The organism is Halalkalibacter urbisdiaboli, from assembly GCF_002156385.1.
Classification (GTDB): domain Bacteria; phylum Bacillota; class Bacilli; order Bacillales; family Bacillaceae_D; genus Halalkalibacter_A; species Halalkalibacter_A urbisdiaboli.
The window spans coordinates 40,267-97,937 of record NZ_MVJM01000005.1 but is presented as its reverse complement, the minus strand read 5'-3'; the positions used below and the strand labels follow the sequence as shown (position 1 = coordinate 97,937).

Below are 57,671 nucleotides of genomic sequence, written 5' to 3'. Positions count from 1 at the left end.
ATGGTTCCTAAATAAAAAAAAGACCGCCACTTATTTTGAGGCCAATGAAAAAGGTAGATTTTCACTTTTTCATTGGCCTTTTACAACATGCGAAACTATTGCGCTTTAAAGAGCACATGAAAGGGGAGTTTTTCGGTGCTCTCACTTGTTTTAATGCGTTCTTTTTAGATTACCAGGTTATTATCGGTATATTATAATTGTATAACGCTGATCCAATTTGCATTTACATCAGACAAATCAAAACGTTTAGGTTCGCCGGCTCTTAACTCTGAAACCGTTACACCCTTTTCTATTAACTTATTTCTAACTTCTTCAACATTTTTAACAACAAAATTAAACGGAGTGTATTTATCAATTGGCTGGAAATCTGGAATTTGAACTAGGTGAAATCCACAATTAGGTGCTATTGCAAGGCCACACATTCTTTCGTTTTGCCAACGCAAGTCGAAACCAAATACTTCTTGATACCATAACAACGATTCTTGAAGATTTTTGACAGGAAGAAATACCGCATCAATACGATCAACAAACTTTTCTAGCTCTTGTTCACTCACCTAAATCATCTCCTCGATAATCTAACTTATCGGACTATATTTTTATGAAAGTTGAAACGGGACCTTATTATATTATTTTAGCGCTATTCAATCATGACTTGACTTACCTCTATTAAAATAGGCAGATACTGTAATGATAAAACCTATAATAATGAAAAATAGCTCTAAATCTCCCATTCTTATACTTGCTTCTCCTTGAATGTATATCCCTATTAACATAACTGCCATCCCCAAAAGCATGGTTTTAATCGAACCAGTCATTTCAAACCTGCGAAAATGATTATCAAGTTCATTTTCTCTGTAAGCCTCCTCCTTGAAAATACATTTACAAATAAATTATTTCTTGTTAACCAAAGACGCAATTGCTTCAATAACGAAAAAGTGATTGCTGTTGATATGAACTCTACCCTTTTTCCCCATTTCTTAACTCTAATAGCGGTAAAGATAAGTATTCATCATTTAATCTACAAACATAAGCTCCCTCGAAATGGTTTATTTAATATTTGCACTCCAATAAGAATGTTAGGGTTGTTCTTTAATACTAACTCTGTATTACCTTGAGGAAATCTCATACCAATAAGAGTCCACGTTTTTTCTTCATCTTGAAATGTTTCCCAAGCCTTTGTTATACCCAAAGATTGATAAAACTGTCCTGACCTTTCGATGTTTTAAGTGTAAATAGAAGCTCCTTCAATACTTTCTCACATAAACCATTCACCCCTTCTCAATAAGAACTTATGTTCCTTTTTTATCTTAATCCAAATTTAACCAAATAGGCAAGGTATCTATTAAACTAGCTTCAAAAATTTAGAGCAACGATTACCATTAAACCGTAATTTTAAGCTCTTTATTTTTGCGAATGATGATAAATTTGAAAAAATGATGATAACCTTCAAAATAATGATGATAAGTCCAATTCGGTATGTGAAATTTAATTAAAAACTAACAAAAAAGTGACCCGATTCGGTCGCTTTATACGCCTACTGAGTCACCTTTTCCAGTTCACATTCAATTTCCAGCGTTTTTACTGCAGTCACGCCAGCTCTTCCAACGTCAATTGTGCGACCACTTCAAATCCATTTCCCTGTCCATATGGTCTTACTACAACCGTTTCCATATTATCCATTCGTCCAAAGCCAATTCCAAGGGGAAAACTATGACCGATAATTACCTTATTCGTTCCTGGTGCTGGTCACCCACCGTTGCTTCTGCATGCCTCGAATAAAGAATGTAACCGCCTCTCCGAAGGTATTGTAATGTTTGCCGAGTAGGAGTGGCTTGTATTCTATTTTCAAATTGATGTCGCGTGAGTTGATTATAATGGGTCATATTGTGTACCGATTCTAGTTGCGCGAGAGTCTGAGTATAATCCAGATTTGGCTCGTTAATCAACAGAATCGCTCCTTTATTTGAGTCTAGGCGTTTTACCTATGATACTGTATGATACCTGAGCAAAAATAGTGACTGCTTCATTCACTATGAAGACCGTACAATTCCCTGCACAGCTTTTCTACATGTTCATATTTTATTAATAGGAATAGCAGAGGGGGTAGTGAGTTGAAGGAAGATAAAACGATCCCGTTTCCGAGCAGAAATATGAATTTGAGTGAAGATGAATACCGACTCTTTCTAGATTATCGAGAAAAAATATTGAATGCGACTTCGCAATCTGAGGTTGAGTTTTATTTTTCACTAGCACTAAACCTGATTCATAAAGCGAAAAATCGGTATCATTGATTCTCACTCATGAAACTTCATCATCCAAGGCTTTCATCTCCGACATTACGCCAATATATGAGGCTGTGCCAAAAGGTTGTTTATTTACCTTTTGGCACAGCCTTCATTGAACGTCGCTACACCTACGAGCGAATAGAGCCCGCTTTAAGCTTTTTAGACAGCCCCTCTAACAAGTTACATAGGTTCCTTTATGATTTTGGCTTTAGGATGTCTTTCTTTTTCTTCGATTTCGTCGCTGATATGTCGCCGATTACTATTCCAAATCCGTTCGTGCCGACATAGACCCTTCCGTACTTGTTTGGATCTCCTGTAATTGTACGGTTGGCCGCACCGAATTGATGGTCGTCATCGTTAATTCTAATCCATGTTTTCCCTTCGTCATCGGAGCGGAAAATCCCCATAACACCGTTAATTCGTGCGTAGCTATACAAGGCCATATAGTCGCTCTTTGGGGCCACTTTTCCAAAACCAATTGTTGCGGCTTCTTCTACGCGATCTACCTTTGAAAAGGTGGATCCAAAATCGGTTGAACGCCATAACCCGTATTCACTCTCTGCATCACGATTATCTGCTGCTGCTGCAATCCAAATATGACCTTCCTTTCCAGGTACGGCTTTGAATTTACTCGTTGTTAAGCTAGGAAGCCCTTCTGCAGCCGATGCAGTGAACGTTGCTCCTCCGTCCGTACTTACATAAAATACACCATCCTTTAATCCATAAAACGTATTCGGGTTCACCCGGTCTGATGAGACGACAGCTCCTTCAGGTATCCCCTCTGATTCTATCCATGTCTGGCCAAGATCCGTCGAGTAGCTCACAGGGCGTGCTTGTGCAGATCCACCTTCAGGGCTCCACACTAATACATCACCATCTGCTCCAACAGCTATCCAACCTCCGTTTGTTCGATCGCCTTGTTGATGTTCCCAGGCGTTTGAGCCAGGCTGCCATGTGATGCCGTTGTCTGTCGAAATACCGATACGTGGTTCAGTTCCATCACGATTCCCGTCATGGTTTAGGACACGAACGACGATATTCGGATTATTCTCAGCATAATCAATGTCCGGGCTATTTCCATTATACGGATTCGTGATCATCTCCGGGGCCTTGGTTACATCTTCGTGGCGAAAACCGCCGATGTCTCCCATTGCACTTAATAGTGGAGCGCCTGACGGTGGACTGATTAATCCAAGAATTGCCGTTTCTTCAATTCCTTCAGCCATAACCGAAAGATTAACCGTGCCCCCTTCGTCGTCTAGCGCCGTTACATTGTTCGACCCATAAAGCGTTGCTCCGGTTCCGTACATGATCCGATCTGAATTATGTGGATCAATATTTAAATCACCGATCATCCAGCCTAACTTCGGTTGGATTTCTGCTCCAGTTTGCGCTTCTATCGCGTTGCCTTTTTGTCCCCAATCAAGCCACGGGGCGACTGAATAATCGATTGTGAAATGATTTTTGCGTGGTAGGTCTTCCCCCCAATCAAGTGTCCAGAACGGTTTCCATGTTTGACCGCCATCTGTACTACGATAAATTTGGTCATCTGGCCACCAAAGGTTCATTGTCGCTACCATAAGGACATCGGGATTTTTAGCGTCGACAGCTAAGCCACCGTAGGGCTCACCTTGAACTGGACTAATATCTGTCCATTCCCCTGTGTTTGTGTTGTATTTCCATACAGCACCCCCTTGCCCACCATCATATGGACCTTCATTTTCATTATAGGAAATAACTAACTCACCATTTACAGCTAAAATACCGTGATGTGGTAAATACCCTTGTTGAGGCTGACCAGGAAGTGCCTCCCAGCTTTGACCACCATCTAAACTTCTATAAATGCTTTTCTCCGTATCAGCAACCCCAGCATAAATGGTCTGTGTTGCTTCCCCTTTTGAGCCACTATTCGGATCAAAGGTGATCCACACTACGCCAATTTCACCACCGTAATAATCGAGATAATTACCTGTGGCAGGAAAACTCTCTACTTGCTCCCACGTTTCACCATAGTTTGTGCTCCGCCAGAGGCCATGACCACCGCGTGCACCAAAATATAAGATGCTGTTGTCATTAGGATCGATGCTTAGTCTCTCTCCCATTGAACGCCCTGGCATATTACCGCCTACTTTGAAGGGCAAATCCGTTCTCTCCCAGGTGTCACCACGATCCTGTGAACGTAGGATAGCACCATTCATAGTTGTCCAATCATTCGTATATGTTCCTGCAGCAACATAAACTCGGTCTGGGTCTACTGGGTCCGTTGCTAAACTATCAACACCCGCTAGATTCCATTCATCAAAGCTTACAAAATCCATCAATTGGATCCATGAATTTGTGTCCGGATCCCAGCGATAGGCACCGCCAATATCAGTCCGAGTATAAATCAAGTCTTCCTCAGTCTCATTAAAAACAATGCCTGGTATAAACCCTCCTCCAACAACCTTTGCTCGCCCCCATTCATAGGATTCTTTTTTAGCTTTTGTCTTAGCATCCACTATTGTTGAAAAAGAAAATCCACTAAACACCATGACAGTACATAAACCGAGAATTGCGAATGATTTTACGAGATTTTTAAACATAGTTTCCCTCCTTCATCGTCATTGATTTTCACGTACTAATAACCTCTTTACCGAAACATTGAAAACGCTATCATTTCAACCCAATCTATGTTGTCGGATTTTATTATATCTCCACAACTTCTCAATCAACACCTTATAAATGCAACTAAAAGTCAGTAAAAAATTAGTCTTTTTCCAACACACAACAAGTCCCGTTACATTGTAACGGGACTGTTATGAATATACTGATCTACAAACTCCCAAACCGTACGCCAATATAATGCGGGATCTACCTTTTCTGCATCTCCGTGGCCGGCAGCTGGAATGATTAATTTTTCTTTATCAACCGTTGCTGCACCATAGAGATCATAGACCATTTCAAATGGTACAAAGGTATCTGCATCACCGTGAATAAAAAGTATCGGGGTTTGACTCTTTGCTACTTGCGCCACAGCGGAGGCTTCATATAAGTCGTAGCCGGCACGTATTTTCGTGATTGTATTGGCTGCATGCATGACTGGAAACTCTGGCAGGCCGAATAAGTCCTTTAATTGATAGACGAACACCTCGCTCACTGAAGAGTAGCCACAATCTGCGACAATGACCTTGACATGATTAGGTAAGTCTTCACCCGATGTCATTAAAACCGTCGCTCCCCCCATTGAGATTCCGAACAGTGCAATTTCAGCATAAGGGTCCTTTTCAATGATTTCATTAACCCATACAAGTATATCTTTACGGTCATGCCAGCCCATGCCGATATAGTCGCCTTCACTTTTTCCATGTCCACGAAGGTCGGGGGCAAGCACATGATAGCCTTGCTCGTAAAAATTCCGTACCCAACGCGTTAGATCCGTTGCATTGCTGTTATAGCCATGAGAAACAATCGCCCACTTATGAGTCGGTTCCTCGTTTTCATATAAATATCCGTGTAGTTTTAATTGTCGCTTATCAGTCGAGACGACGTTCATTATTGTAGGCTGATGCGTCTTTTCAAACGCATAATCAGCTACTTCAGCAGCTTCTGCTACATTAGCCAAAACAGCTTCACTTTCAGCCAAATGAGGATTGCCATCTAAAAACTCTTTCTCACGGTCTACATTCAAAGCAAAGTTATAAAAATAGTTCCCAACTAATCCATATCCAATCACGAGAATAAAAAGAATGATTGTCATAGCTATCATTGTTTTCCTCAAATCCATTCAGCTCCAAATCTTGTCTAGTAGGAAGTATACCATACTCCAAATCCGCATTGACAGATGTTCATTTTACCTCCTTAAAGTTCTGTCTAAATTTTTTACGTTATCGTTTAAACATTGCTTAAGCAAGTGTTTATTGATTTAATCAAATGGTAGGTCCATTCTTCCTTTGAGGTGAGCATCTTGCCATTAATCTACATAATTATTACTGTTGCTTTCATAGATACGTTCTCCCAGCTTCCGATTATTGCTCCGTTTTCAAGCAGCTTAGGAGCGAGCCCAATGCTAGTAGGAATAATTATCGGGCTTTACTCATTTTCAAATATTCTTGGAAATATCGTATCAGGATTTTGGATTGACAGGATTGGTCCGAAAAAGGTTCTTTCGGTTGGAATGCTTTCTGTTGGCGTAATTTTGTTTTTCTATTCTGTTGCTGCGAACCCGCAGCAATTAGTTATTATCCGATTTCTCCATGGCTTTGCTGGCGGACTAATAGTCCCCGCTGCCTTTACGTTTTTAGGGACTATGAAAACTGAAAAATCGAAAGGGAAAGTTATGGCTTTTTCAGGGGCGTCTGTCGGAGCTGCAGCCGTAATCGGACCTGCTATTGGGGCCATCATCAGTGGACGGTTTGGATATAATTGGTTGTTTTATTTTATCACAGTCATCATACTTGTCTTTGCCATTTTAGCTATGATTTTTACAAAAGAACAGCTGAGCGATAAGAAGAGTCTTGTTCCGCAAGAGTCCAAACCGCTTTCAATCACTAGAGCGCTTATTTACGCATACATCTCGATTTTTTCGTTATTATTCACCCTAGGGATTCTTACGTTCGCCTTACCTGTAAAGGTAGATGAGCTCAACTTATCGTCCGAATTAACGGGACCATTATTAAGTGTATTTGGGATTGTCGCTATTCTTTTCTTCATTCTTCCGACCAATCGCCTCTATGACCGAATGAAGAACATGCAGCTGATGACAATTGGGCTGATTACGATCTCTCTTGCGTTGTTAGGGTTATCTCTTTCTGCTACATTCTTGCATTTATTATTTGCAATGACTGTCTACGGGATTGGTTTTGCCTGCTTTTCCCGTCAACAAGTGCAACCGTTGTTGAAAGTTCCGGAGACGGTAAACGCGGAAAAGCCTTTGGGCTGTTTTATGCATGCTTCTCTTTTGGAGTTATTGTCGGTTCTTTTAGTGCAGGTTTTTTAGCGCTACCTCCATCACAGTTATTTATAGTAGGTGCGCTAGGCTCATTTTCGATCATGAGTAGCTTTTATCTTGTGGGTCGAGGTAAATGAAAGCATAAGAAAACGCACAGAGGCTGTGCCAAATGGTTGTTTTTTAACCTTTTGGCACAGCCTTCAATGAGAGTAATGAGTGGGGTTCTAATCGTCGAGAACGAAGCCATTGCTGTGCACGCTTTAAGCTTTTGAGACAGCACTTGTGTGTTTAAATATTGGATTCAACCACTTATGAAAAAAAGACCGAAAGTGTAAGTACGATTAAAGTAAAAACTCCTGGATTCTTAAGCTTCTGTTTTTTCATGACCATAACCTCCTGTGTCATCTTTGTTAAATCAATCATAACAAGGATCATGAGCACTGTAAGGGAATTGGTCAGGAAAGCTTACATAAAAGATGCATGTAGTATAGATATTATTCTATATGAAGACTTTATTCTTGCGACACCTCGTCTTCCCTCATCACATTCGTCAAGGAGCCTAATTTCTCAATCGATACAGTTATCTTATCCCCGCTTTTTAGCCATTGCTGACTATCCTCAGGGTTGCCCATTATAACTCCTTCTGGTGTTCCTGTTAGGATCATATCACCTGGATATAAGGTCATATGCTTTGAAATATAACTGATGACCTCAGCACAATTGAAAATCATATCCGAAGTATTTGAGTGTTGACGAACCTCGCCGTTTAACGTTAATTTTATCGATAAATCATTAGGGTCTGCAATTTCATCCCTACTTACCAAGTATGGTCCAATTGGACAAAAGCCATCACTCGTTTTTCCGAGTAGCCACTGAGTTGAAACAAATTGCAAGTCTCGAGCGGATACGTCATTCCCATTGCAGTAGCCGTAAACATAGGAAAGCGCCTCGGCTTCCAATACTTGCTTAGCTTCTTTTCCGATTACAATTACAAGCTCGGCTTCGTAATCTACCTGCTTGCTTGCTTGCGGAAGCACGATTTCGTCGTTGTGCCCTGCTAGAGCATTTGTAAATTTACTAAATAAGATCGGTGTTTCCGGATAAGGCATGTTACATTCGTCCGCATGCTTTTTGTAGTTTAACCCGACACAAATGATTTTCTGAGGATGAGGAACACATGGCCCCAAATGTAGAGATTGTTCATCAAAAACATAGGGGGCTTCCAGCTTTACTTTGTTCACAAGAAGCTCTAACGCTTGCTTGCTTTGCTCGCCACCTGATATCAGTTCCTCGATCGAATTGGGGACGTGCTCCATTTGCGGAAAATCTTCAGCTACTGCTTTAACATCAATAATCTTCTCTCCAGATTTCACCCCTAAACGAAGCTCATTATGTTGATAAAATATCACAGTTTTCATCTTAAGTGTCTCTCCTCTTATTTAAAACAAATTATAATTAGTCCCCCCAGTATTAATTGGAGGGGGGATAGATGATTACTCTTTAACAAATACCGTTTTTATTGAAGTGAAAAACTCAATTGCCGCCTGGCCTTGTTCTCTTGAGTGTGAGCTTGATTGCTTCATGCCACCAAATGGAGCCTGAAGCTCAACCCCAGCACTTTCAGCATTAATACGAACAAGCCCAGCATCCATATCCTTTATGAACGACAGCATATTTGATATATTCGTTGTAAAAATTGAAGCGCTCAAACCAAATTTTGACTCATTTGCAACTTCTAGTGCTTCTTCAATTGTATTCACTTTTAATAATACTAACACGGGTCCAAAAATCTCTTCTTGTGAAATTACCATATCATTAGTGGCGTTTTCAAACACCGTTGGCTCAATGAAATATCCATTTCTTAATTCTTCATCAGTAAGCTGTTTTCCTCCAAACAACAAAGTCGCCCCTTCAGCTTTTCCTTTTTCTATATAAGATAGAACTGTATTAAACTGTGCTTCACTCGAACAAGGCCCCATCCATGTTTCCGGGTTAAGTCCATTGCCGACCTTAATCTGTTTTACTTTTGCTAATAGCTTTTCTTTAAACGTCTCATACACACCACTTTGGATAATAACACGACTTGTGGCGGTACACTTTTGCCCGGTAGATTTTAACCCTCCACTAATCGTCGCATCTACGGCTAAATCTAGATCGGCATCTTCAGTCACAATTACAGGGTTTTTCCCCCCCATTTCTAACTGATACTTGGCACCTCGTGCTAATGCCCCTTGACCAACAAGCTTTCCTACCTTGTCAGAACCAGTAAACGTAATACCGTTAATCGATGGATGGTCAATCATTCCTTGACCGATAACAGAACCAGGCCCTGTTACCATATTTATAACACCATCTGGTAAGCCGGCTTTTGCAAAACAGTCGATTACTTTTGCAGCTGTAATCGCTGTTTCTTGAGCCGGTTTTAAGACAACCGTATTCCCATAAATCAGTGCCGGTGCGATCTTCCAAATTGGAATCGCTACAGGAAAGTTCCAAGGGGTAATTACTCCTACAACACCTAATGGGGTTCTAGTAGTAAACATTAGAGCTTCGCTGTCAGTAGATGGGATGACATCCCCAGTCTTTCGCAGCCCTTCTCCTGCGTAATAGCGAAGAATAGCGACACCGCGAGCTGTTTCACCTTTAGCTTCTGGTAGTGTTTTTCCCATTTCCTTCGTCATCGTTTCAGCAATATCATTTAAATTTTCTTCAAGCATATTCGCTACTCTGTATAAATAATCGCCCCGTTCAGAACCCGCTAGCTTACCCCATTGCTTTTGCGCGTTTTTTGCGACTGCGACAGCTTCATTTAAATCTTCTAATGATGACTTTTGAACGTAACCGACTATTTCTTTATTAGCTGGATTGATGCTCGTATCGACTTGTTCGTTTGAACTCGCCTCCCATTTTCCATTTACATAATTTAAATATGTTTTTAATTCTGTTTTCGTTGACATACTAATCGTCCTTCCTTTTAGTAACTTTTTTCTCTCTGATTCACTAGGCTCTTTACCGAGTTTTTCAACATTCCGATAGTTGAAATTTCGATTTCAACTTCGTCTCCGTCTGCTAATGTAAATTCATTTGGTGGAACAACGCACGTTCCGGTTAGCAAAATCGTTCCCTCAAAGATTTGATTGTCCTTCAGTAAGTATGAAATTAACTCTTCAAATGAACGCTTTAATTGATCTGTTCTCGCATTCCCTTCAAATACGATGATGTCATCGCGAAAGATTTTACAAGAAATTTCGAAGTCGTATGGATTTTCTACCGTTTCAGCAAGACGAATAGCAGGACCAACCGAACAGGAGTTTCTCCACACTTTTGCTTGAGGAAGATAGAGCGGGTTCTCTCCTTCAATATCGCGACAGCTCATATCATTTCCAGCAAGGTATCCAAGAACCTTTCCATGATTATTAATGACTAAGCCTAATTCCGGCTCAGGAATTTGCCACTTTGAATCACTACGAAGATAAACGGGATCGTTCGGACCAACTGTTCGTTCACTCGTTGATTTAAAGAATATTTCAGGGCGAGCGGCATCATATACTTTGTCATAAAACGTTGTAGCATCTAGCTTTCCATCAGTAGCTTCATAGTTTCTAGCCTCCTTACTTTTGAAATAAGTAACCCCTGATGCCCATACTTCCGGGGCATCAATCGGCACGGTTAACTGGAGCTCTTCTATCGATGCTTCAAGAGGAACACTATCTGCAATAACATCCTCAACCAGTTTTAAAGCAGTCATCTTCCTTTTTTCAGCTAAGCTAGTTAGCTCTAAAAATTCTTGGTATGGCAGATTATAAACCTTTCCACTGTCTGTTAATGCTGCTAAAACGAGTTGTTTATCATGTAAATAACGAATGATACGCATAAAATCTCCTCGCTTTTGTTTTATATTATAAAACCTCGTTCTTATTTATAAGGAGTTAGAAACATTCATTTAATGAATGTTCTGAAATCCATAACCAAGTTTATATGATATTTCATGACAAGTGTCTATTAGCATTTTAACTGTTTCTTCTACGCCTTCTTCCTTTGCCCGATTAACAGTCGTTGACATACTTATCGCAGCAACTATATCACCATTATGATTTCTCACTGGATATGCTACACAAAAAACACCCGGTTCATTTTCTTCATTATCGACAGCATAACCACGTTTTCTAATTTCTTCAATTTCTTCAAGAAAACGCTTCTTATCTGTAATTGTATTAGGTGTATGCTGATTAAACTGGTAATGATTTAAGATTTGCTCAATTTCCTCATCTGATCGAAACGCGACAAGAGCCTTTCCTACACCACTAGAATGAATGGGTATCCGTCTACCAATTCTTGAGTACAAAATAGTTGCACTCGCACTTTCTACTTTATCAATATAGATACCTTCTTTACCATCTAAAACAACAAGGTGAACCGTTTTTCCAGATACTTTAGAAAGCTTTTGTAAATAGTCCTTAGCAATCGTTCGTAAATCCATGCTTTGAATGACAAAATTTCCTCTTTCAAATAACTTCAAGCCCAAGCGGTACTTACCATTTTCAGGATTTTGTTCGATGTATCGATGCTTTTGTAATGTTTTTAAAAGAGAGTGAACAGTACTCTTGTGTAACGCCATTCGTTCACTTATATCTGTAATTTTTAACTCGGTTTCAAATTCATCAAACAAATCAAGTATTTTAAGAGCACGCTCTACGGCTTGAATAATTGGCATTTAACGTTCATCCTTTGCTATAATCTCAATTTTATAGATTATTTTAACATACATTCGTCCGATAATAATAACACGAGCAATTATACCTTTAATGTTTCAACAGGAACTCCAAGCCCTTTTGCACCTTTATTCGATGTTGTATAATGCGGTGCGTACCTTTTTAATAAATCTAAACCTATCTTTGCTCGTCTTATCCGTTCTTTACATAATGCAATCGATGTAGATTCGAGATGAGTTCCTGAAGGGTAAATATTAGGTGAATTCCGCAAGCCAAATTTTATATAAACCGGGGCCGCCACACGAATGATTTCTGGTATATCATAATGACGGATAAACCCACCTATGTCATCAGGTGCCTCGACATAAATATCGATTGGAATATCAATCGCTTGGCGTATCGTTGCCAAACGAGCTAGCGTCAAATCAGTTGGGACGTTATACGTATTAGCACCAGCCTGCTCCATTAATTTAATGGAAATTGGATTCGACTGTGCTATTTGAACGGAGACTTTAGCGATTAAATCTTCAGGTAACTCACCCATCTTTTTACATTCATTTACAAGCCAAAGTAACCCTTCATCAGCAACTAAAATACTACGAATTCCAAAGGAGCAAGCTCGTTTAATATCCTCAATCGCATAAACTAGTTGGTCCATTCCTTGATGACGTAGCCCTGCTATTTTGCCAGCACTCGCCATTTGCATCGGGGTAATATCAAAGCTTCCGCGTGGACCGACAAATAAGCTAACTTCAAGTTTTTCACGTCTTCCGATTTCAGCCATTTGTTGTAGTTCTTCGTCCGTCATTAACATGATCCCACTTCCTTGTGAGACGCGATGGATATTCACTCGGTACTGTTCACATGCCTCAATGACAGCCTCAAACGATTGTGGTCCTTCTACACTCGGAATTTCAACTCGATATTGTGCTCCGTCTGGAAAGCGTTTCTGAGATGTAGGCAAGTCGTGACAATCACCTGGAGGAAACCCCAGTTTTTCAATAAAGTTACGTGTTTGTTCCATATTCTAATTCCTCCTTAAACATTAGTAGATGTATTTGGTAATTGTATATCTTTCTTATAATCTAACTTAGCAACTTGTTTAACCATCATTGGAACGACGCCATTCGCTGCATCAGTATGCCCGACTAACAGATTGCTAGGAGCTACTAGGCGCTGGCGCTGGAAAATTCTATCTAGTCGCTCTTTTGCTAGGTCTACTCTACTTTCTCTAAGAGGCTCAAAGGCAAAGCTTAGCTTTCCAGCGTGAAGTTCTTCTTCATCGACCACTTGTATTTCTCGTTTTCGCAGCGCTAAAAACAGGACATCACCGGTTTGTAAATAGAGAATGCCACCATCTTCAATGGCCTCAGGTGTCATATGGCCAATTGCAGCTCCATACGTTACACCTGAATACCGTCCATCACTAATTAACGTTGCTATTCGTTTTAGTTTACGGTTTGCATTTATATGCTGCATCGGTGTAAACATTTCTGGCATTCCAAAGGCTACAGGGCCTTGACCCGCAACAATAATCGCAATTTTAATAATGCCTTCTTCAACCATCTGTTCAAATAGCGTGTTATAATCTAAATCTTTCATAGCTTCAACATAGGTCGGTGCATTTTCTTTCAACATGGCGACCATGCTTTCATGACTAAAACTACGGGACTCTTTTAGTTTTGTTAGTAAATTAGGATCTAGTAAATTCCGATTGGCCTCCTCTTCATTTTCATAATAAAGAACAAAAGCAACTTTATTATCGAATTGATCTAGTTGTGGCGTCGGCATCCCACTTATTTTGACAACAGCACTTTCAAAGAAATTCCCAGTCAATACATCTACCCCGCTAAAAGCCCGTCTAGGCTTTGAGAGAATAACAGGATTATCCTTGACGTTATCTGCTGAAAGACTCTCCTTATTTTCTAATCGCACCTTCCATGTAGTCCCCGTAACCGTTGGGGCTTCAACATCCATAGGTACTCCATTTTCAATTAACTCATGAAATAACGTTTCCATTCCACGACTTTCACCATCACAGCACTGGATTGCTAATGAGAAAATATCACGCCCCTCGGTAAGACTGTAATTAAAGAGGTCAGGAATAGGGTGTGAATGATGAATTTCATCTAAATCCCATAAACTAAATGAATAGCCCCCGTAAAGCATCCCTGCAACAATATGCATCATTAAATTCGTTGAACCTCCCGAGGCACTATGAATTCGAATCGCATTTCGAATATTGGATGCCATTATATTCGCTGCACCGAAAACAGGATTATTTATCATGTTTGCTAAACTGTCTACTGCACCATTCACTTGCGCTTGATTAGGCGCTTCCGTTAATAATTCTAGACTTGGATGAACCAACCCCATTCCAGCAACTAGATGTCTGGAGCTATTGCCTGTTCCATTAAACGCACAAACACCTCCACTGCCATCACATGTAGCGACTGCTAAACGTTTTTCATAATCCTTATGCTGAGCTTTTGTAATCAGCCCCCGCTCAGTGGCACGTTCAAGCACACCTTGAAAAGCCGTATTAGAAGAACATTGAAGGATATAAGCAAGGGCATCTCTTAAGTCATACGCAATGTCTGGGGCCCCTTTATGATCAGCTAAAATAGCTAGTTCCTCTAATTCATTGAAAAGGTCGTCAGGAATGGTTCCACCTTGTAATACGTGAGCTGGTGCAAATGTAGCAAAAACGGGGGCTTCACCACGATATTGACGAATTCTATCAAGATGAACCATAGCGCTAACAACACCTAAGGGTTGTTTATCGCAGCCTTGAATGATAAAGGCGCCATGATAGCTATGAGCTTCCATTTGATTAACGACCATTTTTGCTACAGCATTACGACTCTCAAGAGAATAGCTCATCCCTTGATTGCTTTGTGCCGTACCATCACACATAACAGGTGTTGAAAAGTAAAAGGGTACACCGCCGTTCTCCCAAATTCTAATAGCTGCATGAGCAGAAGTTTTAAAATCCATAATATGAGCCGGATGGTCCGACGAGCCTCCAATAACGGCAATCCTTGGGGCGTTGTCCTCTAAACGATTATAAATTTCTTCCAATGTCCAATCAGGAGCTGAGCCTTTATATAAGGGCCCTAGAATCTGTTTTGAACGGTCAAGTAATCCAGCTACCGTTATCGGTTCATTCGCTTTTCCTTGGACATTGTCACGATATGGGTTTACCTTGTTATTAATTTTCGGAAATCTAACTTCCATCTCAGCTTCCACCTTTCTAATTTAAAAAATTCAATCAACCCACCCAAATTTCAATTCGTATACGGCGGTGATAATCCCGACTTCAATTTTTTACCCATTTCATCCCTCCTACATTGCTTTTTCCCTGTAAAGCTGGACTTTAGAAATTAGCCTAGCCCTTAAATTGAAGAAGATAGAGAGTGAGCTGCGGCAAGAAAATAATAATGAACAATGTGATTACCATTGCGATAAAAAATGGAATAATCGCTTTTGATAAAACTTCTATTGACAGCCCAGAAATTCCCGAACCGACAAAGAGGTTTACTCCTAATGGAGGTGTGATAAAGCCTATTGCCAAATTGACGATCATAATGATTCCAAAATGGATCGGATCGTAACCAATATTTATAGCAATTGGTAATAGGATTGGGGTTAAAATAATAATGGCTGCCAATGTATCCATAAAACAACCAACGATCAATAATAGGATTGTTATTAGTAGAATAATGACAATCGGACTTTCAGAGATTGATAGCATCATTTCAGCAATTTGATTTGGAATTTGTTCAATGGTTAGTAATCTTCCAAATGCCGTTGCCGTACCAACAATAATTAAAATCGTTGCGGTTGTTAAAGAGGCATCCGCTAATATTTTGGGAAGCTCTTTCAGTTTTAATTCTCTATAAAATACCAATCCCGCTAATAACCCATATACAACAGCGATAACGGCAGCTTCAGTTGGTGTAAAAACCCCACCGTAAATACCACCTAAAATAATAATTGGAATGATTAGTGCCCATTTTGCTTCCCAGATTGATTTTAAAATGAACATGAACGATGTGCGTTCAGCTGTTCCAGTGTAGCCCATTTTACGTGAATGGAAATAAGCATATACCATTAACGCGAATCCAACCAAAAGTCCTGGAATGATTCCTGCAATAAACATGTCACCAATTGACACACTCCCTGCTACCCCATAGATGACCATCGGAATACTTGGTGGAATAATTACACCTAACGAGCCAGCAGCACAAACTAAAGCTGTAGCAAATCTCTTATCATACCCTTGACGGGCCATCGCCGGAATCATAATTCCTCCAATAGCAGCCACTGTTGCAGGGCCAGAGCCTGAAATTGCTGCAAAAAACATACAGGTTATAATCGTTGCAATCGCAAAACCACCAGTTTTGTTACCGACAATGGAGTTAGCAACTCGGAAAAGACGATCCGAGATCCCACCCTTCCCCATAATTTCACCAGCTAGAATGAAAAAAGGCACAGCCATTAATGGGAAAGAGTCGATTGATGTTACAAGCTCTTTTGTCAAGAATTCTATCGGTAAATTTCCCATATAGAGTAAAGTACCTAATGTGGCTAAACCAAGTGAGATTCCAATCGGGACACTTAGGAACAGAAATAGGGCAAATAAACCAAACAAGATAAGTGATATCATCCCTTTCTAGCCCTCCTCATCTACAAGCCTATCAAACTCGGTTTTCACTTCGAAATTACCTTTCCCAAGTAAAGTTTTCACTTGATTTAGTAAGTTTTGGATTAAGCGAATGGATGTTAAAGCCATACCAACAGGAGCAGCTAAGTAGACAAATCCCATTGGTATCCGTAAAGCTGGTGATGTTTGCCCGAACTGTAAAAGTCTCTCAGCCATATCATAACCGTAAATAACAATGAACATAGCAAAGCTTAAGAAAAGTAAATTTGCAATCATATTAAACACTAGTTTTCCTTTTTCTTTAAACAATAATAAAAGGGCATCAACTTTAATGTGGCGCTGCTTTTTTACTCCATAGCTAATGCCAATGTATACGAGCCATATAAAGCAGTACCGAGCTAGTTCTTCAGACCAGGAAAGAGAATTTCCCATTACATAACGCATAAAAACTTGCAAAAAAATTACAACAACCATAACAGCTGAAAACATTACAAGAAAAACTTCTTCTATATGTTCATCAAGCCATTTTAGTACTGTCAATTCTTCTCCCCCTTATTAAACGTTTTCATAGAAGCCTAGAGGCGAAAGACTATATATCTGCGCCTCTCATTGCCCCTAGGGTAATCTGAACGAATCGATTATTGATACTTTTCGAGTTCTGTTAAAAATTCTTCTACAATGTCTTCTCCTATATTACTTTTATGTTTTTCAATAACTGGAAGGATTTTTTCTTGAAATCTCTTATGCTCTTCTGGTGAAATTTCACTGAACGTCATAAACCCTTTTAATGCTTCTAAACTCTCCTCTGCTGCTTCACGATTTCGGATGCGGTTAAATTCTCCAGCTTCCACAGCTGCATCACTGATAATGGTTTGTTGCTCTGGCGTTAGTTCATCCCAAACTGATTTACTAAATAAGAAGATAAACGGAGTATATACATGCCCTGTACCTGATAGATAATCTTGGACCTCATAGAAGTTACTTAATTCAATAGTTGGATATGGATTTTCCTGGCCATCAACCGTTCCTTGCTGCATCGCTGCAAAAAGTTCTGTGAAAGCCATAGGAGTAGGATTCGCACCCAACTCTCTCCATGCATCTAAGTGAATTTCATTTTCCATCGTACGGATTTTAAGACCTTTTAGATCCTCCACTTTTTCAACGGGGCGAACGCTATTTGTCAGATTACGGAAGCCATTTTCCCACCAAGCTAACCCTACTAAATTTTGGCTCTCTACAAGTTCAAGCATCTTATCTCCGAATGGTCCATCTAACACTTTGTCAGCCACCTCACCACTGGATATCGTAAATGGTAAGTCAAAGACACCATATTCCCTCACAAAGTTTACTAAGGGAGAGGTAGACGGAATCGTAATTTCTAACGTTCCAAACTGGAGCATTTCAATTGCTGATCGATCATCGGCTATCTGCCCCGAATGGTAGACTTCAATGTTAAAGTCATCTGTTTTACTTTCAACAAGTTCTTTAAATTTCATTGCTCCTTCATATTCTGGGTGCTTATCATTAACACCAATACTGATTCTAAGCGTTCTCTGTTCTTCTTCAACATTTGAAACGCTTTCATTTTCACTCTCCATTGGCTCCGCTGTGTCTGAATTTTGTTCACCGTCAATTATTTCTGAAGAAGTGCTATTACTTCCACCTCCACAACCCGCTAAAGTAAAGACTAAAAAGAAAAGCATGAGTAAGTTAGAAATCTTTGTTCTCATTCTTAAACCTCCTTGTTTTTTTAACAAAAATACTCGCCTCCTTTTTCTAATCTAAATGTTTTATATTATAAAACACAGTTTTAAAATAATTATGTGATTTTTCTGTTGAATGACATTAACACTTATTCTTCTTAAAATCCTTTAATACCTCTTTACATTTTCTGATTATTACTCTATTAGTGATATTTTCAATATTCATTGGGTATCGTCATTAGTTGAGGGTATTCATAAATGCTAGCTAATATTGACGTTTAAGTTGGGGTAGAAAAACTTCAAACTTAGAATTGAAACGACGGCTTTAAATTGTTTTACATTATAAAACTCGGTTTTCGTTTCACTCCGTGTAAAATATTTATATGATGACAATCCGATAACAGAACTGATTTTTTTAACTGCTACAGAAGGTATATTCATCTTACCTTGAGGAGTTTTTAGTCAATTTTCATACTATTCTTAATCTATTTACACTTTAACTGAAAGCTTTTTTAAAAGTCAATAGAAAAATCAAAAAAAACCCTCAAAAGTTCGTTTCTCTTGAGGGTTGATAATACTAATTACTTCTTTTATCTTTGACGGACACAACATTAAGCCGACTCCACGCTCTCCTCTTTCTTATGCTTTACAAGCGCCTTTTTCTCCCAAGCTCGACTTCTCCATCTCGCCCATAGTGCAATACCACGAACCCACTCATCGGCAATGAATGCAAACCAAATACCGATTAATCCCCAGCCAAAATGGATCCCTAACAAATAGTACATCGGAACACTAAAGCCCCAAATGACGATGACAGAGACAATCATTAAGTACCTAGCATCACCAGCAGCTTGTAGTGTAGCCCCATATACGAGGTTTAAGCATCTGCCTGGCTCTAGTAGAAAGCCCATAATCAGAAGAATTGCTCCCATTTTGATAATTTCTGGATCATTTGTAAAGAATCCTAGCAACGGTTCTCGAACTAAAACGATAATGGCGGTCATTATTAACGCCAACAGGATACTCCACCTCGTATTACGTACCCCTGCTTGAAATGCTTCATCCATCTTACCCGCTCCTATTAAATGCCCGGTAATAATTTGTGAGCCTCGACCGAGTGAGATTCCTAACACCATGACTAAAAAGAGAACATTTAAGCTATATATTCGCGTTGCCAGCATTTGTGTACCAAGTAGCGTTATAATCGCAGTTGTGACGATTTGACTACTAGAATAAGAGATAATCGTCGCCGATGACGGAATGCCGATGCTTAATACTTTTTTAAGTCGTTCCTTTTGTATGTCGATTAAGTCATTCCATGTTAGTTTTAAATTAACGCGATAGTAAAGCACCCATGCAAAGGCAAGGAGCGCAATAAATTGACTAAATGCGGTCGCAATCGCAACCCCTGGAACTCCCCATTGCGGAAATCCTAAAGCCCCATAAATAAACAGATAATTCCCGATAATGTTGATGATGTTCATCGCGCCGCTGACAAACATCGTTTCTTTTGTAAAGCCATGTGTTTGGATAATTACCGACATTGTTACACTCATCGCTTGAAACACAAGGGCTCCCCCAACAATCATTAGAAAGGTTCTTGCTTGCTCAAACAGCTCTGGTTCTAGCTGAAATAACTGGAGCAATTGCCGACTGAAAACGATAATGACAGTCGCCACGACGAGCCCAAAAACGAAATTAATTAAAACTCCATTCCCGGTATACTTTTTAATTTCATCAAATTTCTTGGCACCAAGATATTGAGCAACAACGACGGATGTTCCTGTCGCGATAAATTGAAAAAGAAAGAACATAAACATGATAAGCTGGTTGGCCACACCAACAGAGGCAACAGCTTCATCAGAGACTTTACTTAGCATAAACGTATCTGCTGTACGTAATGAAAAATGTAAGAGTGATTCGACAAAAATCGGCCATGTCACAGCTATTAACGATAATTTTTTTACATTAGATGTCATAAAGAACCCTTTCTCGTTGATAGTTACTAGCTTAATGTATTACGAAATCAATTAATATCTTTATTTAATAATTAATTATTTTACTAAACTTATTATGAGATTAAAAGAAGGAATTTAAAAAAGTCACCTTATTCTTTCCACATGTCAGGAGATTCTGTATTACAATGATGAGAGATGTCATTTGATATTCTTGCTATTATAAACCGCTGGAGGATTATATGAAAGCTAAAGCCATTCTAATATTATTATTTATTTTCATTATAAACACACTTTTTTTCTCCTATTCAACCTTTAGTCAATCGGAGACAGCCATTCCTTCCATTATGCGTCTTGAGCAAGGCTGGGAATATCAATGGGTGGATTCTCTTACAGAAGATACAGGAATTCCCGAAACTGGTTGGCTATCAACCGATAACGTCAAAGAACTAGATGAACCACGAAACAGCAGTGAAATCCTTTATTTGCGAAACACCATTCCTAGTAATGGTTGGAAGGACCCAGCATTGTTTATTTCGTTTATGTACGGGACGTTTGAGGTGTATCAAGGTGAAACGCTCGTATATAAGTACGGTGCAATACCGGAGACAAAGACGATTACCTATAAAGGGTATAACCGCCGCCATTTCATTGAGCTTGATGCAGCATCACCCTCGAATCAAATAACGATACGCTCCTACTCTAACGGGAACTTAATAGGTGTTGCTGGCGCCGTATCAATTGGCTCTTACTCCGCCTATTTAACGCAAATGTTTCAGGATGATTTTGATAAAATCGTCATTGGGTCAATTTTAGTTTTTATTGCATTCACTGCGTTAGGATTCTTCTTTATTAAGAGGTTTGCTGGTTTGTATTTCGGTTTTGCGGCCATGGCCCTCTGCGCTGCTCTTTACACCTTGAGTCTTTCAGGTTCGAAGCAATTGATTTTTGACTATTCTTACATTTGGATTTATGTGTTTCAGCTTGCGGTCTATTTCCGTTCAGCCTTTGATTTCTTCGTTATCGATAAATTGTTTGGCCCTGGCTATAAAAAGATCGTCCGTCGTATATGGCAACTGCACGTTACGTTAGCTACTATTGCGTTTATTTTGTCTTTAGTGAACCCAGACTTCTTTACGTACACAAAAGGAGTTTTTGAGAAGCTGTCAGCATTTGAAGTACTCATTGCGTTCATCATTGTCATTCGACTCTTTCTAAAAAGCATGGAAGGGAAACTTTTTGCGCTTGGCTATATGGCAATGGCGGGATTTATGGTACGCGATTTACTCGTGTTTACAGGTGTTCTCTATTTAGATAGGTTTTATTTGCTCGGACATATTGGACAATTTGCACTAGTCGTAGCGGTCGGGATCATATTAATAATGAGGCATCGGGAAGTGAGAAGTTTTCGTTGATATCGAAAGTAAAATCGTTGTCATGGAAATCGAGCTTGTTACAAAAAAAGGACAGATCATCCGACCCGCCCTTTTGGGGACTACTAGATTAATACCCTGTACCGTAACCACCAGCACCAACGATGATTAAGAGAATAAACAGGACAACAATTAAAAAGAATCCTGTTCCAGTATGCTTACCTGCACCCATGATGAACACCTCCTTTATAGAAGGATAGTTCATTTTATGTTCATCATAATTTTTTGCTTGTTTCCTTGTCATGAAATCGAAAAATAAATACGTCATTTATCCTAAACTAACATGAAACATGTTAGTTTAGTTCACTACTTCCTTCACTCTCCCAACGATTCCGTTTTCAAGCATAACTTTGATACCATGTGGATGTGTGGCCGAATTTGTAAGGATTTTTGCGACGACACCTTCTGTTAATTTTCCTGAGCGTTGGTCTTGTTTTTGAACAACTTTCACTTTCGTTCCTTGCTTTATATTGCCTCTAATCGTTCCTGACATTAGTATGTCCCTCCATTTCATATTAACTAGTATAGCATTGAACTGAAGTCTCATGATTTATACGAGGCCCAGCTTGTTTTAAATCATCTATCCTCCGTCCATCCAACCTGAGCCGCTCTATTCTCTAGCAGCAATTCATGTTATAGTTGGATGAAAGTAAAAAAAAGATGAAAAACGAAGGTGACGAACATGATTGAGATTAAAACTTCTAGTGTAAGTAAGGGCGAGTTCAATCGAGGAGTCTTTGCTTCTCAAGACATAAAAGAAGGCGAGCTTATCCATGTTGCTCCAGCTGTTCCTTATCCAAATGAACAGGATCAATTTATTGAGCAAACGGATCTAGCTGATTACGTGTATGAGTATGGGATTAATCACTCAGCTGTTATTTTGGGCTACGGGATGTTATTTAATCATTCGCATCAGCCGAATGCAACCTATGAAATTGATTTTGACAAGCATGTGTTTAATTACTATGCGTACAAAGATATAAAGGCTGGCGAAGAAATTTTTATTAACTATAATGGCGATGTTGATGACAATGAGCCTCTGTGGTTTGAAAAGGAATAAAGTGTACAGAAAGTGAAAAAAAACGTAGGGTGTCTCAAAGGTTATACATTGCCTTAAGACACCCTTATTCAGTTTTCACCTATCCACCTTTCATGCAAACTGTTTTTGCCATGCACTTTATTTTCGGTCACCAACCGTAGATAGATGAATAGCCTTATAATAAACCTAGATAAAGGGAGGATTTTCAATGCATTTGGGTCAAAAATGCAAAGACCTTTTAAGTTCAGCAAGCTTATATGTAATACTTGCTGAACGGTATAAGTATGTTGACCCTCAAAAGCATATGCACTTTTATCGACTTCACTTTAATTGCGTCATGCAGCTTGAACAACACTATATGAACCTTCATGGTCATAACACTCACCAAATGATCCCAGGACAAATGAATTTGTAGCCAAATAGTTAGCTTCTTGATTTGAATAAAATCACTTTACTTTCTTATAATAGTATTGTTCGAAAACAGATAAAAGCTATTAATAGTATTGTACATTTCTTCCCAACCTCTATTATATTTTAACATAAATATCCAGTTATTGATGTTCTTTTACGTTATTCCATACATTCAACTGAATGATATCCAAACACTAAAGAAAAGCATCCAGCTCCCTTACTTTCAAAGGGTTAACTGGATGCTTTCATAATCTTTATAGTTTTTGCAACACTAGCTCGACTAGTGGATGCCCTTTTGAGAGCTGACAAATGTCGTGAAGCACGTGCTCGTAGCCTGATTCTTTAACTTGAGCTTGAAGCGTAACAGCTTCATCATCTTCAGCAAAGTCGTATTTTAGTGCTGCAGCAATGACAGCGGCTAAGTTTTCTGGCTGAGCTTCTACATAGTCATAGTATTGAAGCGCTGGGCTAACTAAGCGATCATTCGGCCCTAATTTACGAATCGGGCCTCTAGCTACCCTTGGAATTTCGTCATTAATATGCGGATTCATGAAACGTGCAACGATTTTATTTAAATAGGTTGTATGATCGTCTTTATTGAAGTTATATTTTTGTACTAGGATTGCACCTGTTTCCTTAAGTGTGCTAATAACCGCTTCAGAAACTTCATTATGCTCCATAGCATCCTTAATCGTCTTTATACCCGCCTGATATCCTAGGTACGCTGCAGCCGCATGTCCTGTATTAACGGTAAATAATTTACGTTCAATAAACGGCGTTAAATCATCTACAAATGTCGCCCCATCAATATGAGGAGTGTCGCCAATCATACAAGACTTGTCAACAACCCACTCGAAAAAAGGTTCAACCTTGACCATGAGTTTATCCTCATTTACTTGGTTTGGCACAATTCGGTCTACTGCTGCATTAGGGAAGGCAACCTTTTGACTAATCCGCTGTTTCTCTTCGTCTGTAAGTTTTGCATAAACGTTTTCTTTTAAAAAAGCACTGCCACCTATCATATTTTCACAAGCTATGACATTTAATGGCTTTTCTGTTTGTTCTAGTCTCTTTCTTAACCCATTGGCAATGAGTTCAGAAATGATTACTAATATATTAGGGCCAACAGCTGTTGTAACAAGATCCGCTTCAGCAATCGCAGCGATTACCTTTTCTGGATGCTGAATGCTATTAATCGCTCTTACATTTGTTACAGTTGTTTCTTCGTTGTTCTCGTCTGCTAGCACGACTCGGTAGGCTTGCTTTTCATTTAATAAATCAACAATCTCTGTATTTACATCAACAAAGCAAATCTCGTAGCCTGCATCAGATAAAAGGCTACCGATAAATCCTCTTCCGATGTTACCTGCACCAAAATGTACGGCTAACATTAAACCACCTCGTTAAATAGGTTCAAAATCTCTTCTGCTGTTTTTGCTTCAACAATTTTTTGAATGTTCTCTTCCTCTGAACAGACAATCGCAATTTGCGAAAGAATCTCTAAATGCTCACCGTCTTTACCTGCGATGCCGATTAACACTTTCACTTCATTCCCATCACCAAAGTCAACACCGTGAGGGACTTGAATAATAGATAAACCTGAAGTAATGACAGATTTCTTTGCATCCTCCGTACCATGTGGAATCGCCACAAAGTTCCCCATATAAGTAGAGGTAAGTTCTTCACGTTCAAGCATTTTATCAATATATTCACGTTCAACATAGCCTTTATCTACTAGCACTTGACCTGTACTTCGAATGGCTTTTTCTTTAGTCGAAAAGCTTGCATTTAACACGATATTTTCTGTTGATAAAATTTCTTTTGTCATCATTTCCACTCCTTATTTATTTCCTTTTGTTTGATATATCTCTTTTAATTCACTTGCTAAAAGCTTTAAAATTTCCTCTTTTGAACTAGATTGAAAATGTTCAATTGATGCTTCATCTCGAATAATTAGTGAGCTAATACCACTAAGAATTTCTAATGTCTCATCATCAATAGTCTTTGGCGAAAGCATAAGTAGTATCGTATTAATCGCTAGGTCGGAATCATCCATCGCTTTTACGGTTTGGGTGTTTGCAAGTCTCCCAATAATAAAACTTGGAATACGAATGTCATCACTTCTCGTATGATAGAGAGCAAGGGTTGTTCCTGGTATGCCAAGCCCACCGATTTCCTCTCGTTTTAACAGGTCTGCTAAAACACCTTTAACGTTTGTGACAACATTCTGCTCGTATAACTGCTCGCACAGGTATTTTAAAGATTCTTCTATCAATTGTTCGGGAAGTTCGAATATGTTGAAACCATGTAACAGGTGATAAATTGCACTCGTATAATTCCTCGTTCTTTCAATTTCTTGAAGAAAAATGTTGCTATCGAGAGGCTTTAATTCTCCTTCATCTCCCCTGGTGTTTGTTCGAATCACTGCTTCCTTGTTTAAGAGGGAACGCTTAATTTTAGCAATTTCCTCTTTCGATAACAGTGGACTCACGATTACATAGTTTTCGTTCAAATCTTTTAAAGGAATCGTTGATACGATTGTGTCGAATTCCTTTACATTCATTCGATCTAAATCAAATAATGACGCACTCACTGTTTTTAATCCAGGAATCTCTCGCTCTAATTGCGTTGAAAGCATTTTAGACGTGCCAATTCCACTTGAACAAACGACTAATATGTTTACATCCTTTCCTTCACCCTTATTTAGAAGAGCTGAAGCAAAATGCATGACCAAATAACCGATTTCTTCTTTTGGTACGTGGAGCTCTGTGAAGATTTCTTTCACTCCTTTTTCTAAAATCGAAAACAACTCTTGATAATCGTCTTGAATTCGAGAAAGAAGAGGGTTTGAAATCCCCATTTTTTGCTTTATTCGATACAAGGCTGGTCTTAAATGTGCAACTAAGCCCTGAAATAAAGGCTGGTTCTTCGTTAAGTCACGATTCAGCTCTCGACTAACAAACCGAATGAGGTGCTGCGCTAACAAGCCGATCTGTAGACTCGTATCCTCTAGCAGGTCATCATGATCATTACGCAGCTTGGCTCCCATTAAATGCATCGTAATATAGCCGATTTCCCCGTGGGAGATTTTGATTCGAAACACTTCTTCTAAACCTGCAACGATCTTTTCAGCAACCTTAAATTCTTTTGTATCCTTTAAACTATTTAAATACTCGTGATCAAAATTAATATCTTCTCCTTGGAGAATCCGTTCAATCGCCAGTGCTAGATGGACAACAAGACCAATATAGGCACTGTCTGCAATGGAGTATGGGAGTTCATTTTTTATTAGATCAATTTGCTTTTCAATAATATGAAGCTTCTTTTTTTCCACTAACCCGAGAAGCCGATCCGTTACCGTATCAACGGTTTGTGAGGATTTTTTTTGAATTGTTTCTTTAATCATTGAGATAAACTCAAATTCATCAATATTTTCGGTAATTAGCTTACTCATCGCTCTGCGTTTCGCAGATTCTGACCCGATGATTTCAACACCATAGCCTCGTTTTCTTACTAATGCTAAATCAACTCCTGCAAGACGGTCTTCGATTTTATTAAGGTCGTTACTAATCGTCGCAATCGTTACATTTAAATCATTAGCTAGTGCGATTAGTTTCACGGGTTCTGTCGTATCAAGTAATTCCGAGAAAATAATCGTTTGGCGTTCTTCAGGTGTGTATTCATTATGGTTTAAATTAAACAGGTACATTTTTAATTTATCAATATTCTCTTCATCACCAGTTACTTGAATGCCCATGCCTGATTTTTTAGTTAATTCAAGACCATATTCTCTTAACGTCTCTTCTACCCCTTTTAAATCACGATGAACGGTTCGCGGACTGACGGATAATTCATCCGCTACATCCTTTACCGTCATTAGGTCTTCATTTGTATTAAGTAAAAACTCAAGTATTTTTCGTTCCCTTGCCGAAATATACATAATATCCACTCCACTATGATGACGCTAATGTTCTATTATTAGCAAAGTTGCTGACAAATATAAATAATTCGCTCTTACACCTTTTATGATAGAACGAGTAAGACGCTATCTCAATAAGAGGAAAATACATTTTCGTCACATCAATTGTTGCCATCATTTAATTGTTTGCTATGAAAAAAATGAGACTGCCTCTAAAAAGAGTAGTCTCATGTAAAACAGTTATAGTAATTCATCAATTAACTCATCATATTTCGGACTGTTTAAGAAGTTATCAACCGAAATATGCTGAGCACCCGGATGCTTCTCTTTTGCACGAGATGTTAAATCCTTGTGGGTAATCACGATATCGGCATCATTTGGAATATTGTTGATGGACGTATTCGTAATATCGATCTCTAATCCAGCTTTTTTCGCCTTGTTTTTCAAAATCGAAGCTCCCATAGCACTTGAGCCCATTCCAGCATCACATGCGAAAATGATTTTGTTTACATTACTTACATCAATTGTATTCTCTGTATTCGCCTCAAATGAACCTGCTACTGAGCTTTTCTTGCCTTTTAGCTGTTCCATTTTCGAAGCGGCATTCGAGATATCCTCTTCGCCCGCGATTTTGCTAGTTTTTAAAATCAACGAAGCGATAATGAATGAAACTGCTGCAGCTACGATGACTCCTAAGATGACACCAATATGATCGCCTCTAGGTGTCATCGCCATAAGTGCGAAAATACTTCCTGGAGATGGTGGTGCTACTAAGCCTGCGTTAAATAATGTGAAGGTGAATACACCACTTACGCCACCCGCAATCGCTGCTAGGATTAATAACGGTTTCATTAAAATATACGGGAAGTAAATCTCATGAATCCCACCAAAGAAGTGAATGATAATCGCTCCTGGTGATGTTTGTTTTGCTGTTCCTTTACCGAAAATCATGAATGCTAATAGAATTCCAAGACCTGGCCCAGGGTTCGTTTCAAGCAGGAATAAAATTGATTTACCTGCTTCTGCTGCTTCCTTCGCTCCCAATGGACTTAAAATTCCATGATTAATTGCGTTGTTAAGGAATAATACTTTAGCTGGTTCAATAAAAATATTCGCTAGTGGAAGTAATCCAGCAGCAACAATCACTTGAACCCCGGCGGCTAATACTTGATTTAGCCCAACAACAACTGGTCCAACTCCTACAAATGCAATAAGGGTTAAAATCCCTGCTAAAATCCCTGCTGAGAAGTTATTTACTAACATCTCAAATCCTTGTCTTACTTTAGGCTGGATGTATTGGTCTACCTTTTTAATTAACCAACCACCTAGTGGCCCCATAATCATCGCACCGAGGAACATCGGAATATCCGATCCGACGATAACCCCCATTGTTGCGGTTGCACCTACGACACCACCACGGCCATCGTAAATCATTTTCCCCCCGGTATACCCGATTAATAATGGCAGTAAATAAGTGATCATTGGCCCAACAAGCTGTGCTAGCTCTTCATTTGGAAGCCAACCAGTAGGAATGAATAATGCAGTTATAATTCCCCATGCAATGAATGCACCAATATTCGGCATAATCATACCGCTTAAATAACTACCAAAACGTTGAATCTTTACACGATAATCCGGTTTTGATGTTTTTTGTTTTGCCATCTCTATTCTCCTTTCGTTGACCCTTTTTATTTTCTAAAATAATACCTTACAAGTCTTATGATAAGCCTGAAATAAAGCGGTATCAATTTAAAGAAAAGAGCATTTTGTCATTCACAATGTTGTCATAATTAAATTAACAGCTACTTATTGTCATTATTCTCCACTTATGTATAAAAGTATTAACCATGCAAAAAAACCATCGTCTCTCTTAAAGACGATGGTTTTATAAGGGCTTACACTTTTTCCCTTTGCCAATAACGATGCTCTGCCATCGCTTGGATAAAGGCTTGCGCAAACCACTCCATATCATCAGCCATTACAACACCTGGGCTGTTTCCTATCCCGTCAACCTCAAGCCATCGTTTGCCTTCATGAGTAGCACCGATCGGTTTATACTGATTAAAGGCTTCTTTAATGAAGGAGGCGGCATCCTTATTGAATGTAACGTTTTCGTGACTGCCCCTTACCATATACACCCCGTCATAAAGGGCTGCATCTGTCGTTAGGAAATTATGTTGAACATCAAAGGTTGTACCGCTGCTTCCTGTTACCGTTCCTAAGTTTTCACTAATAAACTCCGGAAGAATACCATAGTGCAGGAACATTTTTAATACATACGTTACATCAGCATCGTTAAAGCCATCTGTCAGAATAACGGCCACCTTCCGTGTCGCCGGACTTTTCCGACTGTTTAACTGACTAAGGGCAGGTGATGCCTTTGTCACAGTTGACCCACCACTTTTAGGAATGTTCGCTCCGATGTTTTTGGCGACTGGAATCGCCAAATCAAGACTGACGTTCGCAAACATGTCAACAACTTGCTGCCTAACGGATTCACTTTTTACATGACCGAGCTCAAACGTAAAGGCATCAATAATATGCTCCTTCTCTACCAGGGTCATGCTATTCCAAAACAATGTCGCCTGTGAGAAATGGTCTTTAAAGCTATCGCTTCGACTACGGACTTTGCGTCCTTCGACCTTTTCTTCATAATGCGTATAGCCACCTTCCTTTGGACTTGCCGGAGCTGGTGTATTTCCCGCTAGTGAATTCTTATGATAGTCGACTCTTCCAACATTAATCGTCTGACGATGGAAACCGTCTCGCTGATTGTTATGGAACGGACAGATAGGCTTATTGATCGGGATCTCATGGAAATTAGGTCCTCCTAAACGCAGCAGCTGCGTATCCGTATAAGAAAATAACCTTGCCTGAAGAAGTGGATCATTTGTAAAGTCAATGCCTGGCACGACATGACCGGGATGAAAAGCAACCTGCTCTGTTTCCGCAAAGAAATTATCAACATTGCGATTTAATGTTAATTTTCCGATAATATGTACCGGAACATCTTCTTCAGGCCATAGCTTCGTAGCATCTAAAATATCGAAGTCGAACGCAAACTCATCTTTTTCAGGAAGAATTTGAACGCCTAGCTCATATTCAGGAAACTGCCCTCTTTCAATTGCCGACCATAAATCACGTCGATGATAATCAGGGTCTTTTCCAGCAATCGTTTGCGCCTCCTCCCATACGATTGAGTGCGTCCCTAATACAGGCTTCCAGTGGAACTTCACAAAAAAGGCCTCACCTTGATCGTTCACAAAGCGGAACGTATGGACACCGAAGCCCTCCATCATTCGAAAGCTTCGTGGAATCGCCCGGTCAGACATAATCCACATAATCATATGGGCCGATTCTTGATTGTTTGCAACAAAATCCCAAAACGTATCATGCGCCGTTGAAGCTTGTGGAATCTCATTATGAGGCTCCGGTTTAAACGCATGAACCACATCCGGAAACTTAATCCCATCCTGAATGAAAAAAACAGGAATATTGTTAGCAACTAAGTCATAATTCCCTTCCTCTGTATAAAATTTCGTCGCAAACCCACGCGCATCGCGAACCGTATCCGCGGAGCCACGCGAGCCATTCACCGTGGAAAACCGGACAAAAACAGGCGTCTTTTTCGTTGGGTCTTGTAAAAATTTTGCCTTCGTATATTTCGCCATGCTTTGATACACCTGAAACTCACCATGAGCCGCGAACCCACGTGCATGAACGACACGCTCAGGAATGCGCTCATGATCAAAATGAGTTAATTTTTCACGGAAATGAAAATCCTCCATTAACGTCGGTCCACGCTCACCTGCTTTTAATGAAAATTCATCTTCCGCCATTTTTAATCCTTGATTCGTCGTTAGCTTTTTCCCTTTATCATCAACACGAAAATAGTCAAGCTGTTGATTTTTCAGGTTTTTCTTCTTACTTTTAGAATCATCCTTCATCCGAACACCCCTCCTTTTGATTCATGTGTATGAAAGGAGAGATGTAATTATTATCCAAGCAGTCATTTTAATTGTCACACTTTTCTACCCTATATCGTCTTAAGGGTAAATGTTAAAAGGAGTGACATAAATGTTTGATCAAAAACAAAGAAATTCTTATGATACGGTTATCATCGGCGCTGGTCTTGCCGGTCTTATTGCTGCAAACTATTTGGCGGATGACGGATTGAAGGTTCTTATTCTTGAAAAATCAGCTAATGTTGGCGGTCGTGCCATGACAATTGAAAGGAAAGGCTGCCAGTTTAATCTCGGCCCCCACGGACTTTATATAAAAGGAGAAGGCTTTAAATGCTTAAATGAATTAAATATTTCATTACAAGGGAACGCTGCTTCCATTAATGGGATCGTAACAACGAGCAAGAAGATGTTTAAAGCTCCTTTTTCTCCTTATTCGCTTCTTACTTCTTCCCTCCTTTCTTTTAAGGAGAAACTAGAGTTTGTGAGAATCATGAGCGAAGTAAGCAGAGTTGATCTTAAGCTAGTGAAAGAACAAACGTTTACTGAATGGGTCGATAAACGAGTCACCTCTAAAATCGTAAAGCAACTCATCTATACGTTAACGAGATTAGCGACATACTGTGCTTCTCCTCATTTGTTGAGCGCAAAAGCGGTACTAAGACAACTACTAATCTCCCAAGGCGGAGTCAAGTATATCAATGAAGGATGGGGTACGATTATACAACAGCTTAACGAGCAAGCTACCTTAAAGGGAGTGACCATATTAACTAGGCAAAACATCGCCTCTATTCATGGTGAGTACCCTACCTTTCACGTCGGTCTTTCTAATGGGGATTCCGTTCTAACGCGTACGATTATTTGCACTGCAAGCCCCTCTGAAACAGGTCGTCTTTTCAAGCAGTACGCAACACCGACGTTAGACTCGATGCTAAAGGCAAGTATTCCCGTAAAAGGGGCAGCATTAGACTTAGCTCTTAAACGATTGCCCCGTCCAAACCTTCATTTTGCGATGGATCTTGAACAGCCTTTGTATTATTCAAATCATTCAAATGCAGCACATTTATCAAAAAATAAAGCTCATCAAGTGATTCATGCGTTTCGTTATTTTACAAATGAAGAAGAAAAAATAGATTCTGCTACGATCAAAAATGAATTAGAATGGTATATAGATAGAATACAACCCGGTTGGAAAAAAGAAGTTGTCACTAGTAGGTTTTTACCGACATTAACTGTCTATCAACGAGTTCCACAGCCTAGGCAAGATCAGTTTTTCAGCAATAGCTTTCATGTACGTGGGTTATTTGTCGCAGGAGACTGGATTTCTCCGACTTCCATTTTAGCCGATGGTTCAATCTCAAGTGCAAAACAAGCAGCAATGCAGATTATTAATGAGGAGGATTCTCTTGGAGTTATCAAAAAGCGCGTATCTCGAATATAAACCACTATTATTGTCATTGGCATACCAAATGTTAGGCTCCGTTTCAGACGCAGAAGATGTTGTCCATGATGTTTTTCTCTCGGCCATGAAAGTAGACGAGGCAAACATCGAAAACGTAAAAGCCTTCCTATGTAAAGTAACAACAAATCGCTGCATCGATATGCTACGGTCTGCCCGAAAAAGGCGTGAAGTGTATGTTGGCCCTTGGCTTCCAGAACCAATCATGACTGAGAATCTGCCATCCCCTTCTGAATTTGCAGTCGAGCATGAATCGATGTCGTATGCGTACGTTTTGATGATGGAAAAACTGACCCCCTACGAACGAGCAGCCTTTCTCCTTCACAACGTGCTTGAGTTTCGACACGACGAAATTGCGCTTATCTTAAATAAGTCTAATGCCGCTTGTCGTAAGTACGTACAGCGAGCAAAGCAAAAGCTTGAGGGTGCAACACCGCTAACGAACTCAAACGCAAACCAAGAACTAATTGAAGCCTTTATTCATTCACTAGTCCACGGAAACGTACCAAAATTGCTACAGTTAATTTCCGAGGACGCTATCCTTTATTCCGACGGTGGCGGTAAAGTTAAAGCAGCAATCAACCCGATTATTTCAGCAAAACAAGTAGCAGCTTTTCTTACAGGGCTTATGAAAAAAACACCTAGTGGATTTTCGTATCAAATCAAGATGATTAATAGGCAACCAGGCATCGTTAATACAATAAATGGAGCCGTTCATAGCGTCGTGATGTTTAAACTTAGCGAAAACAAAATAGAACAAATTTATTTGATTGTGAATCCAGATAAATTAACGAAAATATAGCAATCTGTTCATTTAGGATTAACTATCATTAATGTGAATAATCGATAATAATATTCAATCAACTCCCCTCGAGTCCATCTGGCTCTACCTAGGACTTGAGGGTGATCTTACGAAGAGCAATAACGCTCCCTGTTTAAAATAGGTCACTATGGGAACCATATGAAATGAATAACTTTCAAAAGCATAGGAGGTCCGTATGCTTCTCATATACGCCATTGCATTATTGCTTGCAGGACTATTCGTTGTCAATTCTGTCTTTGCCTATCAAAGTAAGCATATTGATCCTGCTTTTTGGACAACAATTTGGTATCAGGCCAAAATGCTTCCGCTCTTTTTCATAGCCAATATTTTAATTGGCTACGGGATTAAATTTACACACAAGGTTATTGGGAGCTTGACCTTTACACTCACATTTGCCAAAGGATTAGAAATTTTAGTAACGATCCTGATTGCCTACCTATTTATGAAGGAAGTACCGAACGTGAAAACAGCGCTCGGGTTAGCAGTCGTTATCGTCGGATTTTGGATTTCAAGATTAAAATAAGACATCCTTATGTCTTATAAAAGCAACCTTTCATCCGCTACCAAGGTTGCTTCGACTATACCCTGATAGCTAAGTAGTACTTTCGGAGAATGAAAATGACGATAGGAAGAGTGATGATAGCGATAACGCCGCCAACCGTACCAAATAGCGCAATTTCGTTTAGCGTTTCCTCTATATTAATTTCACCACCGTCTGAAGAACGTTCTAACATATAACTAGTAGTTGATAAAACAAAGTTATGAAGGGCATGAACAGCAATGGGTACCCATAAATTATTAAAAGAAACGTATAAAAAACACATAAAAATTCCAAAGAGAAAATGACCTGCAATTCCGTAGTTTAAATGCAAAACTGAAAAAATAATAGAAGATAACATAGCCCCTGCTAATAATCCGTACTTTTCACACCATTTCCTAAACAGAAATCCTCTAAAAATAAACTCCTCTGTAATTGGCACAATAATCGATAAAGTGATAATATGCAACAGTATCGAACCCTTTTGCTCCACTTCCGAAATGCTGTTAATAAAATCAATCATATAGTCCGGGAAAAGGTTAGAGAAAATGAATAATAACGCCATGATAAACGCTAAAGAAAAAACCGTTATTAACATTTCTGTACTTAATATCTTCAACCAATTTCTTCTATTTGGAAAGCTTCTCACATCTCCACAAATAGGCTCTATCAATATTTGTTTCCTTTTTAGCCTCCAGACTAGCGTAAAAAAGGGCAAAAGAATGGTTAATGATAATAACCAGTCATATTGGACATTTATGCCGACGAAAATATCCAACATGACCAGTATGAGAATCCCAATTATAAAGCTTAGAAAACACCATAAAAACGTTCCAATTACACTAATATTGTTCAAACAATCACCTTTTTCTTTTTTCATAACTTCACTTTTCCAAAAAATACAATTACAATTTAACATTATATTCCTTTTATCGTAGACTAGCAATCTAAATAAAAAACGCATAAAATTTGAAAAAGGGAATCGAAGCAAAAGGAGTATTAGTTGTTTATGGATAAATTATCAATTTACTTTCATAAAGATTTTGACGGAATGGTTTCGGCAGCCATTTTAAGTTCTATTTTCACAAAAAAATATAAAGATATTACATTTGAGTATTATCCAGTCGATCATGACTTGAAAGATAATTGGTTAACGATATCACTCGAAAAGCCAGCGGCCGTCCTAGATTTTTTCTATCATCAGGATGCCACGTACTATTATGATCATCATTCCATTAGTTTTTTAGAATCGAGTCAGGCTGAAGCTTATGAGGAGACGCAGAATACTTTTGTCGATACGTCATTTAAATCAACCCCAGCTATTTTAAGGTATAAATTTAAAGACGTCTTTGATTTTGAACCATTTGATGAGTTATTAAAATGGTCAGATATTATTGACAATGCTGACTACCAATCACCTCAAGAAATTTACGATAATCGGTCTCCCTATTTACATTTAAATAAACTGATTTCACACTACTATCAAGACAAAACAAGGCTAATTGAAATAATACCGTACATCATGAAGCATCAAATCCATTCTTACTTAGAAAAAAATCATGATTTATTAGCAAAGATAATAGAAAAAGAACGGACAATCGTAGAAAACTTTAAAACAAAGACCACACTATTAGACAACATCTGTGTCTATGATCAAAGCGATGTGTCCATTCCTTTTCAACGGTATTTGCCGTACTATTATTACCCTGAAGTAGACTATGTTTGTTCCATCTATAGAAAGTACACTCACTTTGCAATCGTATTAAGTCGCAACCCTTGGAAAGAGAATAGTCTCATCAATTTAGGAGATGTCGTTAAAAAATATGGTGGGTATGGAAGGCTTAATGTAGCTGGCGTTTTATGTGATACACATCAAGAGGCTACAGATTTATTGGAGACGATTATTGAGCAGTTGAAGAGTGTTTTGAATTAACGGTAAAAATTACGTCAAGCATTTAAGAGTCCTATTTTACTACTTATTATTTCAATAAAAAGGTGGCAATTAGAGGGCACTGAAAAAAAGGTGTGGTTCCCTTTTTCAGTGCCCTCGGCAATTAGTCTTCTACTTTCTCTATTTATTCGCTAGATAACAAAACTTTTCCATTAAATGGGACTTCATTTTATTCTAGCTACAACTCGTGCAATAGAAGAATCTGATTGAATATGCAAAGGCAATGCCATGATTTCAAAGGACTTTGCATTCTCTAATTTAGCAACATTTGTTAGATTTTCAATGATAAGAATTTGGTTTCGAAAAAAAAGTTTATGTATGTCAAATGGGTATTGATCAGGTGACGGTGTATCCATTCCAACCATTTTGACCTGTTTTCTAACTAGCAAATCCGCAAAGGCTTTCGTCAAAACAGGATATTCATTATAGTACTTTTCTTGACCAAAATACTTACTGTGTCCTGTATATAAAATGACAATTTGCTTCTCTTTGATTTGTTGTTCATAAACCTCTTTATAATCAATTGATTTTTCACCAGTAACATTTAGCAAGCATCCTTCCCCTATAAATGTATCTAACGGAAACTCGTTTATATACACATTTGTATCCGTTAAATGCATCGGACCATCAATATGTGTTCCTGTATGCATATTGATGGTTAATTCATGGTTCGTGTAAAAATCCTTCTCAAGAAAGCTTGATTGAACCAATTTGGACTCAGAGTCACCAGGATAAACGGGCATTCCATCCTTTATGAGCTGTGTAAGGTCTATATACATACTTCCCCCTTCTATACTTAGCCATTAAGTCTTTAAATCTTTAATAACAGTTCTTCCCCCAATCGATACGTATCGACATCAATAATTAACTGCTATTTCTTCTTTACCTTTGCATATAGCCAAGGAATACCATAGAAGACTAAAATGCCAAACAGAAATGAATAGAAGATAAATTGATTTATCACTTTCGTTAAAAATAGCATAACTATAATCACAATTACCGAAATCCTCCAAAATAAAACAAATCGATTCAATTAATATCTCCTTTACACTATTGTTTTATTTAAGTTAATCATGATCACATACCCACTTTACTTTAACATTTATTTCCATTTATAGTCTACAAAAATTCATTCGCCCAAATAAAGGATTTAAACTAAACCTGTTCATCTTATTTTCTGGAATTAATGTTTTGGGTTTTTTTGGGTAATCGGATAATAGTGTGGAAATGTCAGCACCATAGATTTTTTCATAAACCCATTCAAAAGCAAGTGGTTGAAGTTGTAACGGGTGATCGAGTAGTTTTCCGAATGAAGCATTGACATCTTTGAACTTTTTTTCTTCTTCGCCTTACGATATCCCTCTGTGAAAAGTACCTTGGCCCTTAGAGCTTCAAATGAGTAGCCTCGACCAATATTTTTCGTTATCTTAACTAGATTGTTCAGTGACTCTGTATAAGCGTTTGTTATAGATACGAATTAAAGTAATTGAAAATCTCTTCTTCCTAATTGGTCATGGACTTAATGGTTGGATCAAAATATGGTAATAGTTTCTTTGGAATTTCTGCAATCCAAGATTGATTGAGTCGATAGGCGGATATTCACTATCATTATTGTGTTCCTTTCATCTATATCAATAACAAAGGTGTTTGCCATTATCCCCGGAAATTTCCATTGATTTTTGGAGCATTAAAGCATTTCTTTCACTCAAAATTTAAGTATAAGCTAGATGTATTCCTTAAGACTGCTTTTCTTTTAGATTGGTTATAAGATATTCAAGACGAATAAATTAATCATTCCCATAATTAAGCCCTAGATTATAAGCTTTATTAAGCCATTCATCAATATATCTAGGCTTAACATTAATAGTGTCGTAAAAAAGTTCAAATTTCGAATTTGGTATTCCGCAATAATCAGCTAAACCAACGTTAAAGTAGTGAGTCATCATCTTGTCGTATTTTCTTTTTTCAAAACGCTCAATTGGAGCACCGGCCAGACTAAGCCACAAAACATGCTGATGTTTAAGTTTGTTTGGACCGTAGGCAAATCCATAGTTCCAAACGCGGTCTATATACCCCTTTAACATGGCTGGCATACTCCACCACCAAAGCGGAAAAATAAAAGCTAATGCATCGTGCATTTTCATTCGCTTAATCTCTTTTTCTACCTCGGGAGAAAAGCGTTGAAGTTTTGCTTTCCAATCAGGCTCATCTGCTTCCCATAATACAGGGTTAAAGCCACTGCGATACAGATCCAATACTTCAGTCTCATGTCCTGCATCTCTAAGACCTTTTATAAATTGCTTTGAAACTTCAAAGGTTAACGAATCTGTTCTCGGATGTGTGACTACTGTTAATACTTTCATCTTGTTCCCCTCTTTCCATAATTTTTTGATTATTAACGTATCTAAAGTCTATAATAACTATATGATTCAGTAAAATAGATAATTCGAATAATAATGTTCATTAAAAATGATAGGAGAGTATAGAATGGAACTTCGCCACCTTACAACATTTAGAACAATTGTCGATGCAGGGGGATTTAAGAAGGCAGCAGATGAATTAGGATATGCCCAATCTTCAATCACTGCTCATATAAAAGAACTAGAAAAAGAATTGGGGTATCCACTCTTTGATCGTTTAGGTAAGAGTATCACATTGACAGAGGCTGGAAGGCGTTTTCTTCCCTATGCTTTGGAAATTATTAGACTTTACTCTAAATCAAAAGAGGTTATTAAAGATGCAGATGAACCATCAGGGGAATTAAAAATCGGTGCGAGTGAATCCCTGATGATATACTGGCTCCCTAATGTAATTATTGATTTTATGAAGAATTACCCTAAAGTTGAATTAACACTTAAACCGATTGATTACGATAATTTATCAGACCAATTAAAGAAGGGCGATATAGATGCTGCGGTTTTAGTGGAAAAATCCAGTTGGAAATCAAAAGAGTTAACAATTCAAAAGATAAGAGATGAAAAGCTATCTCTTATCAAATCGTCACTAAAAATAAACAAAGCTATTTCAGAAACAATACTTGTCACTGAATACTCATGCAGCTGGCGCCCCATTATCGAAGATTATTTAAAAATTGAGGGGAAAACATCTGTTACCAAAATTGAATTGCCAAGCATCGAAGCAATAAAAAAATGTGTATTATGCGGATTGGGTAAATCAATGCTTCCTTTTTTTTCGATAAAAGATGAATTTGAAAGAGGAGAACTTAAAGAAATTAAAACTGATTTGATGGAAAAGCCCATTGCTATTTACACAGCTTTTCATAAAGACAAATGGGTTTCAGTTAACTTAAAAGCATTTTTAAATGTACTAAATAAACATGTGTGAGATAACTAATATGTCACAAACGTTCAGTGGGCATATTAGCATTCGGTGAAGTATCTCCCAGTTGTTTGTATACCACACGATAATCCGTAGTATGAATGATTCGAATATATAATTATTAAAATGAGCTGCTATACAATTATCCGATTACCCATTTTTTCGCAAAACTCTCTATTTAACAAAGAAAAGGCTTGACCCATGTTGAATCAGCGCTTTTTTCGTGAAACTCGTAAACTCTGTTTAATCACCATAATGGAGATGTTTAAAAAAATCTTCCCTGTAAAAAGCATGTAACACTTTAGACAGTAACCGCTAATTCTTATGTAAGATGGCAAAAGAAGTTGTAATTAGTTAGGCACATAAGGACACGAACGCCATGCAAACAGGATGTAGCATTCCCTCCACCATTGTTAGAAATTCTTTAGTGAACCGAAAAAATAAACGAGTGCTTATCTTTCATTCAAAAGAGGAGAGTTTACGTATCCCTCTCCTCTTTTACTGAGGTTCTTCACCATTAATTGGTGAACCTGTTGAAGTATGTTCATTTACCCAGTCAAGTGATACTTTTGATACTGCAGGCCAATCTGGTATTTGTTCACTATGTTGTTCTACCCAACCCATACAATATTGAGGGTCTATACTGCTTTCACGGCATTGTGCTAAAAAAGACTGAATCGTTGTCTCTGTACAGTTTTCCCATGAACCACACGTATTCTCCCAAAGGCGTTCCATTTTTTTCTGTATTTCATTAGCCATATTTGATTCCTCCTATATTTATGTAAACACTAACAACATTTAGTATACCCAACGGTTAATTTTCTATTACTCCACACTTGTACAAACATTAATCTAGTTTAAAACTAAGGCATTACATTGATGGTTCTTAAGTTGTCACATTTTAGTTCGGTTAAAAATACCAGATGTTTTCCAATAACTTCATATTGCCCACTTTCCAATATCGAATTATCATAAGTTGGTGTTCTTACATTGTAGAAAGCTGGTGAAGCAATGCAAAAAAAATCGATTACAATTCTTTCAGTTTTGATATTTGCCTTGTTTTTTAATAATTTAATGACTCAGGCTGCCGCTGATCTTGAGCCGCCCGAAGTTATAAATACAGACATATCAACAAATACAATCGCCTATCAAGGAAATACAGTTCCGGGCTATGTAACAATTACTTTAACGACTAATGAGCCCACTCGCGGATATATTCTTGCTGTAAGAGATGATGGTCGTCAAGCAAAAATTAATTTAAATACTTTTAAAACAGAGCATGTTGTAAATTGGGTACCATGGGATGATGAAAAGAGAGAACCACTTCCGCCTGGGACGTATCGCTTAAAGACTTATTTAAATGATACTTCTAATAATTCAGCTCAAGGATTTCCGATTGGACAAATTGCTATTTTAAACGAATCAAATCCAAAGGCACTTATAGAACTTTTAACGATTTCCAATGCTAATATTTCACCCAAGTATGATAGTAATGAGAGTTTAACGACTTTCACTTACAATTTAAGCCGTCCTGCTGAAGTTCAAATTGCCATTCAAAAAGACGGTGTTGATTATTTCCAATCAAAAAAAATGACACTCCATTCGGGTCGACATAGCTTTGATTGGAATGGAAAAGATGAAAAAGGCGCCCTTTTAAGAGATGGCGAATACGATATCGTTTTTAAAGCAATTGAACTTGCTTACAATTACCCTGCCTTCACGCAAACCGTATCAAAGGTTGGAAAAGTCGTAGTCGCAAATGGCGAGAGTCAAATCCCTCAATGGAGACTACGGGAAATCATTAGCAGTGCTTCATTCGATTCGACAACACTTAAAAGCGACGGGACAGTAACTGGTAAAATAACAATAACCGAATCGGCAAAAATCACCGTTTACATTGCTACTGCTGCAGGAAGCCATATGAATAATGTCTTTACATCATCACAGCTTCAACCTGGAACCCACGCTTTTACATGGAATGGGAAAAATATGATGGATAGCAAAGCAATTAATGGTGAGTATTACATTAAAATCAGTGTTTCTGAAAACTCTGGCTCTCATGGATACATCACATTCGACAATCCTGTAACCATAAGTAATGGTACAGCTGTTCAACCTTTAACCCCAGAAAAACAAGTGAAGGTACTACCAGAGAAGACACAAATGACGATTTATCCAATGAACCAAGGGTATACGGCTGTCAAAGGTGAGCTACTTTCATTAGTTTCCGAAACAGCTGATAATGGATACTATCACGTTTTGGTAAATGGGGTACCTGGAAAAGTAAAGGCTTCAGACGTTGAATTAGTGCAATCCGTTTCTGATTCTGAACCAACAATTCCAACTAAGCCTATACTAACTTCAACGTACACTGTTGTTAGTGGAGATACCATTTGGAAAATTGCCCAAAGGTTCGAAACCACCATTCATGAAATTGTCCAACTTAATCATTTAGATCTTAATAAGTCGTTAATCGTTGGACAGGTTTTACAAGTTCCGACTACAGATGAACAAATTGAACGAGAGCAACTAACGCATGTTGTCCAATCTGGGGAAACACTTTGGAAAATATCGCAAATGTACAAAATAACCGTCGATGCTCTCCTATCAGCTAATAACTTGTCAGCATTAGACTATTTACGTATTGGCCAAAAGCTTACAATACCATCTGAGCACCAAAAAGAAGAAGCCCAACAAAACAGTTATATTGTCAAGTTGGGCGATACTCTTTGGAAGATAGCTCTAGCACATGGGGTAACGGTCAATCAACTTTTATCTACAAATAAATTAGATAGTAACAATCATTTAGCGGTAGGACAAACGTTAATCATTCCAGCTCAAGAACCATCATACAAACTTTATACTGTTCAAGCTGGTGACACCTTATGGAAAATTGCTCTAGCAAATCAAGTAACCATTCAGCTGATTGTTGATTGGAATCAATTAAATGTAAATAGCCCAATTAATGTTGGACAACAATTAAAGTTTCAACTTTTAAGATAAGGATCGTTAGTAATAGCCTGTATCAATTAGTGATACAGGCTTTTTTTATTACATACTCCTACTGCTATTCAACTTCCATATAATTCCTGTTTTTTGTATCAGGGAATTATTTGTCCTTTTTCAAAGATGTGAGCCAAAATAAACTATGTGAAATCAGGTCGAAGCGACTTAAAACTCTATAAAAAACGGCTGATTGCTATCATCTAGGCATAACTCAATTCTTTGCCTGAAATTATTCCACGTCACCATTTCTAACGCTTGCTGAATCGGGAAAAATCCTACTTCTAAGCTTTCAGCGCTCGTTGTTAATTCCCCACCGATCGGCTTTCCTACAAATAATGTGTTACAAACGGAAGCGCTCACATTTTGAAAAATTCCACAAAATTTTATAATTTCAATATCAATCCCTGACTCTTCCTTTGCTTCCCTAATCGCAGCATCTCTTATCGATTCTCCTTCTTCAACCTGTCCACCAGGCATTTCCCAGCCTCTCCGTGGACCTTTAATCAATAAAATTTCATGATGTTCATTTATGACAACAGTTGCTGCTGAAACAATATGCTTAGGTGCACTCATTTGATTAAACCCTCCTAGTTTGCCTCTACTCCAACTGTGAGCATGGATTTTCACAGATACGTAAGATACCCCTCACAACACCTTATGTTCCTCACTATGCCTCCGATTGGATTTTCTCCTTTTCTTTTCGTTAAATCTGTCACCCATTTTCCGATTTCTTTGTCATCTTCTATATACAGTACACAAACCATCATTTCTCCTCCAAAATTTGTTATAGTTATACAAATTCCCCTTTATACGCCAATTATTATACTTCTTCGTGAAAATTTGAACTAGAGTTTATCCAAAATTTAATAAACTCACTGAAATATGAAGGAAAACAAACAGCCGATACAGAATATATGTTCCTATTAAATAATTTGGAGGTTTTCGATATGACCCTACAATCACTTAACATCAACAAACTTAGCTGGGAAAAAGCAGCAGAACGTTTTTTCGGAAGAAATCCTTTTCCAGAATACGGTCCACTCGCACCGAATGAAGAGAATTTACAATTAATTGGCGATGTAACTCATTTAAAGGTGTTAGACATTGGTTGCGGAAGTGGGCATTCACTAAAATATATGGATAGTCAAAAAGCTGGGGAACTCTGGGGATTAGATTTATCAAGTAAACAAATTGCTGCGGCCAAAGCATTATTGATAAACTGTCATTCCCCAGTTAAACTATTTCAATCCCCAATGGAACACGACCCTGGGTTACCAAAGGATTACTTTGATGTCGTATATTCCATTTATGCACTGGGCTGGACAACAAATCTTGACCAAACACTAGCAAACATTCATAGCTATTTAAAGCCTGGAGGCGTATTTGTCTTTAGCTGGGAACACCCCTTGTATAACCGAATCCGTGGGAAAAACGGTATTTTAACGGTTGAGCAATCATATCATCATGAAGGCCCATATGAACATGAAGCTTGGGCGGATCCTGCAATTATGCAACAATTTAAAGTAAGCACCTATATCAACTCATTAATTAACAACGGATTTCAAATTGAAAAAATGATCGAAGATGTTACCCTGAAAGATGAAGATGTTCAAAGACACACGAATGAATGGTATTCATACGAGAAAGCACGTTTTATTCCTACTACCATGATTATTAAATGTAAAAAAAGTTAACTATATACATGAGTCATTTCTTAAATCCGCTCAAAAACACCTGCAATATTGTAGGTGTTTTTGAGCTTTTCACATCGCTCCTTACATGCCTTACCCCTCACTACTTTTTACATTCTTTTTAAACAACCGTAATGGATTCCCAAGGACCGTACTTACTAATCCAAACTGATAGCATAGAAAAACATAAACCATACTTCCGACCGTAACCCCAGCTACTAAAATAATCAATCCGTTCTCCCATGATGTATAAGGAAAATGTAGTTGCAAATAATTTGTTAAATAATAGAGGGTAATGCTCATTATTGAAGAAAAAGCGACCATTTGGCTGACGTGCTTTTTTAGTAAACGGAATGGATAGTTTGCATATTTTCGTATCCCCCACATCGTTATGAATACAGCAGTAGCAAAACCAAGATACGTTGCTAAAATTCCGCCAAGTGCTCCAATTTTGTACAGTAGAGCGTAGTTTAATGACAGTTTCACAAGCAGTCCAATCGTAAGTGCAATGACAGCATATTTCTGTTTATTTATCCCTTGTAAAATGGCTGCTGATATCGAAAATAAGGAAAAGAACAAAGCAATAGGGGCATAGTGTTGTAACACCATTCCGCCCATCCCTACACTGTCAAGTCCATAGAGTGTACCGAATATGTAGGAAGACAAAACGGACATTCCAAATGAAGCCGGTAAGGTTATTAATAATATGATTTGAAATGTCTTCGTGATTTGATGCTGCAACGTCCTCGTATCGTTAGAAATAAAAGAGGTTGTAATCGTAGGAATAAGTGTAATGGAAAAAGCCGTAGCAAGTGCCATCGGAATCAGAATAATTTTATGAGCCGTTTGTGTAAAAACAGCAAAAAAAGTTAATGTCTCCCCCTTGTCCATTAATCCGCTTCGAATTAAGGCATTATTCACAGTAAACAAATCAATAAGTTGAAACAACGGAATTGCTAAACCAACAAAGGCTAGTGGTAATGCATAGCTTATTAGTTCTTTATACATCTCAACTTTAGAAGGTGAGTATTTAACTCTACTAGCGTTCACTTGCTTCAAGATAAACGTTCGTCGCTTAAACCAATAAAATAAAAGCACGAGCATTCCACCTACTGCTCCAAAAAACGCACCTAACGTCGCAAAACCAACCGCCCTCCCTAACGTACCATCGATAACATGAATGATGACAAAGGTTGAAGTTAGGATAAAACAATCCGTACAATTTGTTCGATTACTTGAGACACGGATGTTGGGCCCATCGATTGATGTCCTTGAAAGTACCCTCTCATAATGGACATCATCGGGACGACGAACAAAGCAACACTAACCATGCGGATAGTGAATACAACATCTTCCATCGTGTTTCCATGAAGTTCACTAGGGTCGCTAATTATCCAGTTTGAAACAAGTGGAGCAGAAAAAAATAATACGCTAAAAGCAATAATTCCATTTATCAACATAAAGAAGAGGCCTGATTTCAACAGGCGGTACCCAGTCTCATAATCACCTAACGCCTGATATTTTGAAACAAATTTTGATACCGCCATCGGAACACCTAACGTAGCTAAGCTTAAAAGAACAGTGTATGGTATAAATCCAAAGCCATAAAGAGCATTACCAGCTTGTCCTACAATGGCGGTAAAAGGAATAACAAAGAATAATCCTAATAATCTAGATAAAAATGTTGCTGTTGTTAGCAACATCGTGCCTCTTACAAGTTTCGTTTCAGCCATTACACACTCCTTTTTAACATTCAACATCTTGATCAATGACATGTGAATGATTCAACACAAAGAGAGTACCCACTTATATGGTACTCTACATTTTTGCAACTTCAACTAGTTATATTTCTCTTTGAAGCTCGGACTTAACTCACTCCACACATCAAAAGCATTCCCGTCTAAGTCGCAAAACACAAAATTCCTTCCTGAGTGGCCTCTGTCTTCAATTTCCCTTACTATGCTTCGAAAGAAACTCTTTATGTACTTCTTCTAAAGTCTGTAATCCGTCCACTTCAAACGTTAATGAAAAGTGCTCTTTACCGTAGTGGTCATAAAAATTCGCGCTTTGATTGTCTTTAGCCTTTACAAGAAAAAAGCTCTGATTCGCAAAATTCAAAATGGCTTTATCCTCATCTAGATAGCTTAATTCTGCACCTAATTTGTTCACATACCAATCTGTTGCTATCTCAACGTTCACAACAGGAATATACGTCGTTCCAACTCTTAATAGTGCGCTCATTTTACTTCTCCTTCGCTTTTCATTTACTTGCGTCTCTTTGTCAACCAGAGGCTTTGTTGTAACAAATTTCACCTTATCTATGATATTTCATTCATAGCTTTGTTTGTAGATTGATTTCGGATAATAAGGATAACACCACTTTTGGTTGTTTATTACAAATATAATATACACACAACAAGAACATTTGTTTAGTGAAAATAACTAACATTATCTTTCAAAATCATTACACATAACTTTGTTTAATCAGGGAAAATTATTCATAAGGATATATTAAAGGTGGGCATAAAATGAACAACAAGGTTAAATTAATCATTTTTTTAATGGCGTTCTTACCATGGGCGACAACACCATTTCTTCGTTCAAACTCATTTAAACGGTTTTTCCCAGGCGCTTTTTTTATGGCATTATTTGTTACCGTTGAAGGGATCATCGCTGAAAAGAAAAAATGGTGGTGGTTTCCAATAAAAGTAAAACCTAATGTATTAGGAGAAATGCCGCTTATCATAGGCCCCTTTTTTGTAGGCTCGCTTTGGATACTGAAATACACCTTTGGAAACTTTAAATTGTATATTCTCATTAATCTGATCATTGATTCTATTTTTACATACCTCGGTATTAACTGGTTTAAGAATATAGGGTATGGTAACCTAGTACGACTTACAAAACCTAAATTATCACTTTTATTTCTTCTAAAATCTGTTCTGATGTATGGATTTCAAATGATGTATGAAAAGCTCTTCACTCGTAAGAACATGAGTAGTAGTAAGGTTTTAAAATAGTGAGGGAATCGTCCTTGACTATTTTAATCTTAACATTGAGCCTTACTAATTCAGGCTACATTTCGATTTACTAATCTCTCGCCTTTTCTTCTATATTTAAAAACGAGCTACATTAAGCAGCTCGTTTCCCTTTAATGCGCAGGAAAAAAGATCATCTGAATAATAAAAATCACACCAAACACGTAAAGAATTGGATGAACCTCTCTCCCTTTTCCGCTAACCAACTTCATTAACGGATATGTGATGAAACCAATCGCAATACCTGTTGCAATACTTGATGTTAATGGCATCGTTAAAATAATCGCAAATGCTGGAAAGGCATCATCAAAGGACTTCCAATTCACTTTCGCTAGTCCTTCCATCATAAAACAGCCAACAATAATTAAAATCGGAGCTGTGATTGCTGGTAATGAGGAAATGGCGGACACAAATGGTGAAAAGAATAAGGCAATCATAAATAAAATGGCTACAACAAAGGCTGTAAGACCTGAACGCCCTCCTGCCGCAACACCAGTAGACGATTCAATATACGCACTAGATGGGCTTGTTCCTAATGATGCCCCAACCGTAGTCGCAACAGCATCTGCCATAAGTGCGGACTTTGCTCTTGGGAATTTTCCGTTTTTCATTAATCCAGCTTGCTCCGCCACACCAATCATAGTTCCAGTCGTATCAAAAATAGTCACAAGTAAAAACGCAAATACAACTGTATATAATCCATTTGAAAACACACCACCAATATCAAAATCAAAGAAAACGGGTGGTGGTGGTGCTGCGACAATGCCATCAAACTGTAAAAGTCCCGAAAAATAACCGATAACTGCGGTGACAAGCATTCCGATAAACAAAGCTCCGTTTATTTTACGGGCAATTAGAATAAGCGTAATAAATAACCCAAATAATGATAAGATCGTAACAGGTTGATGTAAATCACCGAACGATACCATGGTTTCAGCGTTAGGGACAACAATCCCGGCCATCTTTAAGCCGATAAAAGCAATAAAAAGTCCAATCCCTGAAGTAATCCCATATTTTAAAGAAGCAGGGATTGAATGAATAAGCGTTTCACGAAACTTTGTAAAGGATAGTAATAGAAACAGAATCCCCGCTAAAAAAACCGTACCTAAAACAATTTGATAACTAACACCGTTTGTCGCAACAACACTCGCAAAGTATGCATTCATTCCCATACCAGGAGCAATCGCAATTGGATACTTTGCAGACAATGACATAATTAGTGTTCCAATAACAGCGGATGCTATCGTGGCGATAAACACTTGATCAAACGGCACTCCAGCAGCTGAAAGGATAGCTGGGTTAACAATAATAATATAAACCATCGTTAAAAAAGTCGTAATCCCCGCCAAAATTTCCGTTCGAACATTCGTTCCTAATTCACGTAAATTAAATAATCGTTCCATATAATCCTCCCTAAACTAAAAAAAATTCCTAACTACAATTGGGTAGAGTGATCCCACCCATTCGTAGTTAGGAATTTTCGGTTCCTAGTAGAAACTTTTAGACCATATTACTAAGAATATACGAATGCTACATCTGGTATTATAAACGAACTTTTATATTGTGTAAACAGTTATCGTTCGTATTCCATGCCAATTTCAACAATTTTATTCGTATATATATCCCTAACAAAAGAAAACGAGCATTCTTGATTTCAGAAACGCTCCTGTTTGTTGAACTGTCATGTTGAGTTCTTCCTTATTTGTTGATGTTTGATAGAATGAATAAATCCTTATTAATGATTAGGTAAGGATAAAGCACTTGCTATAATTGAGACGGTTAACGTACAACGTTCACTCTATCTACCTTAAATTTACTTGTTCAAAATGTTCTACTGTTGGAAATGGATCATAAAAATGATGTAATTGCGTTTTCCATTCTTGATACTCATTTGATTGTCTAAATCCAACTGTATGGTCTTCTAACGTTTCCCATTGTACTAAGAGTAAGTATTTCCCCTCAACTTCCATACAGCGCTGTAATTCGTGAGATACATACCCTTTCATAGAAGAAATAATTTTCGATGCCTGGCTTAACGCTTCCTCATAGTCCTTTTCCATACCTTTCTTAACCTGTAACATAACCGCTTCTAATATCATGTTTTTCTCCCCTTATAGCAGTAAAGAACGCTATCTATAATCCTATTCCGACTTCCAAAACACTTACTTTCTTCATTTTTGATGAGAAGGGTGACAGAAACAATCCAACGTGTGATCATTGACCATCCCCACCGCTTGCATAAAGGAATAGCAAATTGTACTACCTACAAATTTAAAGCCATCTTTTTTTAACTGTTTGCTCATTTTATCACTTATTTCATTTGTACTAGGGACTTCATCTATCGTCTCCCACTGGCTTATCATCGGTTTATTCTCGACAAAACTCCAAATATAATGAGAAAACGAGCCATATTCTCTTTGAATATTCAAGAAAGCACGTGCATTCGTTACGACACTTCGAATTTTCAGTTTGTTCCGAACAATCCCTTTATCTTCTATTAAGGATTGTATTTTTTCATCCGTATAATGGATAATCTTTTCCGCATCAAAGTTATCAAAGGCTTTTCGGTAATTTGCTCTTTTTTGTAAAATCGTCCACCAGCTAAGCCCTGCTTGTGCTCCTTCGAGACAGAGCATTTCAAATAAAGTTCTATCATCATAGACAGGAACTCCCCATTCCTTATCATGGTACGCAACATATAAAGGCTCTTTTATTGGAACCCATGTGCATCGTTTACGCAATTGTAGCCCACCTTTCTTAACATTTATACCTTGTAGTAAACATACTAACCTTGTTCACATCCATTAATGGTCATCTCTGAAAGAAGTTGACCATTTCATGAAAGGCCTGTTGAGCTGACTTTTCATGATAATATGGAGAATACGGGTCACTAAAACCATGTTTACCATTAAATTTATGTATTTTGACGTTCTTGTCCTTTATGGTTGGAATAAACTCATCTACAATAAACGAGGACTCTGTTTGTGGGAAGAATAGCATTGTTGGACAGGAGGGATGTATGTTAGAATAATCCCTAATACGTGAACCATAGTATCCGACTATTCCATCGAGACACTCTTCCTGACTGCACAACCACGCAACCGTTGCCCCAACACTAAAACCAACCATATATACCTTTTTATAATCGTCTTTTAGTAGAGATATGGTCGTTTTAATTTTATTTGAAGCATAATGGAAACCTATGTTTTCAGTAAAATTACGATAAGCGATTTTTTCTTCTGTATAATCAAAAGAAATATTCCTTGTAAGTAAATTCGGACAGAAAACATCAACGTTATATTCGGACATGGCTTGACATATTTGTTTCATATGCTGATTAATTCCGTATATTTCATGAACAACAATAATAGCCTTATCTGATTCTTGTTTTAGGCTAAACATCTATTTCCCACCTAACTCCAACGATGAACATTGTATTAAATCTAGCAACCAATTGATTCCCAAATTTGATTTATGAACCTAAGTAAAAAGCTGATCCCGGTTGCACAATTTGATCTCTTTGATTGTTATAATACTTACAATGTAAAAGCCTTAATCTCAATAACACTTAATGACAAAACTGTCTAACACATACAAAAATTTTCACATTTTGCTTCTAAGCGCTATTTTAACATTTTTTCCCTCTTATATGGAACTGTCTTTATTAAATAACTGACACGCTTTCTTTATTCCATTCGCGCTACATCAAAATACTCACTTAAAACAGCAGCTAGATATTCAAATGGCGTTGTTTCCACTTGTCCATATTCTTTTTGTGTGTAAAGGTGAGTTGCGTTTGGTAATTCCCTTTTAAGCTGCTTTCTTAATTTTTCCCCCGAGTCATCCGCATCCACTAAAATGTAAACATCCTTGTCTTCGATTGGTAATATCAATGTTTCTAGTTTTTCTTCACTTAATGTGCCATACGTACAAATAATCGAAACAGGTTCAGCCAAGACGTGGTTAACCCGTTTCCGATCGCTTTTCCCTTCAACAATTAATACTTTTTCTTCCATAGACCTCATTCCTTTGCATCGCCTTACTATATAGTATATCAGGCTTTTTATCAATCGAAAAAACACCTGTCGATTGGATATTATCCTTTATCGACAGGTGTGATAAAAAGTTGCTCTAATTGCTCTCCTGATAACGGTCGAGCAAAATAATAGCCTTGGTATCGGTCACAGTCCATTTCTCTCAATAATGCCAATTGCTCATTTGTTTCTACACCTTCAGCAACTATGGTTAAATTTAAATGCCTTCCCATCGAAATAATCGATGCTGTAATTGCTTTATCGTCCTTGTCCACACATATATCCTTTATAAAGCTCCGGTCTATCTTTATGATATCAATCGGAAACCGTTTTAAACGCGCAAGTGACGAATAACCCGTGCCGAAGTCATCTATCGCAAAAGAAATTCCTTTGTTTTTAAACTCCTTTAAAAGTTTCACGGTTGAATCTAACTCTTTCATCATGACACTTTCCGTGATTTCAAATTCAATGACTGCTGGATTAACGTTATATTCATTTAAGATAGAGTCAACTAGTTCCAAAAATCCCTTATTCAACATTTGCTTTAAGGAGAGGTTAATCGCCATTCGAATCGGAGGATAGCCTTTTGTTTCCCAATGCTTATATTGTTTACACACTTCTCGTATTACCCACTCGCCTATTGGGATAATGAGACCATTTTCCTCGGCTATCGCAATAAATTCATCAGGAGGGATCATGCCACATTTCGGATGCGACCACCGCAGAAGCGCTTCACAAGCGCTCATTCGATTCGTCTTCGCATCAACAATCGGCTGATAGACAAGCGACAATTCTTGATTAGTAATCGCTTTTCGTAAATCATTTTCAAGATAAAGGTTACCTAACCGCTGTTTCTTACTTTCTTCTACTGCGTAAAATTGATAGTTGTTTTTTCCTTTCTCCTTCGAGTGATACATCGCTCGGTCGGCCTGTTTCAACAAGTCTTCTTGCGTCTCACTATGCTCAGGGAAGAGACTAATTCCGATACTTGTGGTGACATTCATTTCGTTTCCTTCGATGGTAAAGGTATCCCTTAGCAACGTTAAAATTCGATTTGCCGTCTCTTTAACAAACTCGATATTTGGCACATTGCGAATTAATACTGCAAATTCATCTCCACCCATTCGAGCAAATAGATCCTCTTTACGTATGATCACCTGCAATCTTTTTGCGACGGCAGCTAAAAGTAAATCTCCCGTGTTATGACCAAGGGTATCGTTAATTACTTTGAACCGGTCCACATCAAAATAAAGCAAGGCAAGTTTTTCGTTTTGCTTGTTTGCCATTTCGATTTCACGTTGAATATCCTCATCAAATTTCCGGCGATTTGGTAACCCTGTTAATGTATCATGATACGCCATATGTCGGAGTTGTTCTTCTAACCGTTTACGTTCGGTTACGTCTCTAGACACGACGACGATTGAAGTAACCGTCTCTCCCTCTACGACTGGGGATAATGTACTTTCGAGCCATTTCCACTCTTGTTTCACGGTTTGATATCGACACGTTGCTGAGACACTTTCTCTAGTAGACAAAACTTGCTCCAAGGCAGCACGCGCCGCTTTTTCATCGGCGGGATGAATAATTGGGAAGATCGTTTTTCCGACAAGCTGTTCAGGACGAAAGCCTAATATCCGCTGATTGGCTGGTGAGGCGTATACTAAGGATCCCTCTCGGTCAATAATTCGAATCATGTCAGAAGAGTTTTCAGCAATGATTCGGTAACGTTCCTCACTTTCTTTTAATGCGCGTTCAGCTTGTTTCCGTTCCGAAATATCGATTGCCGATCCAATCACTTCGGCGACTTCACCATTACGATATATCGGGCGTAAGGATGCAAAATATTCGACGATTCCATTTCCGATACAGCCTTCATACGTGACTTCTTCTCCAGACCAAGCACGCTCATAATAATCTACTTTAACTTTTGCCTCTTCTGCCCCTAAGAATTGCTCCAATGTCTTCCCTTCCACATCCATAGGGATTAACCCTGCTTTGTATAGAAGCTCTCCATCACAGAGAGTATGGATAAATAGATTGTCTTTTTTAATAAAGGTAAAAATCAAGCCTTGTTGCTGGCGTACAGTCTCCTGTAACACTCGTTTTAACTCTTCTACTTCATGAAACGCCCTTTTTTTCTCAGTAATATCCTGGGCAATGCCTTGGATACCGATTACTTTCCCATTCAATATTGCTGGAATCGTTGTTAAATAGACCTCTCGTCTTTGACCATCCTTACGAACGATTTGAACTTCGTGCTTTTGTGCATACCCTTTTTTCACTTCATTAAACAACTCTAATACGACTTGAAGGTCTTCAGGCGCAATCAACGGAGAAAAGTTAGCTCCAAGCAACTCGTCTTTTGTATAGCCACTTAATCGTTCAATTTTTTGGTTAATATCTAAAAAGTGACCATTTAAATCAAGTGAGTATACCCCGTTTGGATGCTGTGTAAATAATGATTTATAGCGTTGCTCACTTTCCATCCGTTCTGTGATGTCCCTACCTAGAACGACTATCGCTTCAGGTGTTCCATTTTTATCGTAAATAGGAACCTTTACCACTTCAAACACACACTCTGTTCCATCAATCGATATTAATTCTTCGCTTTGAATTTTCTCGCCTTTTTCCCATGCTAGACGATCAGACTCGATAAAGGTCGGAACAAACCTCGCTAACTTAGGAAACATCTCTCCTAATTCTAGTTCCGTTTTCCCTTTATAGCGATTCTCATCAATACTAAAAATCTCAAGCGTACGTTTATTCGTTTGTAACCAGCGACCCTCCACATCTTTTAAGACAATAATATCAGGGCTGGCTTGAATGATCTTTTGTAAATGGTCGTTTAGTCGATTATTTAACATGATGAATACCCTACTCTACTAAGTTGTTTTGTATCATGTTCCCCTAAATGGCGACAATAAAACTATCTTTAGACATATTATGCATGATTTTTAAAGAGATTGATAGATAAAAAATGAGTAGATTTAGGTCTTCTAGAATAAATAGTTTAAATCAATTTCCCTTGTAAAAACGCTCTCAACCTTGACTTTAAAATATCTATGAATCCAAATATAAATAGTCAGCACCTTAGAAAAGGAGTATATTACCAGCGAAATAAATCAAACTTGATGACGATTCAACCTGTTACTTTAAATGGTGTGCGATGATTATGTTTTAGTGATCGTTCCTTGATGAAAATACAATTGCCATTTACCTTCTATCATTTTCCAAATTGAACTTCGTAAAGTGTCCTGTTTTCGTGTTTCATCCTTAATTCGGTATGTGGTTAACACAACGTCACAAGCCAAAGGGTGAATTTCAAAATCATGAAGGTACATTTCTCGAACACCTACGCCACCCTTACCAACACAATCCTTTTTGTAATAAATATTCCCTGAACTTCCAATTTCAAAAAAATCATCTGTCAATAATTCATCTAAATTCTGACTAGATGTACGGATTTCTGGTTTTAAGTGACTTTCCTCCAATACTTTTAAACGCTCTTTAAGAGTCTTTTCAGTTGCCATTTTAATCAGCCTCCGCCTTTTTAGTGCTTTATATTTTATTGTCGTTCCACCTGTATCAATAGTTTGAATACACCGTTCTTTTTTCTATGTTAACATTTATTTCCTACGGTGAGATTTATCAAAATGCGTCCCTGTTCAGGAACGTACCTTAATTTATTTGTAACTCTGTATATTCACTTATAATACTTAGGTTGTTTTTCGGTAATTGATCAGTTATACTGATTATATATTATACTGACTAATTAAGGAGGTGATTTTTGTGACGAAGTTAAACCAATCATATGGATTTTTATTCGGGAAAATTCTACAACAGATGGAAAATAAGTTTGCTGAGACGCTGACCCCCTTTAATATCGATGCAAGACAATATGGGGTACTCTTATTTGTTAAAGAAAATCCTTACTCAACACAAAAACTTATTGCTGAAAAACTACATATCGATCGAACAACAATGGTGAGCCATGTTGATCACCTAGAAAAATTACAATTTGTTGAAAGAACTAAAAACCCTAATGACCGACGAGCCTACAGTCTTCTAATTACCGAGGAAGGAAATAGTGTTTTAGAGACCTGTTGGGGATTTCTATTAAATACTGAATCAGAAGTTTTGTTCACCCTTAACGAACAGGAAAAACAATCACTTAAGATTACACTGTTAAAGGTTTGGAGTTCATTACAAAATCAAGGAGGTAAATTTTATGACTGCACTTGACTATTTTAATTTACGTCTACAAGCAACAATTAGTCCAATGGATTACTTAAAGTCGGCTAAAATGAATCCTGAAAAACACTTCTTAATTGACGTAAGAAACGGTCCACAAGAATTAAGAAATACAACTATTAAAGGTGCTAAGGTTATACCCGAACAAGAACTCCAACATCGTTTAAATGAAATACCAAAAGAGAAAGAAATTATTGTTTATTGCTGGGATGTTTGGTGCAATACTGCAGCAAAAGTAGCAAAACTCTTATTAGAAAGAGATTATAATGTCAAAGAGTTAGCTGGTGGTATTGCCGCTTGGCAAGAAATGAACTTTCCCGTTTCAGAATTAATGCAAGGCGCAAACCAAGCAGATATTGACAGTTGTGGATGTTAATTCAATGCAAATGAATACTAGATATTGGATTGGAGTAGCCTCTCGTGATCACGTAATCAAAGGCGTCGAGGGAGGATTTGCACAACTATGTCACGGTAAGGAAAAACCTTTAAGAAAGATGAGTGCTGGTGATTGGATTCTTTATTATTCTCCTAAAGAGCGGTTGAAAGAAAACATACCTTATCAGAAATTTACTGCTGTAGGAAGAGTGGTTGACGATAATGTTTACCAATTTGATATGGGAAATGGTTTTATACCATTCAGGAGAAATATAATGTTTATGAACTGTACAGAAACATCAATCCATCCACTTATACCATCTCTCTCATTTATAAAAAATAAAAAGCGTTGGGGACACCTCTTCAGATTTGGTCATATAGAGATAAATGAACAAGACTTCAAAAGAATATGTAATCGTATGCTAATATCGTAATCCATCCCATCAAAAAGCGGATAATCAATAGTTTATTAAAAAGGGGACCAGTCCGTCCCCTTTTTATTCTTTTCCACTATCCTTATGTTCGTTTTAATTTATCGCTCTTACAAACGATTTAAGGTTGACACCATTCTTATCATATAGTTTTCGATTTGTTTACCTGCTAAAAAAATTATTTTTAATAATTGACTTTGAAATTATTAAGAGGGAAACCATTAGGTGAAATTTAGGTTTAATTATGATCACAATGAATTTGTTGATCGTTATCTATTCCTTTTATAATTGCATACTTATTACCCCATTCACACATTGTGTTTAATACTGGTACAAATGATCTTCCTAGATCAGTTAAGCTGTATTCTACTTTTGGTGGTACTTCTTTAAATATTTCTCTTCGTACAAGTCCATCTCTTTCTAACTGTTTCAATTGATCTGTTAAGACTTTTTGTGTAATCCCAGGTATTAATTCGTAAAACTCTTTTGTCCTTACTGACTTTTGACTCAAGAAAAAGAGTATTAAACATTTCCATTTTCCACCTGCAATGTTCATAAAAATGTTGATTCCCGTATTATAGTTAACCATGTACTGACCCTCCTGAATAGGCACTTTAAAGTGGCTATACCACATTTTTGTGCGTTATTTTCATATTTATTATTGCTAACTATAATTAAAGAAGCAATAAATAAAAATTTTTCGGAGTTGATATAATGAGTGTAAAAAGTATTTTAGAAAAAAGACGTTCAGTTAGACATTATGATTCAAGTTATAAAATAAGTTCAGAAATTCTAATCTCATTAATTGAAAGTGCAAGTAAGTCACCTAACGGAAATAATATTCAAGCAACTCGATACCTAATTATTGATGATCCAGACTTAAGAAATTTATTGCTACCTATAGCTTTTAATCAACAACAAGTGGTAGAAGCTTCAACTTTAATTGTTATGTTGGGTGATTATCAAGCGTTTGATAAAAATAATATTATTAAAATACATGAAGAAGGCTTTCAAGCAGGTTTTTTTGATGAATCGCTAAGAGATTATCTAGCGAATGCTGCAATAAAATATTATGAAAATAAATCAAATGAAGATCTAAAGCTAGAATTAACTAGAGATGTAAGCCTTGCGTCAATGTCATTAATTTTGTTAGCAAATGAAGCTGGTTTTGAAACGATTACCATGTCTGGCTATGATTCTAAGAAATTAAAAGCAATCTTAAATATTTCTGAAAGATATTTAGATGTTATGCTTATAGCTATTGGTAAAGGTACTAAAGCCGGTCATAATACCGTAAGACATAATGTAAATAAGGTAATGTTTAGAAATGAAATATTTTAGTGTTCTTAAAGAATATGATTATATAAAATAGGCAGACATAGAAATATGTTATTCTTATTCCGTAATTGGGCGCAATTGTGGAGGAGCACAGGTAGTAAATGATCAAACTTTATTATAAAAAAATGATTCAATTAACTTATACTAAAGCTTGTTTTTTTCAAAACAAGCTTTCAGCCTGTCGACAAAGTCTCGCGTCGACAGGCTTTTTTGTGATTAGAGAGGGGGTTGCCATGATTAGTCGCTTCGAATCCGCTCCCGGGATGGGGGGCACGCTTTCCGCAGGCGGGCGTGGAACTAACCGGCTCCGCCGGTGGATTTCCACCTGCCCTTCCTCCTGCAGGAGTCGGCCCTCCCATCCCGTCCGCTTTTTTAGAGGAGACAT

56 protein-coding genes, 1 pseudogene and 1 riboswitch (1 of these 58 running past the window's edge) are annotated in these 57,671 nt (G+C 37.9%); of the genes and pseudogenes, 18 read left to right on the top strand and 39 right to left on the bottom strand.

Going from position 1 to position 57,671, the window contains the following annotated elements; all coding sequences use genetic code 11:
* On the top strand, window positions 1–11 hold the 3' portion of the coding sequence (locus B1R93_RS21125) for a hypothetical protein (RefSeq protein ID WP_088105900.1). 490 nt of this gene lie to the left of the window's left edge; 11 of the gene's 501 nt are visible here — the last part of the coding sequence; the start codon falls outside the window, past its left edge; it ends in the stop codon at window positions 9–11.
* 180 nt (window positions 12–191) lie between these two features.
* On the opposite strand, the gene B1R93_RS21120 is transcribed toward B1R93_RS21125, so the two are convergent.
* Window positions 192–554, bottom strand: a complete 363-nt coding sequence (locus B1R93_RS21120; RefSeq protein WP_088105899.1) for a VOC family protein — start codon at window positions 552–554, stop codon at window positions 192–194.
* Between the two features lie 87 nt (window positions 555–641).
* Complete coding sequence (locus B1R93_RS23165; RefSeq protein WP_165763909.1) at window positions 642–815, bottom strand: hypothetical protein; 174 nt, start codon at window positions 813–815, stop codon at window positions 642–644.
* A 1,296-nt stretch (window positions 816–2,111) separates the two neighbouring features.
* Between B1R93_RS23165 and B1R93_RS21110 the strand changes: the two genes are divergently transcribed.
* On the top strand, window positions 2,112–2,291 hold the full coding sequence (locus B1R93_RS21110; RefSeq protein WP_088105897.1) for a hypothetical protein: 180 nt from the start codon (window positions 2,112–2,114) through the stop codon (window positions 2,289–2,291).
* Between the two features lie 188 nt (window positions 2,292–2,479).
* Here B1R93_RS21110 and B1R93_RS21105 read toward each other — a convergent pair whose 3' ends face one another.
* Together B1R93_RS21105 and B1R93_RS21100 are read right to left on the bottom strand one after the other, a co-directional pair.
* Window positions 2,480–4,816, bottom strand: a complete 2,337-nt coding sequence (locus B1R93_RS21105; protein WP_245308399.1) for a WD40/YVTN/BNR-like repeat-containing protein — start codon at window positions 4,814–4,816, stop codon at window positions 2,480–2,482.
* Between the two features lie 245 nt (window positions 4,817–5,061).
* Window positions 5,062–6,048 (bottom strand): alpha/beta hydrolase, encoded by a 987-nt coding sequence (locus B1R93_RS21100; protein ID WP_088105896.1) that lies wholly within the window; start codon window positions 6,046–6,048, stop codon window positions 5,062–5,064.
* Window positions 6,049–6,219: 171 nt separating this feature from the next.
* Here B1R93_RS21100 and B1R93_RS21095 point away from each other — a divergent pair, with 171 nt between their 5' ends.
* Entirely contained in the window at window positions 6,220–7,260 is a 1,041-nt protein-coding gene (locus B1R93_RS21095) for an MFS transporter (protein WP_088105895.1), read from the top strand.
* A 464-nt stretch (window positions 7,261–7,724) separates the two neighbouring features.
* On the opposite strand, the gene B1R93_RS21090 is transcribed toward B1R93_RS21095, so the two are convergent.
* The 10 genes from B1R93_RS21090 to B1R93_RS21045 all read right to left on the bottom strand — a co-directional run bounded on the left by B1R93_RS21090 (window position 7,725) and on the right by B1R93_RS21045 (window position 20,272).
* A complete protein-coding gene (locus B1R93_RS21090) occupies window positions 7,725–8,630 on the bottom strand; it encodes a fumarylacetoacetate hydrolase family protein (RefSeq protein ID WP_088105894.1) in 906 nt (301 codons plus the stop codon).
* Between the two features lie 75 nt (window positions 8,631–8,705).
* Complete coding sequence (gene gucD, locus B1R93_RS21085) at window positions 8,706–10,169, bottom strand: alpha-ketoglutaric semialdehyde dehydrogenase GucD (protein ID WP_088105893.1); 1,464 nt, start codon at window positions 10,167–10,169, stop codon at window positions 8,706–8,708.
* Between the two features lie 17 nt (window positions 10,170–10,186).
* Window positions 10,187–11,086, bottom strand: coding sequence for a fumarylacetoacetate hydrolase family protein (locus tag B1R93_RS21080; RefSeq protein ID WP_088105892.1), 900 nt, complete (start codon window positions 11,084–11,086; stop codon window positions 10,187–10,189).
* A gap of 69 nt (window positions 11,087–11,155) precedes the next feature.
* A complete protein-coding gene (locus B1R93_RS21075; RefSeq protein ID WP_088105891.1) occupies window positions 11,156–11,926 on the bottom strand; it encodes an IclR family transcriptional regulator in 771 nt (256 codons plus the stop codon).
* A gap of 80 nt (window positions 11,927–12,006) precedes the next feature.
* Window positions 12,007–12,948, bottom strand: coding sequence for a U32 family peptidase (locus B1R93_RS21070; RefSeq protein WP_088105890.1), 942 nt, complete (start codon window positions 12,946–12,948; stop codon window positions 12,007–12,009).
* A gap of 14 nt (window positions 12,949–12,962) precedes the next feature.
* Window positions 12,963–15,161: a dihydroxy-acid dehydratase domain-containing protein gene (locus B1R93_RS21065; RefSeq protein WP_088105889.1), complete on the bottom strand. Its 2,199-nt coding sequence runs from the start codon at window positions 15,159–15,161 to the stop codon at window positions 12,963–12,965.
* A gap of 151 nt (window positions 15,162–15,312) precedes the next feature.
* On the bottom strand, window positions 15,313–16,593 hold the full coding sequence (locus tag B1R93_RS21060) for a TRAP transporter large permease (protein WP_088105888.1): 1,281 nt from the start codon (window positions 16,591–16,593) through the stop codon (window positions 15,313–15,315).
* Between the two features lie 6 nt (window positions 16,594–16,599).
* Window positions 16,600–17,130 (bottom strand): TRAP transporter small permease, encoded by a 531-nt coding sequence (locus B1R93_RS21055; RefSeq protein WP_088105887.1) that lies wholly within the window; start codon window positions 17,128–17,130, stop codon window positions 16,600–16,602.
* Between the two features lie 98 nt (window positions 17,131–17,228).
* Window positions 17,229–18,320: a TRAP transporter substrate-binding protein gene (locus tag B1R93_RS21050; protein ID WP_088105903.1), complete on the bottom strand. Its 1,092-nt coding sequence runs from the start codon at window positions 18,318–18,320 to the stop codon at window positions 17,229–17,231.
* Between the two features lie 584 nt (window positions 18,321–18,904).
* The gene (locus tag B1R93_RS21045; RefSeq protein ID WP_088105886.1) at window positions 18,905–20,272 is read right to left on the bottom strand and encodes an MATE family efflux transporter; all 1,368 of its coding nucleotides are present in this window, start codon (window positions 20,270–20,272) and stop codon (window positions 18,905–18,907) included.
* A gap of 218 nt (window positions 20,273–20,490) precedes the next feature.
* On the opposite strand from B1R93_RS21045, the gene B1R93_RS21040 reads away from it, so the two are divergent.
* Entirely contained in the window at window positions 20,491–21,663 is a 1,173-nt protein-coding gene (locus B1R93_RS21040; RefSeq protein ID WP_088105885.1) for a hypothetical protein, read from the top strand.
* Window positions 21,664–21,751: 88 nt separating this feature from the next.
* Here the strand turns inward: B1R93_RS21040 and B1R93_RS22815 are convergent, their stop codons facing one another.
* Window positions 21,752–21,853: a YjcZ family sporulation protein gene (locus tag B1R93_RS22815; protein ID WP_133058691.1), complete on the bottom strand. Its 102-nt coding sequence runs from the start codon at window positions 21,851–21,853 to the stop codon at window positions 21,752–21,754.
* 126 nt (window positions 21,854–21,979) lie between these two features.
* The gene (locus B1R93_RS21030; RefSeq protein WP_088105883.1) at window positions 21,980–22,174 is read right to left on the bottom strand and encodes a YwbE family protein; all 195 of its coding nucleotides are present in this window, start codon (window positions 22,172–22,174) and stop codon (window positions 21,980–21,982) included.
* A 189-nt stretch (window positions 22,175–22,363) separates the two neighbouring features.
* Here B1R93_RS21030 and B1R93_RS21025 point away from each other — a divergent pair, with 189 nt between their 5' ends.
* Complete coding sequence (locus B1R93_RS21025) at window positions 22,364–22,741, top strand: SET domain-containing protein (protein WP_133058690.1); 378 nt, start codon at window positions 22,364–22,366, stop codon at window positions 22,739–22,741.
* A gap of 187 nt (window positions 22,742–22,928) precedes the next feature.
* The gene (locus tag B1R93_RS21020) at window positions 22,929–23,135 is read left to right on the top strand and encodes a hypothetical protein (RefSeq protein WP_088105881.1); all 207 of its coding nucleotides are present in this window, start codon (window positions 22,929–22,931) and stop codon (window positions 23,133–23,135) included.
* Window positions 23,136–23,385: 250 nt separating this feature from the next.
* Here the strand turns inward: B1R93_RS21020 and B1R93_RS21015 are convergent, their stop codons facing one another.
* From B1R93_RS21015 to B1R93_RS20995, 5 genes are all read right to left on the bottom strand, one after another.
* Window positions 23,386–24,522 (bottom strand): mannitol-1-phosphate 5-dehydrogenase, encoded by a 1,137-nt coding sequence (locus B1R93_RS21015; protein ID WP_088105880.1) that lies wholly within the window; start codon window positions 24,520–24,522, stop codon window positions 23,386–23,388.
* Entirely contained in the window at window positions 24,522–24,959 is a 438-nt protein-coding gene (locus B1R93_RS21010; RefSeq protein ID WP_088105879.1) for a PTS mannitol transporter subunit IIA, read from the bottom strand. The genes B1R93_RS21015 and B1R93_RS21010 overlap by 1 nt, the downstream gene beginning before the upstream one ends.
* A 12-nt stretch (window positions 24,960–24,971) precedes the next feature.
* Complete coding sequence (locus B1R93_RS21005; protein WP_088105878.1) at window positions 24,972–27,071, bottom strand: BglG family transcription antiterminator; 2,100 nt, start codon at window positions 27,069–27,071, stop codon at window positions 24,972–24,974.
* A 219-nt stretch (window positions 27,072–27,290) separates the two neighbouring features.
* Entirely contained in the window at window positions 27,291–28,712 is a 1,422-nt protein-coding gene (locus tag B1R93_RS21000; protein WP_088105877.1) for a PTS mannitol transporter subunit IIBC, read from the bottom strand.
* 233 nt (window positions 28,713–28,945) lie between these two features.
* Window positions 28,946–30,997, bottom strand: a complete 2,052-nt coding sequence (locus B1R93_RS20995) for a catalase (protein ID WP_088105876.1) — start codon at window positions 30,995–30,997, stop codon at window positions 28,946–28,948.
* 130 nt (window positions 30,998–31,127) lie between these two features.
* Between B1R93_RS20995 and B1R93_RS20990 the strand changes: the two genes are divergently transcribed.
* The 3 genes from B1R93_RS20990 (at window position 31,128) to B1R93_RS20980 (ending at window position 33,817) form a co-directional block, all read left to right on the top strand.
* Complete coding sequence (locus tag B1R93_RS20990; protein ID WP_088105875.1) at window positions 31,128–32,453, top strand: phytoene desaturase family protein; 1,326 nt, start codon at window positions 31,128–31,130, stop codon at window positions 32,451–32,453.
* Window positions 32,419–33,273, top strand: a complete 855-nt coding sequence (locus B1R93_RS20985) for an RNA polymerase sigma-70 factor (RefSeq protein ID WP_245308392.1) — start codon at window positions 32,419–32,421, stop codon at window positions 33,271–33,273. Before B1R93_RS20990 ends, B1R93_RS20985 begins: the two co-directional genes overlap by 35 nt.
* Window positions 33,274–33,469: 196 nt before the next feature.
* The gene (locus B1R93_RS20980) at window positions 33,470–33,817 is read left to right on the top strand and encodes a hypothetical protein (RefSeq protein ID WP_088105873.1); all 348 of its coding nucleotides are present in this window, start codon (window positions 33,470–33,472) and stop codon (window positions 33,815–33,817) included.
* 55 nt (window positions 33,818–33,872) lie between these two features.
* Here B1R93_RS20980 and B1R93_RS20975 read toward each other — a convergent pair whose 3' ends face one another.
* On the bottom strand, window positions 33,873–34,712 hold the full coding sequence (locus tag B1R93_RS20975; RefSeq protein WP_165763907.1) for a CPBP family intramembrane glutamic endopeptidase: 840 nt from the start codon (window positions 34,710–34,712) through the stop codon (window positions 33,873–33,875).
* A 129-nt stretch (window positions 34,713–34,841) separates the two neighbouring features.
* Between B1R93_RS20975 and B1R93_RS20970 the strand changes: the two genes are divergently transcribed.
* The gene (locus B1R93_RS20970) at window positions 34,842–35,765 is read left to right on the top strand and encodes a hypothetical protein (protein WP_088105871.1); all 924 of its coding nucleotides are present in this window, start codon (window positions 34,842–34,844) and stop codon (window positions 35,763–35,765) included.
* A 182-nt stretch (window positions 35,766–35,947) separates the two neighbouring features.
* Here B1R93_RS20970 and B1R93_RS20965 read toward each other — a convergent pair whose 3' ends face one another.
* The 4 genes from B1R93_RS20965 to B1R93_RS20960 all read right to left on the bottom strand — a co-directional run bounded on the left by B1R93_RS20965 (window position 35,948) and on the right by B1R93_RS20960 (window position 38,146).
* Window positions 35,948–36,562, bottom strand: a complete 615-nt coding sequence (locus B1R93_RS20965) for a cyclase family protein (RefSeq protein ID WP_088105870.1) — start codon at window positions 36,560–36,562, stop codon at window positions 35,948–35,950.
* Window positions 36,563–36,654: 92 nt separating this feature from the next.
* Complete coding sequence (locus B1R93_RS23160) at window positions 36,655–36,816, bottom strand: hypothetical protein (RefSeq protein ID WP_165763906.1); 162 nt, start codon at window positions 36,814–36,816, stop codon at window positions 36,655–36,657.
* Window positions 36,817–36,966: 150 nt separating this feature from the next.
* Complete coding sequence (locus tag B1R93_RS23560) at window positions 36,967–37,251, bottom strand: hypothetical protein (RefSeq protein WP_133058694.1); 285 nt, start codon at window positions 37,249–37,251, stop codon at window positions 36,967–36,969.
* A gap of 319 nt (window positions 37,252–37,570) precedes the next feature.
* Window positions 37,571–38,146: an NAD(P)H oxidoreductase gene (locus tag B1R93_RS20960; protein WP_088105869.1), complete on the bottom strand. Its 576-nt coding sequence runs from the start codon at window positions 38,144–38,146 to the stop codon at window positions 37,571–37,573.
* Between the two features lie 124 nt (window positions 38,147–38,270).
* Between B1R93_RS20960 and B1R93_RS20955 the strand changes: the two genes are divergently transcribed.
* Window positions 38,271–39,128 carry a LysR family transcriptional regulator gene (locus B1R93_RS20955; RefSeq protein ID WP_088105868.1) on the top strand — a complete coding sequence of 286 codons (858 nt, stop codon included), beginning with the start codon at window positions 38,271–38,273 and terminating at the stop codon, window positions 39,126–39,128.
* Between the two features lie 492 nt (window positions 39,129–39,620).
* Here B1R93_RS20955 and B1R93_RS20950 read toward each other — a convergent pair whose 3' ends face one another.
* Window positions 39,621–39,881 (bottom strand): hypothetical protein, encoded by a 261-nt coding sequence (locus B1R93_RS20950; protein ID WP_088105867.1) that lies wholly within the window; start codon window positions 39,879–39,881, stop codon window positions 39,621–39,623.
* A 252-nt stretch (window positions 39,882–40,133) separates the two neighbouring features.
* Between B1R93_RS20950 and B1R93_RS20945 the strand changes: the two genes are divergently transcribed.
* A complete protein-coding gene (locus tag B1R93_RS20945; RefSeq protein ID WP_088105866.1) occupies window positions 40,134–42,125 on the top strand; it encodes a LysM peptidoglycan-binding domain-containing protein in 1,992 nt (663 codons plus the stop codon).
* Between the two features lie 168 nt (window positions 42,126–42,293).
* Here B1R93_RS20945 and B1R93_RS20940 read toward each other — a convergent pair whose 3' ends face one another.
* Window positions 42,294–42,701 carry an NUDIX hydrolase gene (locus tag B1R93_RS20940; protein WP_088105865.1) on the bottom strand — a complete coding sequence of 136 codons (408 nt, stop codon included), beginning with the start codon at window positions 42,699–42,701 and terminating at the stop codon, window positions 42,294–42,296.
* A 374-nt stretch (window positions 42,702–43,075) separates the two neighbouring features.
* Between B1R93_RS20940 and B1R93_RS20935 the strand changes: the two genes are divergently transcribed.
* A complete protein-coding gene (locus tag B1R93_RS20935) occupies window positions 43,076–43,822 on the top strand; it encodes a class I SAM-dependent methyltransferase (RefSeq protein WP_088105864.1) in 747 nt (248 codons plus the stop codon).
* 90 nt (window positions 43,823–43,912) lie between these two features.
* On the opposite strand, the gene B1R93_RS23555 is transcribed toward B1R93_RS20935, so the two are convergent.
* From B1R93_RS23555 to B1R93_RS20925, 3 genes and pseudogenes are all read right to left on the bottom strand, one after another.
* Entirely contained in the window at window positions 43,913–44,917 is a 1,005-nt protein-coding gene (locus B1R93_RS23555) for a lipid II flippase MurJ (RefSeq protein ID WP_342587542.1), read from the bottom strand.
* A 101-nt stretch (window positions 44,918–45,018) separates the two neighbouring features.
* Window positions 45,019–45,552, bottom strand: coding sequence for an oligosaccharide flippase family protein (locus tag B1R93_RS23755; RefSeq protein ID WP_280949510.1), 534 nt, complete (start codon window positions 45,550–45,552; stop codon window positions 45,019–45,021).
* Window positions 45,553–45,657: 105 nt separating this feature from the next.
* Window positions 45,658–46,060: pseudogene (locus B1R93_RS20925) on the bottom strand (VOC family protein).
* Between the two features lie 287 nt (window positions 46,061–46,347).
* Between B1R93_RS20925 and B1R93_RS20920 the strand changes: the two are divergent.
* Window positions 46,348–46,839: a hypothetical protein gene (locus tag B1R93_RS20920; protein WP_088105863.1), complete on the top strand. Its 492-nt coding sequence runs from the start codon at window positions 46,348–46,350 to the stop codon at window positions 46,837–46,839.
* Between the two features lie 131 nt (window positions 46,840–46,970).
* Here the strand turns inward: B1R93_RS20920 and B1R93_RS20915 are convergent, their stop codons facing one another.
* The 7 genes from B1R93_RS20915 to B1R93_RS20885 form a co-directional block, all read right to left on the bottom strand.
* Window positions 46,971–48,260: an NCS2 family permease gene (locus B1R93_RS20915; RefSeq protein ID WP_088105862.1), complete on the bottom strand. Its 1,290-nt coding sequence runs from the start codon at window positions 48,258–48,260 to the stop codon at window positions 46,971–46,973.
* A gap of 44 nt (window positions 48,261–48,304) precedes the next feature.
* A riboswitch (purine riboswitch) is annotated at window positions 48,305–48,404 on the bottom strand.
* A gap of 255 nt (window positions 48,405–48,659) precedes the next feature.
* Entirely contained in the window at window positions 48,660–48,956 is a 297-nt protein-coding gene (locus B1R93_RS20910; RefSeq protein WP_088105861.1) for an antibiotic biosynthesis monooxygenase family protein, read from the bottom strand.
* A gap of 72 nt (window positions 48,957–49,028) precedes the next feature.
* Window positions 49,029–49,598, bottom strand: coding sequence for a DNA-3-methyladenine glycosylase I (locus tag B1R93_RS20905; protein ID WP_088105860.1), 570 nt, complete (start codon window positions 49,596–49,598; stop codon window positions 49,029–49,031).
* A 70-nt stretch (window positions 49,599–49,668) separates the two neighbouring features.
* Window positions 49,669–50,259, bottom strand: coding sequence for a dienelactone hydrolase family protein (locus tag B1R93_RS20900; protein WP_088105859.1), 591 nt, complete (start codon window positions 50,257–50,259; stop codon window positions 49,669–49,671).
* A 284-nt stretch (window positions 50,260–50,543) separates the two neighbouring features.
* Entirely contained in the window at window positions 50,544–50,873 is a 330-nt protein-coding gene (locus tag B1R93_RS20895; protein ID WP_088105858.1) for a toprim domain-containing protein, read from the bottom strand.
* Between the two features lie 80 nt (window positions 50,874–50,953).
* A complete protein-coding gene (locus B1R93_RS20890; protein WP_088105857.1) occupies window positions 50,954–53,755 on the bottom strand; it encodes a sensor domain-containing protein in 2,802 nt (933 codons plus the stop codon).
* Window positions 53,756–54,061: 306 nt separating this feature from the next.
* Window positions 54,062–54,421 (bottom strand): nuclear transport factor 2 family protein, encoded by a 360-nt coding sequence (locus B1R93_RS20885; protein ID WP_088105856.1) that lies wholly within the window; start codon window positions 54,419–54,421, stop codon window positions 54,062–54,064.
* 259 nt (window positions 54,422–54,680) lie between these two features.
* Here B1R93_RS20885 and B1R93_RS20880 point away from each other — a divergent pair, with 259 nt between their 5' ends.
* Genes B1R93_RS20880 through B1R93_RS20870 form a run of 3 tightly spaced genes read left to right on the top strand, consistent with a single transcriptional unit; the run spans window position 54,681 to window position 55,951 of the window.
* Window positions 54,681–55,133: a MarR family winged helix-turn-helix transcriptional regulator gene (locus B1R93_RS20880; RefSeq protein ID WP_088105855.1), complete on the top strand. Its 453-nt coding sequence runs from the start codon at window positions 54,681–54,683 to the stop codon at window positions 55,131–55,133.
* Window positions 55,120–55,518 (top strand): rhodanese-like domain-containing protein, encoded by a 399-nt coding sequence (locus tag B1R93_RS20875; protein ID WP_088105854.1) that lies wholly within the window; start codon window positions 55,120–55,122, stop codon window positions 55,516–55,518. Before B1R93_RS20880 ends, B1R93_RS20875 begins: the two co-directional genes overlap by 14 nt.
* 4 nt (window positions 55,519–55,522) lie before the next feature.
* Window positions 55,523–55,951 carry an EVE domain-containing protein gene (locus B1R93_RS20870; protein WP_088105853.1) on the top strand — a complete coding sequence of 143 codons (429 nt, stop codon included), beginning with the start codon at window positions 55,523–55,525 and terminating at the stop codon, window positions 55,949–55,951.
* Window positions 55,952–56,186: 235 nt separating this feature from the next.
* Here the strand turns inward: B1R93_RS20870 and B1R93_RS20865 are convergent, their stop codons facing one another.
* On the bottom strand, window positions 56,187–56,537 hold the full coding sequence (locus B1R93_RS20865) for a winged helix-turn-helix transcriptional regulator (RefSeq protein ID WP_088105852.1): 351 nt from the start codon (window positions 56,535–56,537) through the stop codon (window positions 56,187–56,189).
* A gap of 125 nt (window positions 56,538–56,662) precedes the next feature.
* Here B1R93_RS20865 and B1R93_RS20860 point away from each other — a divergent pair, with 125 nt between their 5' ends.
* Window positions 56,663–57,289, top strand: a complete 627-nt coding sequence (locus tag B1R93_RS20860) for a nitroreductase family protein (RefSeq protein WP_088105851.1) — start codon at window positions 56,663–56,665, stop codon at window positions 57,287–57,289.
* The last annotated feature ends 382 nt before the right edge of the window (window positions 57,290–57,671 follow it).

What these genes read in the sequence shown, in the direction of transcription:
- B1R93_RS20900 (WP_088105859.1), bottom strand. Translation starts at nt 50,259, where the DNA reads ATGTTTAGCCTAAAACAAGAATCAGATAAGGCTATTATTGTTGTTCAT.
- B1R93_RS20890 (WP_088105857.1), bottom strand. Translation starts at nt 53,755, where the DNA reads ATGTTAAATAATCGACTAAACGACCATTTACAAAAGATCATTCAAGCC.
- B1R93_RS20910 (WP_088105861.1), bottom strand. Translation starts at nt 48,956, where the DNA reads ATGATATTAGAAGCGGTTATGTTACAGGTTAAGAAAGGTATGGAAAAG.
- B1R93_RS21000 (WP_088105877.1), bottom strand. Translation starts at nt 28,712, where the DNA reads ATGGCAAAACAAAAAACATCAAAACCGGATTATCGTGTAAAGATTCAA.
- B1R93_RS20940 (WP_088105865.1), bottom strand. Translation starts at nt 42,701, where the DNA reads ATGAGTGCACCTAAGCATATTGTTTCAGCAGCAACTGTTGTCATAAAT.
- B1R93_RS21005 (WP_088105878.1), bottom strand. Translation starts at nt 27,071, where the DNA reads ATGTATATTTCGGCAAGGGAACGAAAAATACTTGAGTTTTTACTTAAT.
- B1R93_RS20960 (WP_088105869.1), bottom strand. Translation starts at nt 38,146, where the DNA reads ATGAAAGTATTAACAGTAGTCACACATCCGAGAACAGATTCGTTAACC.
- B1R93_RS22815 (WP_133058691.1), bottom strand. Translation starts at nt 21,853, where the DNA reads ATGGGTGCAGGTAAGCATACTGGAACAGGATTCTTTTTAATTGTTGTC.
- B1R93_RS21010 (WP_088105879.1), bottom strand. Translation starts at nt 24,959, where the DNA reads ATGACAAAAGAAATTTTATCAACAGAAAATATCGTGTTAAATGCAAGC.
- B1R93_RS20955 (WP_088105868.1), top strand. Translation starts at nt 38,271, where the DNA reads ATGGAACTTCGCCACCTTACAACATTTAGAACAATTGTCGATGCAGGG.
- B1R93_RS20895 (WP_088105858.1), bottom strand. Translation starts at nt 50,873, where the DNA reads ATGGAAGAAAAAGTATTAATTGTTGAAGGGAAAAGCGATCGGAAACGG.
- B1R93_RS21090 (WP_088105894.1), bottom strand. Translation starts at nt 8,630, where the DNA reads ATGAAAACTGTGATATTTTATCAACATAATGAGCTTCGTTTAGGGGTG.
- B1R93_RS21020 (WP_088105881.1), top strand. Translation starts at nt 22,929, where the DNA reads ATGCATTTGGGTCAAAAATGCAAAGACCTTTTAAGTTCAGCAAGCTTA.
- B1R93_RS21060 (WP_088105888.1), bottom strand. Translation starts at nt 16,593, where the DNA reads ATGATATCACTTATCTTGTTTGGTTTATTTGCCCTATTTCTGTTCCTA.
- B1R93_RS20990 (WP_088105875.1), top strand. Translation starts at nt 31,128, where the DNA reads ATGTTTGATCAAAAACAAAGAAATTCTTATGATACGGTTATCATCGGC.
- B1R93_RS20980 (WP_088105873.1), top strand. Translation starts at nt 33,470, where the DNA reads ATGCTTCTCATATACGCCATTGCATTATTGCTTGCAGGACTATTCGTT.
- B1R93_RS20875 (WP_088105854.1), top strand. Translation starts at nt 55,120, where the DNA reads ATGACTGCACTTGACTATTTTAATTTACGTCTACAAGCAACAATTAGT.
- B1R93_RS20950 (WP_088105867.1), bottom strand. Translation starts at nt 39,881, where the DNA reads ATGGCTAATGAAATACAGAAAAAAATGGAACGCCTTTGGGAGAATACG.
- B1R93_RS21070 (WP_088105890.1), bottom strand. Translation starts at nt 12,948, where the DNA reads ATGGAACAAACACGTAACTTTATTGAAAAACTGGGGTTTCCTCCAGGT.
- B1R93_RS23165 (WP_165763909.1), bottom strand. Translation starts at nt 815, where the DNA reads ATGACTGGTTCGATTAAAACCATGCTTTTGGGGATGGCAGTTATGTTA.
- B1R93_RS21040 (WP_088105885.1), top strand. Translation starts at nt 20,491, where the DNA reads ATGAAAGCTAAAGCCATTCTAATATTATTATTTATTTTCATTATAAAC.
- B1R93_RS20995 (WP_088105876.1), bottom strand. Translation starts at nt 30,997, where the DNA reads ATGAAGGATGATTCTAAAAGTAAGAAGAAAAACCTGAAAAATCAACAG.
- gucD (WP_088105893.1), bottom strand. Translation starts at nt 10,169, where the DNA reads ATGTCAACGAAAACAGAATTAAAAACATATTTAAATTATGTAAATGGA.
- B1R93_RS23755 (WP_280949510.1), bottom strand. Translation starts at nt 45,552, where the DNA reads ATGGCTGAAACGAAACTTGTAAGAGGCACGATGTTGCTAACAACAGCA.
- B1R93_RS21045 (WP_088105886.1), bottom strand. Translation starts at nt 20,272, where the DNA reads ATGACATCTAATGTAAAAAAATTATCGTTAATAGCTGTGACATGGCCG.
- B1R93_RS21050 (WP_088105903.1), bottom strand. Translation starts at nt 18,320, where the DNA reads ATGAGAACAAAGATTTCTAACTTACTCATGCTTTTCTTTTTAGTCTTT.
- B1R93_RS20870 (WP_088105853.1), top strand. Translation starts at nt 55,523, where the DNA reads ATGCAAATGAATACTAGATATTGGATTGGAGTAGCCTCTCGTGATCAC.
- B1R93_RS20860 (WP_088105851.1), top strand. Translation starts at nt 56,663, where the DNA reads ATGAGTGTAAAAAGTATTTTAGAAAAAAGACGTTCAGTTAGACATTAT.
- B1R93_RS21025 (WP_133058690.1), top strand. Translation starts at nt 22,364, where the DNA reads ATGATTGAGATTAAAACTTCTAGTGTAAGTAAGGGCGAGTTCAATCGA.
- B1R93_RS21015 (WP_088105880.1), bottom strand. Translation starts at nt 24,522, where the DNA reads ATGTTAGCCGTACATTTTGGTGCAGGTAACATCGGAAGAGGATTTATC.
- B1R93_RS21065 (WP_088105889.1), bottom strand. Translation starts at nt 15,161, where the DNA reads ATGGAAGTTAGATTTCCGAAAATTAATAACAAGGTAAACCCATATCGT.
- B1R93_RS21100 (WP_088105896.1), bottom strand. Translation starts at nt 6,048, where the DNA reads ATGGATTTGAGGAAAACAATGATAGCTATGACAATCATTCTTTTTATT.
- B1R93_RS20970 (WP_088105871.1), top strand. Translation starts at nt 34,842, where the DNA reads ATGGATAAATTATCAATTTACTTTCATAAAGATTTTGACGGAATGGTT.
- B1R93_RS21075 (WP_088105891.1), bottom strand. Translation starts at nt 11,926, where the DNA reads ATGCCAATTATTCAAGCCGTAGAGCGTGCTCTTAAAATACTTGATTTG.
- B1R93_RS21105 (WP_245308399.1), bottom strand. Translation starts at nt 4,816, where the DNA reads ATGGTGTTTAGTGGATTTTCTTTTTCAACAATAGTGGATGCTAAGACA.
- B1R93_RS21030 (WP_088105883.1), bottom strand. Translation starts at nt 22,174, where the DNA reads ATGTCAGGAACGATTAGAGGCAATATAAAGCAAGGAACGAAAGTGAAA.
- B1R93_RS20975 (WP_165763907.1), bottom strand. Translation starts at nt 34,712, where the DNA reads ATGAAAAAAGAAAAAGGTGATTGTTTGAACAATATTAGTGTAATTGGA.
- B1R93_RS20945 (WP_088105866.1), top strand. Translation starts at nt 40,134, where the DNA reads ATGCAAAAAAAATCGATTACAATTCTTTCAGTTTTGATATTTGCCTTG.
- B1R93_RS20920 (WP_088105863.1), top strand. Translation starts at nt 46,348, where the DNA reads ATGAACAACAAGGTTAAATTAATCATTTTTTTAATGGCGTTCTTACCA.
- B1R93_RS20935 (WP_088105864.1), top strand. Translation starts at nt 43,076, where the DNA reads ATGACCCTACAATCACTTAACATCAACAAACTTAGCTGGGAAAAAGCA.
- B1R93_RS20965 (WP_088105870.1), bottom strand. Translation starts at nt 36,562, where the DNA reads ATGTATATAGACCTTACACAGCTCATAAAGGATGGAATGCCCGTTTAT.
- B1R93_RS20885 (WP_088105856.1), bottom strand. Translation starts at nt 54,421, where the DNA reads ATGGCAACTGAAAAGACTCTTAAAGAGCGTTTAAAAGTATTGGAGGAA.
- B1R93_RS21080 (WP_088105892.1), bottom strand. Translation starts at nt 11,086, where the DNA reads ATGCGTATCATTCGTTATTTACATGATAAACAACTCGTTTTAGCAGCA.
- B1R93_RS20915 (WP_088105862.1), bottom strand. Translation starts at nt 48,260, where the DNA reads ATGGAACGATTATTTAATTTACGTGAATTAGGAACGAATGTTCGAACG.
- B1R93_RS20865 (WP_088105852.1), bottom strand. Translation starts at nt 56,537, where the DNA reads ATGGTTAACTATAATACGGGAATCAACATTTTTATGAACATTGCAGGT.